The sequence below is a fragment of the Streptomyces hesseae genome (genome assembly GCF_031845785.1).
Classification (GTDB): Bacteria; Actinomycetota; Actinomycetes; order Streptomycetales; family Streptomycetaceae; genus Streptomyces; species Streptomyces hesseae.
In genome coordinates, this window is record NZ_JAVRFI010000037.1 from 1 (window position 1) to 46,156 (window position 46,156).

Consider the following 46,156-nt stretch of genomic DNA (forward strand, 5'->3'; position numbering starts at 1 on the left):
ACACGTCAACCGGATCAAGATGCTCAAGCGTCAGATGTTCGGCCGCGCTGGCTTCCATCTCCTCCGCAAACGAGTTCTATTGGCGTGACGGAGAGTGGTCGCGTCACAGAAGTTGAGCCAGAACCGGTTCTCGTGAACAAAGCCAGCCGCGGGCATCGTCCTGCCTGTAGCCCGGTCAGTCTCCAACGTCTTCAGTAAACGGCTGGTGGAGGCGGGCGCCCGCCTCCTGGTCGGCGGCACGGATGATGTCAGCCCGGAGGAGCTCGCCGAAGCGTGGGAGAGCGTCTGGGCCGGCTCGTCGGAACAGATCGAGTAGATCCGCGCTGCCCACCTCGCCGCCGCCTGCGCGGGAGTCGACCTGCACGCGCGCTCCCCTTTGGCCAGTGGCCTGTACGGCCTGCTCCGCGCGGCCGAGCAGGCTGATGACCGGCTGCTGTGCGCGGCGGTGCGCGCCTGCACCAAAGGCTCCGGAACCTTAATGAAGCTCCTTCTGGAACGCGCCGGTGACGAGCCGGAGATCCTGGTGAAACTGATGGAGGACGCGATGTGGGACCAGTGGGCCCGCACCGGGGGCATCGCGCCGATGGGAAGGCTCGGCGAGGCTGCGGTCGCCCTCAGCACGGTCCAGTACCTCGGCATCCCCGGCTGGGCCGAGGACCTGGAGCGCTACCAGGACCTACTGGAGAACCTGCTGGCCACATCCGCCATGGCCACCTCGCCGCCCCACCCGGCGACCGTGCCGGACAGCCCCCTGGACAGCGGCTGCCCGGCACGGTGACGACCAAGGAGGCGCCCGAGACACCGCCGACCAGATCGTGCTGCACCCCGCTGCACAGATTCCTACACCCACCAAAGACGGCCCGAAGCCACGCCCGGCCCGGCACAGCCGGAGCCAGCGAAACGCACCATCACGGCTCAGGCCGCGCAGCTCGTACTGTTCTACGGCACCGGCCGGGGCGCGACGTGCGGCTGGTCCAGGACCCAGTCGGCAGCGAGGGCGCCCATCGCCTCGTCCCGGGTCGTCGCCAGCTCCCCGCCGACCTGTCCGGCCTGAGTCACCCACCCGTACACGTGTGTGCCGTACGCAAAATCGTTGGGACGCGGTGCCACGTAGAAAACCCAGCCGAGGAAGGGCCGCTGCGGACCCTCCCGGTTCACGGCGGTGAAGTTGAACGAGCGCCGGTGGACCCGTCGTACCCGTTCCCGGGCTGCCTCTGACTGCCACAGGTCCTCCGGGCCAGCGAGGTGCTGGCGCAGGGCGTGTGCCGCCTCCGTGCCGTACTTGTAGGTGCGCCGCCCCACGGTCCCATCGGCGGTCACCCATGCGTGGCGATTCCAGATATGGCCTACGCCGGGGCGGAAGGTCCAGCCGAGCACGCGCTGATCGTCCTCGGCGGGGATGGGGCGGAAGACGTGCGGGGTGGGGTGTACGGCCGCTGCCGCCTGCCGGGCGTGTGCCGTGGCGGCCAGCTCAGCCCTGCGGGCGACGCGAAGGGGCCCGGCAGCGTCCTCCCGGGACGAGTAGCGGGGTTGTTCAGTCTGAGCGTCGGCGGTGACCCAGCCGAATTCCCTGTCGTAGATGCCGTACACCCACCCCACTACTTCCCCTGCTTCCACGACCTCTGTGTAGTCGTAGCACTGCTTTCGGTGAATGCGGGCAGCGGCCAGGTGCGCGGGCTCACGGATACGCAGCGGCAGCAGGGCGAGGTCGTCGGCGGACGGTGGGACCGGGGGAACCGGCGCCGGGATGGCCATAGAAAGAGGCACCCGGAGCCTCGGGTCGAGCTCGGCGACCCATTCCTGGCGGCCGATGATGGTGACGACGGCGAGCTCGTGGCGCTGCAGGTGCTCGAAGGCGCGGCGATCGATGCCGCAAGTGGAGTGGACGACCCCCTTCTCATTGAGGAGGTTCCACGCCTTCACGGCGCGCGGTGGAGGTTTCACCGGCGGCCGACGCCGGATCGGGTTCGTCCCTGCTTCGGCGTTGGCGATGGTGTCGGTCAAGGCGTCCTTCCCTTGGGTGTGCGGACGCGCTCACGGGTTTGCGGCGCGCAGGATCAGCCCGTGTCGGGCGGGCTGTATCCCCGCGCACGCGGGGGGAACCGACAGGAGGTCGACACCCTCCCGGGGATGAGTCTGCCCGCGACCTGCGGCCTTCCTCAACTCCTTCCGGAGATGTGTGGCGACTGCCGAGCAGCCCGGCGCGACGGAGCCGCCCGAGACCGCATGGGCTGACGACTGGATCACCGACGCCCGGACAGCCGCCCGTCGCGGTACGAGACGGTTCCCACCCCGCTGTGCATCGGGTCGGCGAGCTGCGTCAACGCGTGCACGGCGGCATCCATGCGGTCCGGGGAGTCCAGGCCAGCGCTGCACTACGGCAAGGACGGCGCCCTGACCGGCCCCGGCAAGGAGCACGCCGAGACCTCTTTTCCGGACTAAGCCACGCGACGGCGACGGGCAGCCCTGAGCGGGGAGAGCAGAGGCCGCAAGCGTGGTCGTCCCCATGCTCAGCGGACCACTCGCACCAGGAGGGCACCCGAGCGATGGGAGGGGTCGATTGAACCGGCGAGAAGCCGCACCGCCCAAACGCGCCATCCCTGCGCCGTGCCGCGAAGATTGAGACAAGGTATAACACGCGCCATCATCTGGCCGCGCTCGCCCACCGCGACGTCAATCATGCACTTGCGGGGCAGCGGCTTTGACGTGGGGAGCCTCGGGATGCCGAGAGAAGATGAGGAAGACTTCCGGCTCGAAACGCGGACCGAGTGGGTTTTTGCAGCAAAGCCGGATAGGGAAGTAGAGCGAATACCTAGTCCTAATAAGTTGGAAGGGGAGGAGGCCGCGGCCGACTGGGTCAGAGAAAAGAAGCCTCTACTTTGGACGGGATCCATATTCTCAGTGCCGCCTCCATCAGGATTTCCATCTGGTGCCGCTGTCACGGAATCCCTCCTTCAACTCCTTATCCCGCATAACGTTCAAGGTAAGCCCCGGCAAGAGCTCATCTGGGAAATGCAGCCACGTTGGCCTCTCGAAAATATTCTGGATCTATTTAAACTGGTGGGATTCGATCTCTCGAAGTCTCTGCTGTCCTTCTTCGACGAGATGAACAGAGAAGCGTCCCCGAACGACCTGCACCGGGCGATTGCCCAGTACTATCATGACGGACTTGCATCCGCTCCGTTTTTCTTCACGGTCAACTGGGACACACTCCAGGAACGTGCCTTCCGAGAAATGGGATTCGAGGCCCTTGTGGCGGGCCCCAGGCGACGTCCGGATGATGAATTCGATTCACCCGGTGATAATTCCATATCTTGCTTTCATCCGCATGGCTCATTTCAGACTAGGGATGCTGTCTGTTCCTTCAGGCGCGAGGTGCATCAGTTGCCCATAGCGTCAAGCCGCTGGCTTTCTCGTCCGATTGCTTTTCTGGGATACTCCGGATATGAGCCCAGCCTGTATGATCACCTGCACGGAAAGCAGCCGCAGCTTTGGTGCGTCAGAAAACTCGAAGACGACATGAAGATCCCGGCAAAGCGCAGGATCCTCTGTCGCCCCAATGTATCTGTCTATGAGGGTGACCTGCGTAAACTGCTGACGTGTCTCGGCCTCCTCAGTGCAGAAATCAACCTAGATAGCAACTATCTTGCGCTTGAATCGAAGGTTCCGGGCAAAGTAATTGATCTTCTCTCGATCGCACTTATCTCGTCCATTAACCCCAATGCCTGCTTGTTCGCGCTCTCTTCTGAGCTCTCGTCCGCCTATCCAGAGCCGGAAGCCGCCATCCGCTACTGCGTGATCATGAAGTGCCTTACTGACCACATTCGAGATCGAGTCAATAATCCTGAATTTCTCCCCGCCCTCATAGCGGCATCAGCCAAGAGGAATACAGAGCAGCTCTGGATTTCTGCACTTGCATACGTTTTGCGGCATCAGGAGCCGTCCATCGCCACCGTTTTGGAACTCCTAGATCGGGCTCAAAATGCAGCTGCTGCGTCACCGAAGCTTCCGGATCCAATTGATGAAGCAATCCTCACGCCTGGCACTACATATGGAAGAACAAAAGTGTACCGCGATTTCGTCGAAGAATCTGCTCGCTCGTTGCTCCCTGGTGAGTACATCATGCCACCGTTCTTCGGCGGAGATCTGGCCGGCATCGGAGAGTTTGCCGAATTGCTCGCCTTTGAATACTTGCGGAAAGGTGATCTAGGGAGGGCAAGGAACATATTTGATTATGCCGCAAGTCGCCTCTATCTATCAGGGAATTGGAATGCAGGTCGGCTCAATGAATTGGCGTACCTGAATATTGATCGGCTCGCTGGATGCTGGGATCGGAAGAGCTTGCGTATTCCCTTGTAGTAAACGATGTCGAGATCACCTCGGGCCCCCCGGGATGATGGGCATGCCAAGGGTGACCGGGGCACGGTTGCGGGTTCTGACGAGGCGGTCGAGCGAGGCGAGTTTGTTGCGGGCGGCTTCGAGGCTGACCTGGAGCCCTTGGACCTCGCCGAGCCAGCCGTTGACGCGGGCCTCCTCAATGCGGTCTCCGAGACTGCGGATGATCTCTTCCAGACGTCGGCGCTGCTGAGGGTCGACTCGGAGCATCGGACATCGGACGCATGCATGTTCGTGCGCGCAAGGGGTGCCGTAGGGGCGCCCGCAGGTGCCCAGCTCGACTTTTCGCAGTTCGAAGTGCTTTTGAAATTCGTCCCACTCCTGCTCTGTGGGTTCTCGGTATTCCGCAGCTGGGCGGGCAGCACGCCGAGTGTCGAGGAAAGACCGATAGGACCTGATCAGCTCTTCCTGGAAGACGGCGAGGTATGCCTGAGTGGTGTTCAGGCTGTGGTGACCGAGGATCTTCGCCGCGATATGGACGGGCAGGCCACCGGTGACGGCGTCGGTAATGAACATCCTCCGGAAGTCGTGCGGCGTGTAACGCAGCGGCTGACCGGAACGGTCAGTGAGGCCGGATCGTTGCAGCGTCTCGTTGAGGAGTCGGTAGAGGATCTTGGTGCCAATGATCTCCCGACGCCATCCGATCTTGCGCTGGAACAGGTGGGGCAGCATGGGGCCAGTCACGCGTTCATGCGGGTCGTAGCGGGCCGCCAGAGGGACACGCCCGTCGGCACCTCGGATTCGGCAGACCACGGCGGCCAGCACACTGGCCAGTTCCGGGGTGACTAGGAGCAGACGTTCCTCGTTGCTCTTGGACGGGACGATCTGAAGCAGAGGAACAATCTCGCCGCTGTCGGGCAGACGGTAGGAGATCAGAGCGAGGTGGGTCAGCTCCAGTAGTTCCTCAATGCGGACGCCAGTATGGCGGAGCGTCTCAATGATCGCCCAGGCCCAGAAGGCGTCCTCTTCCTTGCGAAGCAATTCGATGCGTTCGTCGCTGCTCTCGTCGGTGACGAGGACAGCGTCCGGGCCGTGCTGGCTCGCGCTGCGTGTGTCCCACCGATATTGGACCCGGCGGTAGGCCCTCCCCGCGTGTGCAAAGGTCTCACTGATAGGCGTCTGACGAGCGGTGGCAAGCAGTGTGGCCTGGTCTTCGCGGTGCTTCTCCGCAGTGTCGACCAGCGCCGGCAGGTGAGGGAGGCGCTCGCGGATACGCTGGTGCACTTCTGCCGTTCGGGCACGGTTGCGCTTGGAGACCCCTTCGAGTTCGCTTCGGCGGATCGGGCAGCGAACTGCCCATGGAGCCCAGGAAGGATCTTCGTGTGCCCATTCCTGGATGTCGAGGTAGAAGGCCCGAACGCGCCCCAGGACTTCCAGGCGGCCCCTGCGGGGCCTCTTCGGGCCTTTCGTTCCTGACGTGAAGGCCAGTCGGGCCTTCCAGGCATCGGCGACCTCCGGCGGAAGGTCGAGAGTGCCGATGCCGGGATGGTGCCGCTCGATGTCGGCCCAGAACGTCGAGGCCAGAGTGCTGGTCAGTTGGCGGAAGGAACTGAAGTCCATGCCCGGGCGCCGCTCGTTGAGATAACGGATCAGCAGGTCGCGTACTCCTGGGCATTGGATTTGCCGCTGGGCGACCAATTCTTCGGTCGTGACCTGGCCCAGCCGCAGCGTGGCGCGCAGGCTCTGGCTGGTATCGAGAACGCCGATGTCTCGCAGCACGTCCCAGGCCCCGTGGATGCCGCTCTTGTGCTGGCCGTAGCGGTTGATGTTCCAGGCCCGGAATTCGAATACATCGTCACTGGTGACCTCGTGGAGGTCTTTGCCGGTGTGCAGCACGATCTTGGACAAGACGGTGAGGGCTTGCGAGACCTGGCGCCCGGCCATGCCGCGCGTTCGGGCTGCCTCCTCTGCACGGGTGAAGGCGTCAATGGAATGTTCCGTGCGCACGTCGGCGAACAGGCGGACCGAGTTGTAGCCGACGAGGAAGTCGTAGCTGGGCAGCACCAGGCGACACAAGAGGAGGCCGGCGAGACCGCTGACGATCTCGCTGCGGAAGTTCCGCAGCGAGCGTTCTTCCGCCGCAGCGACGCCCGCGACCCAGCTCAGCGGCCCCGGGTCGCTCTCGCAGGAGTCCCATCGCTCCTGCCACCCGTTGCCGGGCCTGTCCGCCAGCCAGTTCAACATACGCTCGGCAGCACGCAATCTCGTGCGTGCCTCGGCTCCCGACAGGTCGGACCAGGTGCGAAGACGGACTACCTTCTCCAGCACCTCCTGGCTGGGCAAGGTGTCGATCGGCCCAACACGAGGGCAGGGCGACCTGGTCTGCTGGGCGCCGATGAAGCGGGGCAACGGCGTCAGCTGTGAGCGCTGGGCGGGAGTGCTTGTCGTGGCGGTCATCGTGATTGTTCTCCAAAGAGCACGGCCAGGTCCGCGGCGTTGTAGCCGCGAGCGGGGGCCGGAACGGGGACAGAGGCTTCGGTCTGCTTGCGGTCCAAAAGGTGCTGGTGGACCCGGCGGATGACTTCCTCAGGCTCCTCTTCGAGATAGAGCTGTGTGGTTGACAGGTGCGCGTGGCCGAGGATGGTCTGGATATCGCGAAGCGAGAGGTTGCGGTCCCGCAGCATCCTCAGAGCGCAGGTGTGCCGGAGATCGTGCATGGTCCAGTTGGTGCCGAGCGCGTCGTTGACCCGGCGCAGGACGGCCCGGAGGGCGTCGTAGTTCAGCGGCTGCAGGACCAGTGGTCCTTCGCCGCGGCGCCGGCGCCGAAGGGTCCACCAGACCGGGTCGCTAGGCGACAGGGGGCCGATGCTGTCGAGGTAAAGACGCAGCCAGACGAAGGCGTCGTCGCTGGCTGGCAGCCACTGCTCGGCCCCGGTCCCCTTCCGCCGGACCCGGACGAGCTGATCACCCCAATCGAGATCGCCGCAGCGGATGCCCAGGACCTCGGCGGCGCGGCTGGCGTTGCTGATGACCAGCGAGGCGAGTGCCCGGTCACGGTCCGAACGCAGGGCTGTGAACAGCGCGTCCCACTGTTGGTCCGGCATCGCACGCGGCCGGCGTTTGGGGACCGGTGGGTTGTAGCGCAGGCGTCCCTCTGACCTGAACGGCTCCAGCGGGTTGTGATGCGCGTTCGGCCGCTGTCCCCCGCGGCGTTCCTGGGGCACCGGGTTCACCAGCGGGCCGGCTCCTCGCTCGATCCAGAACTCGTAAAAGCTGCGGATCACCGCGTTGCTGTGACGGATCGTCCGGGCGGCGTACTGATCTCCCACGTGCTGCTTACGGGTGATCGGGTTGATCGTGCCGGCGGTGGCGGCCGACTTCGTTCTGGGAGTCCGTCGCGGCTTTGTACTGCGTTGCAGCCACAGCACCAACTCGCGGACCTCCGCCGAGGTCACCTTGTCCCACTCGACGTCGAGGACCTGGAGCCACCGCCACCACCGCAGCAGGTCGTAGGCGTAGCTCCGTACGCTCCCGGCGCGGCGCCCTTGGGCGACGAAGTCACGCAGGTATCGCCGTACCGGCTCGATCGGCTCGTTGTCAGCGTCGTGGACCTCGTACGGCACAACGCCGCCGGTTTCCACCACCCGGCCCCACTGTGGAAGCTTGATCGCGTCGACATCGCGCTCCACATCGTTCGGCATCGCCACGTAGATCCCTCCGTTCGGGTTACGTGACTTCCTACCGACGCAGCACGACCAACGTTCCACGACACGCACGTGTCGGTGGCCGTAGTCCGGTCAACATGTCGATGCTCGCGCTGCACCTGCTCCAGTCCGCGCTCCGTCGGCTCCGGTGGGCATGCTCACCCTCCACCGGGGCGCGCCGTCGACGCACGCCCGCGTGTCGGCCCCGGGGTGCGGGTAGTCCGCGGGCAGGGCGTGCCCGGCGGGTGGCAGGAGCCGAGCACGGTATCCAGTCTCCTCGGCGGTCTCACACAGCACGGCCTGCTCAGACGTCTCTCCGGGTTCCACATGACCGCCACAGACCATCCAGCCGCCGTGCCGGGGGTGCTCGATGACGCCCAGCCGCCACGTGTCGCCGAAGCGGGCGAAGGGGTACAGGCTGGCGGTGCGGTGCCGGACCAGGTCCATCGCGGCAGCGTCCCACGCTTCGGGGCTCGGGGAACAGAGCGCGGGTGCACCTACGCTGAAGGCAGACGTGGGGCCGACGAGACGGATACTGCTGGCCCTTCGTGGGGATCACGAGCAGGCGGTGGATCGGGGGGTTCTTCAACGCGGCGAGGACCAAACGCAGGCTGTGGCGACCCGCCGGCTGGTGTGTCGTCGTTCGTCGCGCCGTTGCTGGTGATGGTGGTGCAGTTGTGGTTGGCGCCGAAGGGCGCCGCTTCCTGACTCGCGGCCCGCGGTGAGGGGCTTGTCGTGGGGCTGTTTGGTTTTGGGCGCGGGGAGTTTGGGAGTGTCTGGTGGCAACGCCACTGAATCCTGACCGTCTTGTGGCCGCTCTTCGCCGCAGGCCCTGATCCTCGGCCTCGCCGGTGCGATCCTCGGTACGAGTACAACGCATCCCACCGCCCGGTGCGAGCGCGCGCCGAGCGCGTCTTCGCACGCATGAAAAACTGGAAGATCCTCCGCGACTGCAGGCTCAAGGACGACGGCGTCCACTGAGCCACCAGCGGCGTTTGCTCACATGCGCAACCTCGCTCTCGCCAGCTGATCTCAGCCCAGAAATCGCAACACTCCTTCGCCACCGCACAGTTAACCGGATTACGAGAAGACCCCAGGCAGTGGCGTGACCCGGGGAAACGGGCGACGAGTCCCGAAGGTCCAAACGGGCCAGTTTGCCTTGCTCAACGTGCAGCGGGTCAGGGATTGCTACCACAGGTGAATTTGCCGGAAATCGAATCAGCGTGTTGTTATTCTGTGAACCCTTAGCGCCCCACTAGAAAAGGAGAGCCGCCGCTTGAGCAAAAATTGCCCACATGTTCACGTGGCGGATCTCAGCCAGTTAATTCCGTCTATGCGCCTGGATTCGGGGATACTGGGGTTGGATTTTCGGCGCTGAGCGTATTCTCGTATCGTAGCAGAGCGGTGCGGTCGTGATAGCAGCACCAGCCCCATGGAGCCATTATCCCAATTAGTTGCCTGCAGGACGAGGTTTCCATCGGTGGATAGCATGACAAATTCCGGATATCCCTCGTAGCCGAAAATATCCGGATAGGAATCGGAGTGGGATCTGAATATATCCCACTCATCCATGAGGCCCACACGGACCCATACCATGTCAGATAGCTCGTCGTCCCATTCTGCGCGGTTCACTGCCAGAAGGAACTCACCCTTCCTGTCGAACAATCCTTCATCGTTCGCCAAGCGGAACCATGCAGAGTTGGCGGCTTCGAGAAATCCCGGGTCGCTCCGATTGATAACGAAGTCTCGCCTTCCTTCGTTGTGTCGACAGTGGCTTGCAAGCCGTGCGGCCCACACCGGCATTCGGTTGCCCGGCTCTTCTACTGCATGCATCCTCAACCCGGATGCGGCCAGGGCTTGTGCGATGCCTGCGATATCCATAAAGACCCCATATCGGCCGAGGCGGGGCAAGATCGCAAGGGTGGATCCCCGCCTGAATCTGTCACTCGTTCAGGTCGTAATCATATACCTTTTTGTAGTAATGGCCCATGTCTGTCGAGCCCTTCTTTTCTCTCACGTAACCGATCCTACCGTCCTTGACGAGGATGCGAAATCTGTTGCGATCCCGCGCGGGATTCCTTAAGTTTTCATCGGCTATATCGTAGATATCTGCACCGTTCCACTTTCCGGGGCCCCTGTATGTGTCCGGATTTCCGTCGGGATCTAACCTAATCGGACGGTTCCCGCTCACGACATCCTGGACGCCTCGGTGGATTTCCTTCGGCACGACATCGAAGGGGTCTTGTTTGGCACCACCGCTCTTTCCTGCAGCATTGCGGAGTGCTGTTCCGAGACCTTCATCGAAACGTGTGAGGCCGTCTCCGATAAACCCGGCGCCGGTGATAACCGCCGCACCGCCAACAGTGATCGCTGGGGCGCCGGCCACACAGCCAAACCCGAATGAAAGGATACATACGGTACCACCCGCAGTGATGGTGGCATCCCCGGCTCCCATCAGGAAGAGGCCGCCAACAGTTTCGCCGCCACCTATCCAGATGTCCTTGTTGGTGAAGACCTCCTCGGCGTAGTTTCCGATTGCGCTACCGACGGATTTGATCTTGTTCTTGAGTGACTCGGGTATCCAGCTGTCTTCTTTGCTGCTGGCGGCCTTGTTCGCTGCCTCGTAGGTCTTCTGCCAGGCCAGCTGCGCCCTCCGCCATGCGTCCTTTTCCGCCCTCTTCTTGACTACAGCAATGTCGTGGGCTTCGGTTGCTGCCTTCTCGGCTTCTTTCTTGTCCTTTCCAGCAGCTTCAGCTGAGGCGCGAGCCTCGCTGGCAGAAGTCCACGCGTCATCAGCGGAATCCCTTGCTGAATTAACCGAAGACTGTGCACGGGCGGCCGAATCGATGGCATCGCTTGCTGCCTGGATCGCATCGCTTTCCGCCTGCCGGGCGGTTTTCGCTGATTCCCTGGCTTGTGCAGCGGAGGCTTCAGCCTCGTTCGCCGACCTGTTGGCGTCGGCGGCGTACTTCTTCGCCAGCTCGGCGGACTCGTTGGCCTTCTGGGCCCAGGAGTTGGCTTCGTCCGAGGCCTTCTTCGCCACCGCTGCGACACGATAAGCCAGAGCAGCGTTCTTCTGTGCTTCGGCCGCGATACCAGCAGCGCCGGCGATCAGGTGCTGGACATCGGCGATGTGTGTCGCGGCGAGCTGGTCCTTGCGCTTGGCCATGTACTGGCCGACCGCGATGAACTGGTGCAGCTGCTGTGGCGGACTTTCGAGAGCGACCTGAGCTGCTGCCTTCAGTTCCGGGCCTGGGCTGCCGGTCAGCTGGGTCGCCAGGACCTGCTCGTCGGTGGTGCGGGCGGTGTGCTGCCCCTCGGTGAGGAACGCGGCGAGCTTGTCGGCATCGCCGTTGAGGGCGGCCATGCCTGCTTCCTTGATGCCGGAACCGCCGGCGCTGACGATCTGGGTGACGCGGACGCGGTAGTCGTTCGCCGCGGCCTGGTGCGCCCCGGTCTCAAGGAAGGCACGGACATGCTGAGCGTCACCGTCCAGTGCCTTGTTGGCCGCCTCGCGGACGGCGGGAGACCTGGGTTCGTTCGCCAGACGTTCGACGCGAACGCGGTCGTCCTGCTCGGCTGCCTGCTTCCAACCGGTACGGACGTACTCAGTAATGACTTCGTCAGAGCCGGCGAGCGCCACCTCGGCGGCGGCCCCGCTCCAGGCAGAACCGGTTTTCATCGTGAGGACCGCGAGTCGGCGGCCCTCTGCCGCGACTCGCTTGGCGTCCGTACCCGGCTTGGCGGCTTCAACTGCGAGGCGGGCGGCCTCGGCTTCGCGGTCCTTGGCCTCCTTCGTTGCCCGTGCCGCCTCGGCTCGGCGGGCGTCGTCCACGGCCTTGAGGTCCTTGGCCTTCTCGATACCGGCAGCGGTACGGGTCTTGAGCTCTTCGGCCTCGGCCTTGCGAGTTAGGGCAAAGACTGTACGGGCCATCGCCACTGCCTTCGAGGCGGCGTCCGCTGCGCTCTTGGACGCATCGGCGTGGGCCTTCGACTCCTTGGCAGCTGTGGCTGCATCCCCCGCATGCTTGGCGGCTTCATCGGCGAGGGCAGCCGCCTTCTCGGCGTGATCAGCCGCGTCGTTGGCCGCATCCCGCGCCTCGTAGGCGGCAGCCGAGGACTCCTGTGCCAGCGACTCGGCAGCATTCGCTGCCTGGCTCGCCTCACGTGCGTGACGACGAGCCGCGGCTGCAGCAGCGGCCGCCTCATCTGAATGCATGCCTGCCGCGTCAGCGAGATCGCTGGCCTCACCAGCCGCGGACGCGGCTGCATCGGCGTTCACGCTCGCACTCCCCGCGGCACGGGCCGCACCCATGGCAGCCCAGGCCGCCTTCCCCGCCTGGTCGGTGGCCTGGGCTGCCAGGCGGGCACTCTTTGCCGCGTTCCGTGCCTCTTCCGCCGCCTGACGGGCAGCGGAGGCCTGACTTGCGTCAGTCGCCGCAGCCGCCGCCGCGCCGCGTGCCCGTGATGCAGCCTCGGCTGCCCCGGCCGCCGCGGCCGCCGCTTGAGAAGCAGCAGCCGCCGCCACCCGCGCCGACTCGTTCGCCGACTCTGCCGCGCTGATGGCCTCCTGTGCGGCATCCGCCGCGCCGCGTGCTGCCTCAGCTGCCCGGCCGGCCGCGTTGGCAGCCCGTTTGGCGTCTTTACGAGCTTCCTCGGTCTGCTTAGCCGCCTTCAAGGCAGCTTCCTTCGCCAGCTTCGAGGCCTCAACGGCACGCGCGGAAGCCTCCTGCGCCGCTTCTGTCTGACGCTTGGCCTGTGCGCCCGCGGCATTGGCCTGTGCGGCCAACTCGGCTACCGAAGCGCGCTCCTGGTCCCGGGCGCGGGCCACATACTGCCCCACTGCGAGGAATTCGCGGATGTCCTCGGCAGTGCCGCTGAGCGCCAGCTTGGCAGCCGCTTTTATAACGGGGCCGCCAGCACTCATGATCTGTGTCAACGCGACCCGGTCATCGGCCTCGCGGGCGGTGAGCTGGCCGTCGTAGAGGAACTCCCGTACCTTCTCCGGGCCGCCGACAAGCGCGGCCTTGCCTGCGTCCTCGATGCCGGGCCCGCCAGCACTGATGATCTGCGTGACGCGTACCTGCAGGTCATGCTCCAGTGGCGCCTTCCAGCCGTCCTTGAAGAACGCCCGCAGCTCTTGTGGAGTGCCTCTCAGCGCGGTCTTCGCTGCCTCGCGCACTCCAGCGCCGCTGACCGAGAACAGCTGTGTCAGAGCGATTTGCTCGTCGTGCAGTTCGACAACGTCCTTCTCGCTGTCCAGAAACCGGTGCACGTCGTCGTCAGTGCCCATGAGTGCGGCCTCCGCCGCGGCCCTGACACCTGGGCCCCCGGACCTCCATGCTTCAACTACTCGGCCACGGTCGGTGGCCGGAATCGGGCCTGGGGCGGGCCCGTCGGTCGTGTTGGCCGCTGCCGCGGGGCTCGCGCCCAGAACGCTTGCGGGGAGTGAGATCGAAAGGAGGCCGATGCATAAGGCGCGTATGCCACGCCTCCGTCTTCCCCTTGGTCTGTTCAAGTCGATGTCCCCCCTCGAAGCAAACCCGTCCAGTCAGGCCGGGCTTACCGAATATGGGCCCGCCGAGCATAGCCGCGCGCCCGGTGCCGCAAGGGAGGAATCCAGAAACGGAGAATCTAATTCCGCACTTTTGAGCCACCGTGACATATTGAGCCAAAGGTAGGCGGCTGGCTGAAAACAAGCCTGAGGCTGCGCCGCCAAAGATCGGTCAGCTCGTCCGAAAGTCTATCTCCCGGAAAGCGGGACAAGGTGATAGCTTGCCGCTCCGGCCCATCCACATCTGGCCATTACACGCGCTTTTGCTTTTTCAGAGAACCGGAAAGGAATCTCTGGTGATACTTCGCGTGCACAGGACACTGGCTGCTGGTGTCATTGCAGCTGCATACCTCCTATCGGGCGCTCTCACTCCCGGAACCGATGCCGTAGCGTCTTCCATGCCTGCCGAAGAAGCCGATCCTCCTTACACCGTGGAGACATTCGAGTACCCGAACGCTGCGAAGATCCTCAAGGAGCAGGGCATCGCGCTACACAAGGGCGACGGGCACATCCTCCTGGCCGACTGCAAGATCTCCACAGACATCCAGGTCTTCACGCGGCACAACAAGGAAGGGCGCTACTGCTTCAAGGTCACCGGCACCGGCAAGACCGGCTACCTCTCGTTGGAGATCCCCCAGGCGTTCAACGTCACGACCGGGGACTACGCGGTCCGGGCCAGCGTGACTGCCGACGGCAAGACCTCGATCGTCGACATCCCAAAGAACGATGTGCGGGCGATCGGCGAAGGCACCAACCCTCCTGGCAGCCCAGCTTCCCTGGTTGAGCTCCGTGTTACCGGCTGAATGCAGCGGGGCGCCACGCCCCACAGCACGGACTCCACTGCAACAACCACCGGATGCCGACTCAAGAGGATGAACATGCCTGCCATACGTCCACGCTCAGCATGGGCGACAGGGCTCACCGTAACGGTTGTCGCCGCCAGCCTACTAGCCGCTGCCCCCGCGAGCGCCGTTGTGGGCGATGCGGCCAAGGACGGCTCCTACGCATTCACCGCGAAACTCGACATCGGCGGCCAGCGCAGCTGCACCGCTGCTCTAGTGGAGCAGCAGTGGCTTGTCACGGCGGCCAGTTGTTTTGCCGACAACCCGGCGCAGAGCCCGAAGGTGCCGGCGGGTGCACCGAAGTTGAAGACCATAGCCACTATCGGCCGTACGGATCTCACGCGTGGCGGCGGTAGCGTGATGGAAGTGGTGGAGCTCGTCCCGCGAGCAGACCGCGATCTGGTGATGGCTAGGCTGGCCAAACCTGTCACCGGTATCACGCCTGCCGCTGTCACTACGAGCACTCCGCTGCCGGGTGAGGATGTACGGGTTGCCGGTTATGGACGGACAAAGGACGAGTGGGTCCCCGACCGCCTGCATTCGGCCGCTTTCACCATAGGGCCAGTGAAAGCCACCCGTATCGGCCTGGCCGGCAAGTCGACGGACGCGGCAGTCTGCCAGGGCGACGACGGTGGCCCGGCCTTTCGTGACGTCGGCGGCCGCTACGAGCTCGTAGGCGTCAACAGTATGTCCTGGCAGGGTGGTTGCTTCGGCACCGATGAGGCCGAGACCCGCAGGGACGCGGTCGATACGCGGGTTGATGACATTGCCGACTGGATCCAGTCCGTCTCCTCCCGCACTCTCCTGTCCCGGGCTGAGTGGAAGAACGCCGCCTACATGGCGTCCGGCTACTTCACTGGCAACTCGGTTGCAAGCAAGAGGCACATGGATCTGTTTGTCGTCTGGAAGAACGGCTCGGCCAGCCTCTACCAGGGTTCCGATAACAATGATCCCAAGACACCCTTCTCGGCTGAGCATCAGATCGCCAAAGCGGGCAGCATCTGGCAGTACGCCCGGGCTGTCACCGGTGGCAGTTTCACCGGCAGCGGCAGCGACGGACTCATCGTGCGCTGGAAGGACGGCGAGGTGACCGAGTACACCCACCTTGACCAGAACGGTGTCCACGAGGAGAAGAACCTGCACCCCGGCGGCGGCAAGGACAATTACTGGACCTACGCCCGCCTAATCACCGCTGGCCGCTTCACCGCCAACAGCCTGCGCGACGACTTGCTGGTCCTGTGGGAAGACGGCTCGACGTCGATGTACACCGACGTCGACTCGAAGAAGCTATCCGGATTCATCCAGCTGACCAAGGCGGGCTGGGAGAACGCCGCGCAGATCAGCGCGGGAGATTTTACGGGAAAGAAGACATCCGACCTGCTCATCCAGTGGAAGGACGGTGAGACCACCATCTTCCCTGGCGTCGACCCCAAGGGCTACCACGGCCGCATCAACATTAGGCAAGTCGGCTCCCCTTGGAAGAACATGCAGACCGTAACCGTCGGCTCTTTCACCAGCGACAACAGCAAGGTCAACGACATCTTGATCGGCTGGGACAACGGCAACCTGGGTCTCTACCCCAGCGTCGATGCCGACGGCACACACGGTGGGATAGAACTGATCAGCTGACACACAGGCCCTGGTGGGCGTTCTGCTGAGTCGATCCGTGGATGGTGGCGGCTTGATGCAGGCCAATGGTCGGGCACCAAGCCGCGAGGTCTATCGCTGCAAGTAGCCGTCAGCGGCCGGATGCACGGCCCCGCCCGGCTGAACGATCGTGTACGACACCCGGCCGTCACGGTGATAGACCTCCTGCACCCGCAGCTGTCCCAGCAGCAACCTACGTGCCACGTGCCCTCCGCGCCGACCAACAACGACATGGCGAACACCACGACGCCGGTCGGCAAACGAGAGCGGGGTGCCCGCAGTCACCGACACCGCGAACGTCACGAACAGCTCTACCTACGGCCGGAAAGCTGGAACAGCACCAGGTCCAGCTGTTCGTCGATGCTCTCGATCCGATGAACGATCTGAGGCTACCGGGGTCTTCCGGATTTCCCCACCCGTCCCGCAGACCCCCCAGCCCGGTGTTCTGGACAACGATCGAAAGTTCCACCGCAGCGCCCTCCCCTTGGCTCCGTGACGTGGAACCGAACCGTATCGGTCAGGTCAGCTCTGAGCGAGAGAGCCTTCGGAGATGGGGGAGGGGCAGCCCTGGCAGGAGCAGTAGGGCAGAGCGGCAGCGCAGCGCCAGGATGGCGTCAGGCCGCAGTCCAATCATGTGGGGGATCGACGAGCCACTCCACGGTCTCGGGGTCGTCCAGCAGCTGCTCGGCGTCCGGCAGTCCCGCCCTGTGCAGGGGGGCGCCCCGCGCTAGTCCAGTTCATAGAAGGATGGTCACGCAACACCTGAACATGCGACGTCTCCCGTGGGCCGGAGGGCGTGCCCAGATCTTGTGGGTCAATGGATCTGGACAGCGGCGGCGGTGATGAAGGCGTTGAGGGCGTCCTGCAGCTCTTGTTCGCGTTCAGCCAGCTCGGTTCTCGTTGATGCACTACGGATTGGGCCGATCGCGTCGAAGGCCGACGCGGCAAGGGCGACGAGCATGGCGTCTTCGGTGAGGAGCCGGACTCGGAACTGGGCATTCTCTGTGGTGGCGCCAAGTCGGTCGCACTCTGTGAACGCGTGTCGCGTCTCAGGGCTGTCGGCGTCTTCCTGCAGGCAGAACCAGAGGGCGACAGTCCCTTGCTTGAGTGCCGTAACAGCTCCTGCGTAGGCACTGTAAGTCGTCAGACGTTCCTGGCGCAGCTGCAGAGAGCGGGCGAAGACTTCTGCTTGTGCACTGGAACGGCGCTGGAAGGTAAATGTGATGATTGACCCCAACAGGGTTCCAGCGACAGCGATCAAGCTGGCCAGCACAGCCTCCATGTCCACATCTCACCACGCAGACGTGCACCCGCGCAGCCCCAGCCGGGGACCAGGCGAACGGGCCGGACCGCCGCCGCCAGAGGAACCTGGAGCCGATGCGAAGCCCACTCAGCATGACTAGAGCCCGGCTCGCCAGACGAATACGCGACACCGGAACATGCGGGCCTACCAGTCCCAGGGCCGTGACACCCGACCGCCTCAGCCCGCCTGGACCAAGAGTGCACGACCGGCGAGAGACCGCAGGAACTCGACAACATCACGATCTTGATAGGCCGTGCCCAACGGCTGCTCGACGCCCTCTCGGCGGGCGACTACCTTGCGCCCGCCTCTCGCGTCGAGCCGGTTCACAGAGATCGCGGCCACCCCTCCACCGTGCGTTGCACCTGCTCTTCCGGCAGGGCAGCCGCCGTCCGGGCGATCACGGTAGCGGTGCGACGTCGTCCAGAAGCCGGCGCAGGGACAGCCTTAGATCCCTGACCGACTGGTCCTCTCGGGTGCCTTCGAACACGGGGGTCGCCTGACTGATCAGGGCGCCGAGCTGGCCGACCGGGGCTTCACGAAGCCCAGCTCGCAGCTGCGCACCCGACAGATCACCCCGGGCCAAGGCTTCCGCGAAGTCCTGCTCGGCGATCGTGGGTTTCCAGGAGCCAGCCTCGCGATCGGCCAGAAGCGCGTTGCAGGCACGGCGAGCGCCGTCCGCGGCCAGGCCGGACTCGAGCATCACCCGCTTCGCGGTCTCGGCCAGGGTGCTCGCTGCGGAGACCACGGTCTCGACTCCGCCGGACAGCAGGTCCTGCGGCCGGTACCAGTCCCGCATCTCCTGCTCGCCGTACTCGCTGGCCTGGGCATTGGTGGCGTGCCGCCGCAGGGTCTCTTCGAAGGGGGCGTCCAGGTAGTACAGGTGGGTATGGCCGCGGTGACCGCGGATCAGGGCGTTGATCATCGGGCCGTAGTGCGCGGCATAGAGGATGCCCGCGAGAACGACGTGGAAGCCATGGTCGAGGGCGTAGCGGACCGTGAGGTCGATGAGGCCGATGTTCGCGCCGTCGGGGGTGTCGCGTTCCCGCAGGATCACGCGGCGGAGGTTGTCCTGGCCGACCAGAGCGATGCCGCGACCGTACTGGTCGCGCAGCTCGGCGGCGACCGAGGTCTTGCCTACTGCCGAGTTGCCCCGCAGGATGACCAGTCGGCTTTCTTCCGTGCCGAGCGGCCGAAGCACGTTGTAGGGCGCGGGGGTCACTCCACGTCTCCGGCGTAGAACGAGTGCGCCGTCCCGGCCGCGGCCTGAGCAGCGAGCCCCGGGAGTAGGCGCTGAAGGAACGGTGGGATCATCGGCAGGCTGGCGATCTTGTCGAGTGGGACCCATTCGACGCCGGTCTGGGAGTCGTCGTGGTTGGTGCCGCCGAGGGTGTCGGGTTCGTGGAGGATCTCGCACCAGAAGACGATCTCGACACGGTGGTGTCCCGTGTCCCGCGGAATGTTGCTCTCGGGGTGGTTGCCGGCGATGTGTTCGCGCAGCATGAGCATCTGGCCGGCCGTGACGCGGACCCCGGTCTCTTCGAGGACTTCGCGCTCGGCACAAGCCGCCAGCGTCTCGCCGGGATGCTGGCCGCCGCCGGGGAGCCAGTAGGTCTCCGACTCGGGGTCGGGCCAGGTTCCGCGGACCAGGAGTACGTGCCCGTCGCGGACGACGAGGCCGGAGGCAGCGTTGCGGAGATAGAAGCCGTCGACGGGCTGCTGGGTCGTCATCGCCCGTACGGTAGTCGCACCGGACGGGGGCTCGTCCTGCGTTTTCCGAGGCTTTACCGGTCAGGGTGACGAGGCCGTCGGCCCTGCTGTGTGGTCACCACAGGTTCAGGGTCTCGAGCGGTTCGGCGGCGCGCGGCATTGCGGCGGTGGGACGGCCGGTCAGCAGTTTCCCATCCATTGGCGGACGGCCGGCTGGTGAGAAGCCGGCGGCGCCGGGCTTCGGCGTGGCGCAGGGCCCCCTTCAGCCCGTTGTCCCTGAGGGGCTGCGGTGCGGCGACAGCCGGGGTGGCGAGGAGTCCGGCGGAGTCGAGGCTTGCGGCGGCGGTGACACCGGCCGCGGCGGTGAGAGCGTGTCTGCGGGTTATGTCGGTGGGGCTCAACAGGTCAGCTTTTCTTCCGTGCTGTCGTGCGCTGCTTGTAGTGGAGAACGACGGAGGTGAGGGCGCAGGCGTCCATGAGTGAGCTCACACGGGACCGTACCGACACGACGCACGCCCCGGGAATACCAACATCCTTTCCACTTAAGGGAAGATGAGATGAGAGGTTGACGGGATAGCCGAGTTCCGCGCGGGAGGTGACCGGAAGCACCCCGCCGGCTCTCGTTCTCCCGGTCACAAGAGCGAGCGGGATCAGGCCGGAGAGGGTGCCGATGCTGCAGACGGCCATATTGGCAAGGATCCGTTTCAGGTGCGCCCACACGCCCTCGGCCGGGTTGAGGTATGGCGCATGCGGAGGTAGCCGTGGAAGACCGTCAGCCAGCTGCTACGGCTCCCGAGGAGCCGGCGCAACCGTGCGTCGGTGTGCTGTTTCGCGTTGTCCCGCACCAACACGGTGTTTCCGCCCACCTGCTGATGCACGGTGTCCAGCAGGTGGGCGAAGCCGTCCTCGCGGAAGTCCTCCTTCTCGTGGACCCGGCCGTGGTGGACGATCACCGGTAGATGAGCCGGGTGCGTGTCCCGCGTCTGCGGCAGACCATGCCGGCCGGGCAGCCCCGCCCCGAGCCACGGCCGCGAATCCTGACCAGAAGCGTGACGCTGCCGGGGGGCCAGGCGCGGGCTTTCGAGGGCCGTATTCCTTGACCGGACTCGTCCTCGAAGCGCAGCCAGGCGTCCCTGTCCCTCACCGCCGTTCCACACGCGGCGGGTCCACCAGCCCATCTGCCGCAGCACGATGCCGCCTCCGCGCGGTGGAGATGACCGGCACCCCACGCCCGACGGTAGTTGGGCACAGGTCGTTGTCAGTGGCGTGTGGCACGGTGGAGTCCTGGCTGGTGATCGAGTGATATAGGGGGCGTGGACGGTGGGGAATGCTCTGGGGCTTCCGGCGTGGCTGGTGAATGATCGAATGCCGGATGTTTCGGGTGCTGGAGGGAGACGACTGGACGCCCGAAGCATGGGATCGTGCCGCCAGGGCGTGATCGGCCAGTTCGGTCTGGGCGTGAAGACCGCGATGAGTATGTCCACAGGGGCGGGGAAGACCGAGAGCTACCTGGCGGCTGCGATTGAAGCGGTTCGGCAGGGGCGGAGGGTGACGGTCGTGGTCAAGGACCGCCACGAAGTCGCTCGGGCCAAGGCTCGGCTCGAAGCCGCATGGGCAGGGACTGGCGTGGCGACAGGCGGTCAGCCAGTGCCGGGTGACCGTCGGCTGATTCCCGAGCCGTACGCGCCGAGGAGGTTGCGTGCTCGGCTGTCGCCGGTGGCGGAGTACAGGGTGTTGTGCAGGAAAGCGGACGTGTGGGAGGAATCTGGGCGGGATCAGGAGCGGCGCGAGGTATCGGGGAATCGTCGTGTGCGGAATCCGGCTGCACGTCGCGCGGTGATCCTTCGCAGTGGGGGACGGTGCGAGAACCCGAGGTGCCTGTTGCCGGATCTTCCGTACCGCACGCGGGCTGGGGAGCCGCTACTGGAAGTCGACCACATTGATGACCACGCAGCCGGCGGTCGCGACCACCCGGCGGCGATGATCGCCCTGTGCCCGAACTGCCACAGCAACAAAACGCATGGCGCGGACAGGGCCGAGCTGACCGAGTGGCTGAGGGAGGCCGCCTCGAACCTGCATGCCGACTGGGAGCGGACGCAGGACAGCCGGCCTGCGGTCTCCCCGAGGTAGCTACGCTGCCGGTCGTGCTCGCCCGGACTGGGCACGGCATCGATCGCCACATCCACATGGCAAAGAGCCTCCCCGCTTCTGAAGAGGCCGGTGGCCACGTCCCTGGTCAGCGGTCTGTCGATGCCTCTGAAGCCGGTGACACCCCCCGGCCATGCGTTCGGCAGGGGGGTGTCACCGGCTCGAGAGGCCGGGAGCCCCGTTGCGGGGCTACGAGGAAAGTGGTGGGGGCGGGTCAGCGGTCGAAGCTGACCGAGCTGGCCTGGTCGTTCATGGCATCGCCGATGTAGGGGACGTTGCCGCGGTAGGTCTGGCTGAAGCCGAGGAAGTTGGCGTGCTGGTAGAGGGTGACGTCGCACTGGCCGGAGGAGACGGAACTGACCTGGTCGTTCCAGCCGTCGGCCATGGCAGCGAACTCGGGGTAGCGCCAGCCGCAGCCGACACTGCCGCTGTAGGTGTAGGAGCCGCCGCCGAAGTCCTTGTCACGGTAGACCGTGCCGAGGACCCGGTACTCGGCGGCAGCGGCGGACCGGGCGTTCATGACGTTCTTGGAGAGCTTGGCACCGTGCTCGCTGCGCGGACCGCTGAGGCGTTCCTGGAGCTTCGTGTCGTGCGCGGCGGCCCGGGTGTCGTTGGGGGCGTCGGCGACCCGGCCCTTGGTGGCGAAGGAGATGGCCTCTCTGTAGGTGGAGAAGCAGGAGGTGCCGCCGTTCTCGGTGTCGACGACGCAGTGCTGGGCGGCCTTGGCCTGGCCGGACCCGGACCCCTGGGCGACGGCGGGTGAGGCGACGGCGGCCAAGGTGGCCAGGGTGCCCAGACCGAGGGTGACGAGGGTGCGAGCGGTCTTCATGGGAGTTCCTCCTGGGGACGGTCGGGGTGGCGGTTCTTGCTGTGCCTCAGAGACTGCCGCCCCGCGTTCACCGCGCGATAAACGGCGCTGTTGCGTGCTCGTCCAGCAGCCGGCGGAGCTGTGCGGCGTCCTGCTCGGCCCGCAGCCCCTCGAAGAGTTCCAGCGCGGCCCGCAGACAGGCGCCGGCGCGGGCCTGCTGCCCCAGGTGGACGAGGCTACGGCCGAGCGTCCGGAGCAGACCGCCCTCCAGCATCACGCTGACCTTGCGGGCGAGCGGCAGGAACGTCTCGGCGGTCTGCGCCGCGAGCGCGTACCGCTCCTCCTCGGCGTGGAGTTCGGCGATCAGGTTGCCCGACGCGGCCTCGAAGGAGGACACGTTCAGGGTGCGGAAGAGCGGCAGGGCGGCGTCGGCCCGGCGCAGCGCCTCGTCCCGGTCCCCGCACAGGCGCAGCACCCGGGCCAGGTAGTACAGGCCGATGGCCTTGGACACCGACTCCCGCCCGCCGAGCAGCTCCACGCCGCGCCCGGCCGCCGCCCGCGCCTCGGAAAGGCGGCCCTGACGGGCGTAGTTGAAGGCCAGCTCGCCCAGTGCGGTACCCTCGGCGGTCACCGCGCCCAGCATCCGGAAGAACCGCACCGACGCCTCCCCGTGCGCGACCGCGTCGTCGAAGCGGCCGCGGACCCGGGCGTGGGCGCACAGCGTGAGATGGGCCGAGGCGCACAGCCGCAGGTCCGCGTCGTGGTCGCAGAGCTCCAGGCTGCGGTGGAGTTCGGTCTCGGCCTCAGGGAAGGCATTGGCGTGCCACAGCGCGTTCCCGCGCACGTATCGGGCGAGGGCCTCGGACGGCCGGTCGCCGCGCCGGGCGGCGACCTCGGCGACCTGCCGGGCCTGTTCCGACACCGCCGCGAGGTGGGTGATGCCGGAGAGCACGGTGTTGAGCCGGTCGAGGAGATCGGCGGCCTGGGACAGCGGCAGGCCGTCGTCGGCGGCGCAGGCACGGGCGATCAGCGCCCGTTGCAGGGTGGTCTCCTCGCGCATCCAGTCGGTGGCCTCCCGGGCGGTGGTGAAGGTGATCCCGGGGGAGACCGGTACGACGTCGATGAGCGTGCGTTCGTCCGGCTCGGCGGAGTGCGCGACCGTGTCGGCGTTGCGGGCCGTGGCCAGACAGAAGTCCAGCAAGCCGGCGAGGGCACGGGTCGTCGTGCCAGGGGAGTCCTCGCGGGCAACCCGGGCCCGGGCGAAGGCGCGGACGAGGTCGTGGAACTGGTAGCGGTCCAAGCGGTGCGACTCCAGCAAGTTGAGTTCGACAAGGGATTCGAGGAGCTCCTCCGCCTCCTCGGTGCCCAGCCCCAGCAGCGCGGCCGCGCTCGGCAGGGCGAGGTCGGGGACATCCGGGACGGCCAACAGCCGGAAGGCACGGGCCTGTTCGGGGGTGAGGGTGGCATAGGAGAGCTCGAAAGCGGCGTCCACGGCGGCGTCGCCGGTGCGCAGTTCGTCCAGGCGCCGACGTTCGTCCGCCAGCCGCCGGACCATGTCCGCCAAGGGCCGGCCGGGTTCGGCGGCCAGGCGGGAGCCGACGATCCGCAGGGCGAGCGGCAGGTGTCCGCAAGCGGCCACGAGCGCGACGGCGGCCTCCGGTTCCGCGTCCACGGAGCGGTCGCCGATGGTGCGCCGCAGCAGGTGGAGGGCGTCCTCGGGCGGCATGACGTCCAGCCGCAGGTGGCGCGCACCGGCAAGTCCGGTGAGCCAGGCGCGGCTGGTCACCAGGACGGCACAGTCGGCGGCGCCGGGGATCAGTGGTCTGAGCTGTTCGCAGGAGGCTGCGTTGTCCAGCAGCAGGAGCATCCGGCGGTCGGCCAGCAGGGTGCGGTAGAGCGCGACGCGTTCGTCGGCGTCGTCGGGGACGTCCTCGTCGTCGACGCCCAACCCCCGCAGGAATCCTTCCAGCACGTGGTGCGGGTGCAGGGGTTCGGCGTCGGCGCCGCGAAGGTCGACGTACAGGCGTCCGTCCGGGAACGCGTCGTCGCCGAGGCCGTGCGCGGCGTGCACGGCGAGCGTGGTCTTACCGACGCCCGCCATGCCGTTGACCGCCGAGACGACGACGGCTGAGGCGTCCGTCCTGGTCAGCATCCCGGTCAGGTCCCGGAGCTGCTCGTCGCGCCCGGTGAAGCCGGGGACGGGGGAGGGGAAGGCGCCGCCCGAGCCGGGTGTGTGCGGCCGGTGTCCGCTGTCCTCGGGCAGCCGCAGGGTGGGGTCGGAGCGCAGGATCCGCTGGTGCAGCGTGGCCAGTTCGGCGCCGGGCGCGGTGCCGAGGTGGCGCCGGGTGTCCTCGTGGACGCCCAGCGCCTCGGCCTGGCGGCCCGCGCGGTACAGCGCCAGCATCTGCACCGCGCGCAGCCGCTCGCTGGCAGGGAACTCCATGACCAGGGTGCTCGCTTCGGCGGCCAGGCGGGGCCGGTCGCCGAGCTCGGCGTCGAGGCCGAGCCGGGACTCCAGCAGGGACTGCCGCGCCTGCTGGAGGCGGGCGCGCAGGGTCCGGGCGTGCGGTCCGTGGAGCCCGGCCAGTGGCTCGCCCGTCCACAGTTCCAGCGCGCCGGTGAGGGCCTCGCGGGCCTGCCAGGCGGTGCCGCCGGAGGCCCGGATCTCCTCGGCCCGGGCCGAGGCGCGCTCGAAGGCCCAGGTGTCCACGGCATGGGCGGGGACGCGCAGCGCGTACCCCCCGTTCCTTCCGTCGCCGACGGTGACGAGCAACGGCTCGGCGGTGTGCCGGGCCAACGCCCGGCGCAGCCGCCACACATGGGTACGGACCGAGTGTTCCGGACGGGACGGCCGGTCGCCCTCGTCCCACACGGCGTCCACGAGCAGCGGCAGCGACACCGTCCGGCCGGCGGCGGCCAGCAGCACCGCCAACACCTCGTGCGAACGGGGTTGCCCGAGGTCGACCGGCACCCCGTCGCACCAGGCCCGAACCGGGCCGAGCAGGGCGAATCCCAGTCCCGGGGCGGGGGTGTTCACCGGGCGGAGGAACCGCAGGGGAACTGGAGCCCGTAGGAGGCCGACCAGAGCTGGACGAAGTAGGGGGCCTCGCTGTTGGTCGTCGCCAGGATCGACATGTCGCCGCCGGAGCGGATGGTGAGCTTGGTCCACGGCATGTGCCGGCAGTCGTCGCTGCCGGTCCGGCTCTGCCAGAGCGCGCCGCCGTCCGGGGCGGTGACGACGAGGTTGCCGTCGGCGCGCAGCTCTGCCTTGTTGCCCTCGCCGGTGGTCCCGGAGTGCCAGCGCGGCTGCTGGCTCTGGGTGCCGTCGGCATCGGTGGTGTAGAGGGCGAGGTCGCCGTTCCGCTCCATGACGAGGTGGGTGTCACCGGACGTCAGGCCCGCGCCGGGGGCCAGGGTGCCGCCGTTGACGAGGGTGTCGGAGGCGGCGACGGGCACGGCGGCGTGGGCCGCCCCGCCGGTGACCAGGAGCCCGGTGGCGGCGAGGAGGGCGGCGGCAGCAACGGAGGCGGTGCGGGTGAAGATCGGGCGGTTTGTTCTCGGCGACATTGCGAGACCTTTCCGGTGGATTGGTACGCCCTTTGCGTACTGGTCTCGACCATCACGGGTGCCGTTCGCCAAACGGTCAACAACCGGTGAACGGACAATCGGGGATGAGGCGCTGGGGGGAACGTGGGCCTGCGCCAATTCGTCATCGACGCCAGAGGGAGCAGCCGCAGCCTCCTTCAACAGCAAGGGAGCACCGTCGCCATGTCATCCACGTCCTCCACCCCGCCCTGGAATGTCCAACGGCTACCCGGTGCCGATGGCCGCGTCTTCCTGGTCACCGGTGGTAACGCCGGCATCGGGTACTTCGTCGCGGAGCAGTTGTCGGCGACCGGAGCCACCGTCGTACTCGGCAGCCGGAATCCCGCCAGGGCCGAGGCCGCCACGGCCTCGATCCGAGCGCGTGTCCCCGGTTCACGGGTACGGGCGGTACGGCTGGACCTCGCCGACCTCTCGTCGCTGGAAACAGCGGTGGAATCGCTGGAGGCAGAGCGTCTTGACGCGGTGGTCCACAACGCCGGCGTCGCGCTTGACGACCCGCCGCGACAGGAGACCGGGGACGGTCACGAGCTCATGTTCGGGACAAACCACCTCGGGCACTTCGCCTTGACCCACTGGCTGATGCCGCTGCTGTCGGCTGCGCCGGCGGCCCGCGTTGTGACCATGGGCAGCTTCGCGGCAAAGTCCGAGCGGCTCGACCTGGACGACCTGCAGTCCCGGAAGGACTACGAGCCCAAGCGCACCTACGGACGCTCCAAGCTGGCACAGATGTACTTCGGCGTCGAACTCGACCGCCGCCTGCGCGCTGCCGGCAGCCCGGTGGCAAGCGTGGTGGTCCATCCCGGCGGCGCGCTGGACTCCCTCACCCCATCACGGCCACCGGTCCATGTGCGAACTACCGGCGCACGGCTGAGCGCGGCACCTGCGGCTCTCCTCGTCCAGGGCAAGCACGCCGGCGCATGGCCTGCGGTCCGAGCGGTGCTCGACCCTGCCGTACGCGGAGGCCAGCTGTGGGGACCGCGCGTCTTCGGCCTGCGCGGCAAGCCCCGACATGAACCGGTGTGGAACCACCTCGCCGACCCTTACGTCGCGGCACGGTTGTGGGACGCGAGCTGCGATCTGACCGGCGCCGACCTCAGCACCATCTCCGGATAGCCCAGGCACGCGCGCGTTGGCCAACAGGTTGTCGCGCAGTTCCTGGGCATCTAGGGGTGTGGAACACGACGGCTTGGACGCGTGGGTGGAAGCCGTCGAGGCCGAGAGCGTCGCGGGCGGCTGCCGGGTCGCGTCGGCGGTCGCGGACGTCTTCGATCCGGACGGCCGTGGGCGGTGGACCGCCGCTTCCAAAGGGCGGGGGTTGGCCTGGCGGGCGTTGTCCGGGCCGGTGCCCGCAGACCGCAATGGCACTCCACTGCCGATCTGCGGGAATGCGGCGGTGGGCCGGCTGTTTGTCAGGGCCGGTTAGGTCCCCGATGGGGCAGCGTTCGGCTGTAGACGACGCTTGTGGTCGTGCTGCCGAAGCCGGCCAGCTCGTCCACGAGCATTTCCAGGTGCTCCATGGAGGTCGCGGCCACTTTCAGGGTGTAGCAGTCGTCGCCGGTGGTGCGCAGGCACTCCAGGATTTCGCGGCGCTCGGCGAGGAGATGGTGCAGCGGCTGGTGGCGGTTGCCCGGGTACTTCAGGCGGACGACGGCGAGCACCGGGTAGCCGACCTTGGCCAGGTCCACGGAGGCGTGGTAGCCGGTGATGACGCCCAGCGACTCCAGGTTTCGCACCCGCTCGGTCGTGGCCGACGGACTCAGGCTTACGCGGCGCCCCAGCTCGCTGAGGGAGATGCGGGCCTCCTGCTGGAGCTGCTCGATGATCGCCCAGTCGATGTCGTCGAGGTTCACGGCCATGACGCCATATTACCGGGAAGTTCGCTGTGAACAGCAGGGACCACCAGGAGAATTCGGTTCACTGCGGCATGATCGCTGGAATAACCTCGGGGTATGCAACTTGGCGTCAACGTACCGAACTTCGGGCCCGGGACCGACCCCGGCGTACTGCGCGAGTGGGCGCGGGTCGTGGCGGGCCTCGGATACGACCTGCTGATGGTGTCGGACCATGTGGCGGTCACCCCGGATGTGGCGGAGCGATATCCGGAACCGTTCTACGACCCGTTCACCACGCTGTCCTGGCTGGCCGGAATCAGCGACGGCGGGCTGCGGCTGGGCACAACCGTGCTGGTGCTGCCGTACCGGCACCCGCTGCTGGTGGCACGTATGGCAAGCAGCCTGCAACGGCTCAGCGGTGAGCGGTTCGTGCTCGGGGTGGGGATCGGGTGGGCGAGGCAGGAGTTCGACGCGCTCGGGGTACCGTTCGGCGCGCGGGGCCGGCTGACCGACGAGTACCTGGGTGTGGTGCGGGAGGCATGGCAGGCGGAGGGCGGCGTCGCTCCTCCGGTCTGGGTCGGCGGGCACAGCGCAGCCGCGATCCGGCGGGCGGCCAGGTTCGGCGATGCCTGGCATCCGCTAAGGCTTCCGGTATCGCGAATGCGGTCGGTCCTCACGGACAACGCATTGCCGGGGTTCGCGCCACGGATCGCGCTGCGGCTGACCGACGCTCCGGCCGAGGAGCCCGAACGGCCCGCCGGCGTCGGGGACCTGAAGCAGATCGTGGGTGATCTGGGGGAACTTCGCGAGCTCGGCGCCGAGACGGTGGTACTCGACCCGTACCACGGGGACCCGGCCCAGATCCATCGGCCCGAGGCCGCGTGGCGGGCGCTCGCGGCGGTGGCCGACCAATGGAGGATGACGGCGTGATCACCCCTGCTGACGAGGCGCTGCTACGGCGCGCCATCGGTATCGCGGCGCGCGCAGTGGAGCTGGGCGACGCGCCGTACGGCTCGCTGCTGGCCGGGCCGGACGGAGCGATCCTCGCCGAGGCGCACAACACGGTCCGGCGGGACGACGACATCACGGCCCATCCGGAGCTGAAGCTGGCCCGGTGGGCGGCCCGTGAGCTGGATGCGGACACGGCCGCCCGCATCACCATGTACACCAGCTGCCAGCCGTGCAGCATGTGCGGCGGCGGCATCGTCCGCTCCGGTATCGGCCGGGTCGTCTACGCGCTCTCCACCGAGCAACTCGTCGAACTCAACCCACGGTCGGGCGACTGGCCGACGGTGGCGCAGGACGGCCCGGCGCTATTCGACGAGGCACGTGCCCCCATCGATACCTACTACCGGCCGAGCTGACGACATCGGCTCGTCGGACCAGAGGTCCGCCGCAGGATGAGGTCGCCGCGCTCAACGAGTGCAGGCACGTACCAGCAGAGGACATTGCGGGCAGTGTCCTGTCGGTGCTGGGCAGCAGTACCAGCACGGGCCGCGCCAATCAGTGCGGGGAGCCCATCGGTAGCGTGGCAGTGAAGTCACTCTGCCGGGCCAAGTACGACCACGTCGACCGTAACCGGCCGGGCGGCGAGCGGGTGGACGGCGGGCTGTGTGTCCGATGTTGCCGCCTGGAACGCGACCGGGCACAGCAACAACTGCGGCAACCCCAACGTCGCCGTGTTGAGCGACACCACCTGCATCACCGAGGACGTCCACCACGGGCACTGATCCCCGGCCGTAGAAGCCTCAGAACCTTCCGGACCGCCGGGGGAAGTAGTCCTCCAGCGCGCCTTCGCGGTGGACGTCGAGCGTGGCGCAGTGCAGTCCGCCGCCGAAGGGAGCCACGTCCCAGAACGGCACCGGGACGACCTCGAAGCCCAGCCGGTCGAGCTGTTCCATCTGCGCGATCTCGCTCGCTTCCACACAGACCGTCCCGGGGTCCAGCACCAACACGTTCATCGACAGCCAAGGGCTGCACGCGGACAACGGCGGCGGGGCCTGCCGCCCGGGGGTGGCGGCCTGGACGACCTGCCAGTCGTTGATCTCGAGGTGGTGCTGCAGTTCCTCCTCGGCGGGGCGTTCCCCGCAGTGCAGGACGAGGCCGGGGCGCAGCGGTACCCAGGTGGCGTCGATGTGCATGGGGTGCGCGTTCCCGAACGTCACCCCGTGCACGCGGTGCTCCGGCAGATGCTGCCGGAGCCAGCGGATTCCCGCCCCGTTGGTGGCAAGGGACTGCTGGACGAACAGATCCTTGCCGCAGCGGGCGATGTCGGCAGCATCGAAGAGCGGCTCGGTCTCGGTCAGCACCAGCTCCCCGGCCCTGACCCGGGTGATTTGTTCCTCGAATGGCAGGGTGTCGTACTCGTCCCAGAAGCCCGGCCGGTACGAGGCCTCGGTCAGCCGGGGCTTGGGGGCCGCCTCCCACCTCATGTCCGGATCAGCGCGGAAATAGCTCTCGATCAACGGCCGGTGGGCCAGGAACTCGAACCAGCGGCTGCGGAACGACATCGTCGCCTCGAGTAGCTCGTTCCCGATCACTACCAGGACGTCACGCACCGGCATGGCACCGAACATGCTCTGCTGGGACCACTCGGGAGTACCGACCGGTTGGCTGAAGTCCAGTGGCCGGGGCCGGTCGACCCGAATGCCGCGTTCTTCGAGAACACGCGCGAAGTTGTCCAGCTGCTCGTTGGCCGCTGCCGTCATCTCCTCGGGCAATGGCCCATGCGTTCCGCGCGGAAAGCCGTGTTCGGGCCAGTCCCGGACGACCGCCGGCTCGGGTGCCTGCACCACGGTGCCGTCCGCCCGGCCGACGACGACGTGCCTCAGCGGATCCCACTCGTTCCAGGAACCGACCTTCACTGATCCTCCCTCGGGGTATGCCGTGCATGGCCCGCTCTCCGGAAGCGGGAAGCGGGAAGCGGGAAGCGGCAAGGGGCCAGTCTGGCGTCCCCCAGGCCGCAGCACGAGAGGCAAGCCCGGGGCGCGTGAGGTGACGGGGGAGGGCCCGGCGGGCGTGATGGCGGTGGAAGGCGGCGTGCGCCCAGGAGGAGCCGGTGGGGATGGTCCCACTGACCTGAGTCTGCCGGTTCCTTGCCCTTGCGCGTGCGGGGAGGGGGCCGTCTGCTTGGATCGCACGGTCCGGTGCGTGGTCGTGCGGAACCCTGCCAGGATCTCGCGCCGGTGCTCCGGGATGTGCTCGCCGCACAATCCATCTCCCGGGTTCGCGCGGGATGCCCTTCTGGCTGGTCCGCGTGCGGCTTTGCTGCCGCAGCCTTCAGGCCTCCGTATAGGCCTGTGCCTTCATCGTCCGGTGTTGGGAGGCGATGTACGTCTGCAGGCCTCCGCTATCGGGTGTGGCAGTGCGGCCGGCGGCGCCCCGAGCCGCTGCCCGCGCGCCTCCTCGCTGCGCCGCTCCAGCGGTTCGCCACGCGTGTTTCTCGCGGACGTGGGGCTGGTCCCGGAGTGGCCAAGATCGTCCAGAGCGTCCTGCTCTGTTTCCCGCACGTGGGGGTGGTCCCGTGGTCCCCTTCCTCGGGCCCGGGGCCCGCACCTGTTCCCCGCATGCGCGGGGATGGGCCCAACACGGTGAGCCGGGATGGTCTGTCTGTTACCTCTGGGTGTCCGGCGCGTCTGTAGGGCGGCACGCGGCCATCGCCGAACTCGACCCTGAGCGATACGCAACGCTGCGAAGCAGCCGTCCACCAGGCCGACGAAGCCTCAGCACCGGTTCTTTTGATCCAGCGGGCCGTTCCTGCCCCGCTTGCTTCGCCCCGGTGCCCGGTGCCCGGTGCCCGGCGGGCTCGGCGGGCTCGGCTGGTTTGATGGAAGAGCTGGAGCACCTGGCCGGGGAGGCTGGGGTGGAGGGCAACCAGCAGGCTGCCCGGGAGGTGGGGGTGTTTCTGCGCTTCGTTGTCGGCTGACGCACATCCCCGAGTTCAGCTGCGTCCGCCCGTGATGACGGTCTTCTTCTCCCGGCGGCAGTCGTGAGGAGAAGACCGTGGTCTGCCGGGTCGTGCTGCGGGTCGGGCTGGTGTGGGCTGCTGGGCCTGTGCGGCGAGTGGGGAACGCCGGCCTTTTTCCGTCGCGCCGGTGTGGGTCCAGGGTCGGTACGGTCACGAGGGTCCGGCTCCCGGGGAAGTGCTCCAGCGCGCTCGTGGTGGCCGTGGTCGTGGGGAGCGGCCTCGTCCTCGGGTCGCGAGCGGCCTGCTCCTGGAGGAGATGGATTCTCCAACTCCATTTTTATGTAGGGGAGTTGGGGATTTTTTGACCGGACACTGACATGCGCGTGCGGCGCCGGAGCTTTGATGGGCCTTCATACTGGCGACCACCGCCACCGTGTTCACGACACAAGTGGCTTCGGCCGCCAGGCCCGGCCCTGTCCGCTGGAGCTGCTCCTGAAGGCATCTCCAGCGTTGAGTCTCAGCACGACCCGTCACTGGTGAGGAGACAGAGACCATGCTCAAGGTCCCCAGAGTCCGTCGCGTCATCGCTGTACCCGCAGCCATTCTCGCGTTCGCCGGCGGTGCCACCGTCACCGCCGCGGGTACCGCCAGCGCTCAGGCGGACACCCAGTACGGCTGTGCCCTCCAGTACCAGGGGAACACTGACGGCTCGCCCTGGTACGGCTGGGGTCTTAAGCCCTGCATCGTGAAGTCCGGGTACGACGGTAGTTACTACGCCTACGTCATGGGGATGGGCGGAAGCACTGACGTACGTGTCTATGTCGGTGTCTATAACTCGTGCACTGGCGTCACGTCCGGCATGAACGGGGATTCCGACGCCAACCACTTCGTCCCGGCTCCAGGCCTGACCCACTACCTGTACGGCTCGGACAACGTGAATATCTCCTGTTCCTCGGGTGTGTGGGCCATCGCGCGGCTCTTCGAGAGCGGGCACGGTTCCCCGTGGGCCTGGTCGGAGCGCCTGAACTGATGACACCGCGGGGGTATGGGCTGCGGTGTGGGGCTGGTGTGCTGCAGGCCGGGTGAGAGCCGGTCGTGCGTTTCCCGGCGGCGTGGCCTGCATGCTGATCCCGAGCGCTGCACGGCGCCCCCGTGAACGTTTCCGGCAGGAATACCCGCCCTCCGCCCACCACGTCTTTCTCCGGTACCACCACCGGGCGTGCGGCCGCGCCCTGAAGTCGCTCGTCCGGCGTCGGCGGCTGCTCCGAGCGCGGCGCCCGTGCTGGGGTGAAGTGCACTGCATCAGGCGGTGTGTGGCCTTGCCGGGTGCGGGGATGGCCGTCTTTGGCGGGCGGAGTGGTGCGGCGTCGACGGCTTGTGTTCCGCCCGGGCACGGCGCCGCCGCCGGGTCCCCGGGTGGCGGCATCGATGGCGAGTGCGGACCGCCAGGGGGCGGGGGCGCTGGCAGCGGGCCCGTGACCACGGCTCTTGTCGGGTCTTGCCGGTTATGGTGTCGTGCTTGTCGGGATGGTCCGGTTCCGGCCGGCTGTTCTGCGGTCGCGTAGCCAGCGGCTGTGTGAGGCCAGGATGCCCAGGCCGAGGGCTACCAGGTGGCCGGCGTCGGCCAGTTCGTGGTTGATGACCCAGGCGAGGGTGAGGAAGGTGGTGAGTGCCGGGAGGCCGTAGAGGCGGGTGCGGTGGCTGGAGAGTGCCAGCAGGCAGGCGACGGTGGCGACCAGTCCGTAGCTGATGCCCACGTCGCGGGCCCGGGTGAGGGCTCCCGGTACATGGGCGAGCCGCATCAGCCACATCACGCCCTCCGTCAGCAGGGTCGCCATGACGTGGCCGAAGAGGAATGTGCCCATGCCGCGCAGTGTGCCCCAGCGCCACTCGGCTATGCCGAGTGCCGCGGCCACTGCCGCGATGCCCAGGAGTACGGGCACGCCGTCCACGACGAGGCCGCTGGTGAGGAGGGTCCACCACTTGCCGACCTCGAGGTGGTGGACGTTGCTGCTGTTGTGCCGGATGAAGCGGGCCTGCTCCCGCAGCGGCTGGCTCGCCAGCCAGGCCGCCGTGGCCAGGAGCAGTGCCACGTACGTGGTTGTCGCCGGGAGCCGCCGGGCCAGGGCCACGGACCGGTCCGCGGCCCGCTCAGCCGCCATCTTCACCTTTTGCGCCGCCATCCGCTCGTATGCCGTCACCCCGCCCCCCGGGGGGCGGGCGCGCTCCGAGGCGTTCGTCCTGGAGGGTGACGACCCTATCCCGGGCGGTCGTCACGCCGGGATAAACAAGGTCCCGGACGGGCTTCGCCCCTGATGCCGTCGGCCCGTGGCCGGTCTGGCCGGTGGTGTGTTCTGACCCGGTGGTCCGTGGGGGAGTGAGGGGCAGGCCCGTTACGCGTGTGGTGAAGTGCCCCGCTTCCTGACGGCTGTGCCGGTCGTTGGGCGGGTGTGAGCATTGCTGGTGTGGAGGCGCTCCTGGCGGAGTACCGGGCCCGGGTGTGGATTCCCGTTCCGGGCGAGCGTGTTCTTGCCGGGGACCTTGCCCGTGGCCGGATGTCGGGTGCGTGGCTCCGGGCCGGGCTGCGGGAGGCGCCCTGTGGTCGCCTCGCTGCTGTCCTTGTCCCGGCGGCTGCGGCGCTGGAGGTGGCTCCTGCTCAGGAAGATCTGGTGCTCGCTGTCCGCAGGCTCCTTGACGCCCTTGCGCCCCCGCCGGGGCCCGGGCCGCTGTGAGTGGTTTGCGGGCGCAGGGCCGGGCCGGCCGGGGCCGGCGTTCCCCGGCGTCGGGACGGACGTGCGCCGGGCTGGTGGGCGGGCTCACGCTGCCCGCCCGGACCTGGGCACTCCGGTTCCCCGCTGGTGAGGAGGCCGGGCGGCCTCTTGACCCGCCCGGCGGCGCGCGGAAGGAGCTCTCCGGCGCCGTACCCGGCTGCGGCGGACGCGGCACCCGCGGCGGCGCTGCGGGCTGTGGGCGCCGGCGAGGGCCGGGCGCGCGGGGAGCGGTCCTGACAGCGGGGCGATGACGGTTCATCGGGCTCTCCTGCCTGTGCTGGTCGCGTGGACAGGAAGCGCCGTGGGCGCCGGGTGGTGCTGGTGTTGCGGACCCGCGAACATTCGTCCCGGGCCTCAGGCGGTGCCGGGACGGCGGCTGCTTCGGCGATGCGCGAGACCCTGACACAGGGCAGTCGGAATGGCCGGGCGAGTATGTGGTCCCGCCTGCGGCTGGCCCGGCTGGTCCGGCTTGCCCGCGGGTGGCTGCCCGGGCTGCTGGTGGCTGAGCCGTGTGGGGCCCTGTATCCCGCCCGCCTGTCAGAGGGGCCTGGCACACACATGTACGACGCCTACAAAGCATGACCGATGCAAATATTGCATCATTTTCGGCTATGGTAGAGGTCATGGGTTTGGGTTTGGAGGAATCACTGCGGCTGGCGGTGGCTGCGTTGATGCAGGCGACAGGTGACTCGCAGCGGGTGATCGCTGCGGTGCTGGGGTTGACGCAGACGCAGGTCTCGCGCCGGCAGTCGGGGGCGACCTCGTGGACCTTGCGTGACGTCGATGTCCTGGCCGAGCACTACGAGATCGCTGCGCTGGATCTGCTGGCGGGCCCGACCCGGGCGTGCGAGACGCTGCCCGCCGCCCGGCGCCGCACCGCCAACGCCGAGAAGGGAATGACCGGGTGAGTGATTTCGATGCGATCGACTCGCTGCTCGCCGCTGTCGGCCCGGAAGCCGGGCTTCCCTCTCCTCAGGTCCGCCAGGAGCTGCGGGAGCGGGCCCGGTTGTCCAAGGCCCAGGTGGCCCGCGCGCTCGGGGTGAGCCCGAGCACGGTCGCCGGGTGGGAGTCCGGCCGGGACCCGGTCGGCGAGATGCGGACCAAGTACGCGTATCTCCTGGACGGACTGGCCGCCAAATTCGCCACCGACACCGCCCCGGTCACGCCGCCTGCCGCCGAGCCGGCGGTGGCGCAGCCCCCTGCTGCGGCCGAGAGTCCTCCGGCTTCCCCGGCACCCGAAGAAGGCGGTGAGGGCGATGAGGTGGAGGTCCTCGCCGTGCCCGAGCCGTGCGTGCTGTGCGGTGGCATGGCCAGGACGCGGGTGGCGGGGTTCGCCCAGCACCTGGACCCGGCCGGCTGCCAGGCCGCCGCTGCCGCGCCCGACAAGCCCACTGCGCCACCTTCCCCACCTGAGACCGCCCCGGCCAGGAAGCCGTCGTCGCACGCATCGCGTACGACGACGCGTCCTTCCGAGCGTTCCCGGGGACCGGCCCGTCGTGCGTTCCAGGAACCGTCCGGACCGGTCGACCTGATCGCCCAGGCGGTGCAGGCCGCGCTCGCAGAACACCACGGCGACGTCGAGGCGGCAACGGCCGCGTTGCTGAAGCGGGCGATCCCCGATGCGATGCGCCTTTTGGACGAGACCCGTAAGGGCGCCCGCTACGACGTGATCGCCCACCCCTGGATCCCCGACATCCTCAAGAAGCAGACGTCCCGCGGTGCGGACCAGATCTGGGAGGCCCGCCCGAAGTGGACTCGCCGCGAGCTGCCGCCCGGCGCGCATGAGGTGACGGCGCTCGACATCAACGGCGCCTACCTCTCCGCCCTCAAAACCCACCTCCCCCTCGGCCAGCTCGAGCACTCCGCCGGCCTCCCACACGACCGCCGCCGCGCCGGCGTCCACCTCATCACCCCACCCGTATGGGAGCACGAGCAGGTCCTGCCCAACCCCATCGGAAACCGGGACGAACCAGGCCCCCTGTGGGTCACCGAACCGACCCTGCGCCTCCTGCTGCGCCTGTCCGGTCCGAAGTACGCTCTGTGCGCGCCGCCGGAGATCCACGAGTCCTACACCTCCGGTGCCACGGAGAACTTGCTGGAGAAGTTCCGTATCGCCCTGAAGGACGCCCGCGACACCGCGATCGAGCAAGGGGACGAGGTGACCTTGGAGTATGTGAAGGCGATGTACAGCAAGTTCGTCTCGACGATGGGGGAGTCGAATTACAACCGGGAGCTGTACCGCCCGGACTGGATGCACATCATCCGCTCCCAGGCGTTCGCGAACCTGTGGCTCAAAGCGCTCAAGGCCCACGACGAGGGTCTTATGGTCGTTCGTGTGATGGGTACTGACGAGCTCCATGTCACCGGTGACTGGCGCGGTGTCTTCCCTGAGGGCCGGGGTGTTACCGAGGTCAAGGTGAAAGACACCTACACCGCCGGAGCCGGTACCGCCGGGCACACTGGAACGGAAGGGGAGGGAGAGGAGGGGTAATGCCGGAGAAGAACATCGATTTCGGGAAGTTCGGTGCCCGGGGCATCAGGGGCAGTGATGCCGTAGCCCGCAAGCTCGATGAGCTCGCGGGTGGCATCGCGACCCCGGTGACTGTCAGGCGTGGCTGGATAGCGCGTCTGCACTATCTGACGAGGTCGGGCAAGAGCCGGAAGGCCGCCAAGGACGCCGGGCTGACGGTCACCGACCGGACGCTGAAGGCGTGGCTGGAGGGAAAGAGGACGCCGTCGAAGGCTAGCCTGGCCAGGATCGACGCGGCGTACCGGGTGGTGCGCCGTCAGAACGTGGCCCGTCACCTTCTCAAGCGCCTGAACCGTGAGGGGCGCGGGACCCGGGTGGAGATCCACCCCCTGGACCAGTCCCAGGTACCACGGCCGTTGCAGCGGGTGGTGGAATACCGGACGGTGAATGTGCGCCGCTGGGACAGGATCGTCGGCTCCTGGGCGGCCGGTGACCACCAGGGCCTCGACGCCGCTTGGGACGACACGATCGTCGATCTGGGCTCGCAGTGGGGCCAGTACGAGTATGTCACCAACGTCGGCTTCGCCGCGTAGAAGCTCTGCAGATTCTCACATTCCGTGTCATTTTCCCGGGTTCGTTGTCAGGCGGCCGCCATGCTCCGAGAACGTGCTGGTCGCGGCTTTGGGGCCGGGCGCCGGAGTGGGGATCTGACACGGAATATGAGAAGTCCTCGCCGGTGACGTGGTCCGGGAACTCTGGATCGGCCCTGGTCGTGGCGTCGGCGGATGACATGGCCGGTGAGAACCGGCTGACCGGACACGGCTGCGCCGGACGCCCCGCGCATACGGCATGGCATGGCACCCGCTCGTCAGAGCCTCGGGTGCCGGCCCGTTCCGCAGCAGGCCAGGCCCCGGTCGCTCTCCGCGAAGGAGAGCGGCCGGGGCTGCTTCGGGTCCGGGAGCGACCTTGCTGCGCAATTTCCGCTGGCCATGTGGTGATCACATCGCGAGGCTGTGCCGCCCCGGGAGCGCTCGGTCACTCACACGGGCCTGAGCAGCCGCATTCGTGCAGGTGTCATGCCGTGGGCTTCTGCAGCCAGTCTGCTTCGGTGGTCCAGAACATCTGGCGTGCGCCGAGGTAGTCGTGGGCGAAGTCCGTGAAGCGTTCGCGGGTGAACGGCTTACCGGTCTTGGGGTCCTTGGCGTTGATGTCGGGTTCCTGGACGGCCATCGCGACGAGGGGAAGGGCGTCCTTGTATGCGTGGAGGAACTTGTAGGAGTTCTCCATCTGGTACTTCCGGTCCGGCAGGGTGTCCGGTCCTCCGATGCCGATCTTCTTGTCCCTGGCGAGGTCGAACATCTCCTTCATGCGCTTGTGGTCGTCGTCATCCGGCAGGAAGTTGATGTATTGGATGAACTGCGTCTTGGTGAAGACCTTCTTGCCGTAGCGCATGTTGTCGATCTCGGCGTCGATGTAGGACTTCGAGGTGTATTTGGTCTGGTCCGTCTTGGTGTCCACCTCGACCGCGGTCTCCGGAAGGTTCACCCCGGCGAGCTTGCCGTCGAACTTCTGCGCCATCGCCTTCAGCATGGCCTGGAAGTCCGCTCGCACCTGCTTGTTCCACTGCGCGGCCATGGCCCCGTGGGTGGTGGGGTTGTCGGGGTTCTCATCGACCGTCGGCGCGATGCCGCCCTCGTCCTTCACATACTGGGGGACGTTGGCGTCCTTCATGGCTACGTCGAAGAACCGGTCCTGGACCTGGACGAACAGTTTCTTGTGGCGTTCCTGGAGGTGCTTCAGGGCTTTGTCCAGCCGCGACCACGTGTACTCCCCCTTCTTCCCTTCAAGGGCCTTCCAGGGGGCCACCACCTGTACGCCGCCGATGTCCTTACGGTCGATTATGGCCTTGACCTTGGGGTCCTCGCCGGACACGGCGTCCTCGAATGCGCCGAGCGACATGTACAGATTGTCCGTCACCTTGCCGTGGGACACCGGGGCGGTGGCCTTGGCGGGGGTGGGGGCCGCGGCGGCCACCCCGGCGGTGGCTGTCAAGGCCACGGCTGTGAGGACAACAGATCCGGCTGCACCACGTTGCGTCATCATGCACGAGACGCTAGGGGAGCGTTCTCAGTGAAAGATAAGAGCGTCCATCGATGGGTGTGGGCACCTTCGGCTTCAGGCCGGGCAGGTCGGGGAGCGGCTTTGTCTGCAAGGGTGACGCTGAAGTCGAACTGCCGGGCGGCACGTCTGCTGCCCGGGCGGTGGTCGAAGTGCCCGAGGTAGCAGTCCCTGACGGCGGCGACGGTCGGCCCGGTCTCCTCGGCGGCTTCCCTGCGCAGGGCCTCGATCAGATTCTCGCCGTCACCGACGCCACCAGAGGGGGCCGTCAGGGAGATCCGGGAGAATCCGGACGAGCGAGTCGTCCGCCGCGCCCCGCTGTGTGCACATGGTCCGGGGTCAGGGCTGGCTGGTGGATTCTCCGGTGGTCTGTTCGTTCGCCCACTGCTGGGCCGCGGCGAGGTCGGGGGCGGTCCCGGCGGGGACGTAGGTGAAGCTGTCCCACTGCTCCAGGGCTCTTGGCTGGTCGGGGTGGAGATGGCCGGCGCCGCCGTGCAGCGGCCGGCAGGGCGTTCAGGCGGGAGGCGACGAGAGGGCGGAGCCGGCGCGGGCAGCCTCGTCGAGAGCCTGCTGGGCTGCTGCGGCGCCCTCCGGCCGCGGCGAGGACGCGGGCGAAAGACGGCCCGGGCCCCCACGTGCTCGGCTGCGCCGAAGTACGCCACCCATTGCGGCACGTCGCCCAGGCCGCCCGAGACGAGTTCGCCGGCGGCGCCGAGGTGCCACCCGGCACTGCGCCCGCCGCCGGGGGCCGCGTGGAGGCGTCCGGCCTGGGAGGCGACCGGCGCCCTGGTCGCGGGCAGCGTCACCTGCTTCGCGGCGACGCCGAAGAGGCCGAGGGCATCGCGAGGGCGGCCCAGGCAGATCATCTGGTGGGACACGCGCGTGACGATCTCCACCCCGCGGTCGCCCTGCCCCGCCGGCTGCGTGGATACCGTAGGGCCAGTACCTCTGGGCGGTCGTGTACCGGCCGCTGTCGTGGCTGACCCACCCGGCCGGCGCCGCCAGATCGGCGGCCGCGCCGGACAGCCGGGCCTTCAGGGAGGACGGGGCGCCGTCCTCGGTGCGGCGGGCGACTTCGGCGAGCCGGGCGACGGTCGCCGAGCGGTACAGGCCACCGGCCCTGACCGCATGGCCTCCAGGCGCCCGGACAAGGAGCGTGGCGGCCTCCGGCCTGGGCACCGGTCATGGTTCCCGGACCCACCCGTAGCCGTCATCCGCCCCCGTCCGGCGCCGCGGCCATCATCGCCGGGCAAGCCGTTCCCCTCGTACACCGCGGCGAAGAAGGGGCAGTTGCCGGCGAGACCACCGCCTGCAGGCCGGACACGGTGTCAGTTCTGGTGATTTCGTAGGCGCCGTCGCGCCCCGGAGTCTTCGTTTCGAAGGCGCTGAAGTGATCTTGCTTTGGATTCGCTTGGCGTAGGCGGTGGCAAACGCTACCGGTGCGCGGTCGAGAGAGCCGGTGCCGAGTGGAAGCCCGCTGCTCACGGCCTGGACGATGTGCGGACCACCGATGTGCTCCCGGACCCGGGGTCGCAGTGGGGCCAGTACGAGTACGTCACCAACGTCGGCTTCGCTGCAGAGAAGCAGTTGTGGGGTCTCAAATTCTTGTTGTCACCGCGACCGCCGGACAGTGCGCGCCGGGTCGGCCGCCGGGGTTGCGGGGCAGCTCAGGCGGCTGCGTGGCGCCGCAGCAGGTGACAACCACGATGCGCCGCGTACTGCTGGTGACAGATAGCGCGCCTCATTGGTGACAACTACCGTGCTTCGCCCGACTGTGAAGCCGCAGTTCAGCGGATGCCCACGGTGACAACTACCGTGCTTCGGCTCACGGGATCTCAGAGCTGATGTCGGATCAGAGTCGGATGCGATACAGAGTTGAGACGTGCAGGTCGTGACCATCACTCGTCCGGAAAACGCGTGGCCGCCGCCATCCGGAAGTCCGTCGCCGACCGGAGACGCTTTGCCCAGGCTGGGGAGAGGTTGTTACCGTCACGCCAGCGCGAGAGGCGCGTGATCACGGGACAGGGAGGTTGATGAATATGGCCGCCGTCGGCCGTCTTCAGCATGCCCTTGTCCGGCCCGCGCGCTAGCAGAGCGCGGGCCGGGTCGTTCCAACGACCAGGAGTGACACGTGTCTTCCTCCACTGCATCAGACCGCATTCAGCTGACCACCGACCGCCTTGTTCTCCGGTCCTGGACCATGGCCGAGGCCACCGCGGTCCTCGACGACACCAGGTCGGCCGAGTGGGCGGACGATTTCCCCGCCGAAGGCGACCGCGTCATCGCGGGCCTCTTCGACCAGTACCCCGCCTGGCTCGGTGAACACGGCCACCGTCTGGTCATCGAGCGTGACAGCGGCTTGGTGGTGGGATCGATCGGCCTGTTCTGGCCGCCCAGCGAGGGAATCCTCGAAATCGGATACGGCATCGTGGCTTCCCGCCGCGGCCGGGGCTATGCCCCTGAGGCCACCCGGGCCCTGGCGGAGTTCGCCCTCACCGCACCGGACGTCCATACCGTGTCCGCCGGCGTGGAACTGTCGAACCCGTCCTCCATCCGCGTGCTGGAGAAGGCCGGCTTCCACCGCTGGGCCACCGAGGACGGCACAGCCCGGTTCAGGCTCACGAGCCCGGACCACGGCCGGCGCTGAACCCTGGGGCCCTGGAGACACGGCCTCCAGGGCCCCACCGCAGTCACGCAGCATGCGCAGGGGCTGAGGAAATGACACGGCCGTGAGACGGACCGCTCCGGCAGAGCCGTGAGACAGCCAGAGAAACCGCACGACACAGCGTTGCCGCATGGCACGGAAGCGGAGAACCTACAGCAGCCCCTCGGCAGGAGGTGGTCTCCGGAGCCCGTTGTGATGGCGTACTGTGGGGATCACCGACGCGGGGTGGAGCAGCTCGGTAGCTCGCTGGGCTCATAACCCAGAGGTCGCAGGTTCAAATCCTGTCCCCGCTACTGCCGAACAGGGCCCGGATCCATGCGGATCCGGGCCCTGCCGCGTCCGTGCTCCGGTGGGTCCGGCGGCTACGGCCGCAGTCTTTTGCGCCGGGCCGGGCGGGGTATCGCGTTCCAACCCGCGGTTGCTGGTCCCAGGAAGTACACAGAGGCCGAGCCGGCGAAAACCAAGAATGCCGCGGCGCTCGGCCTGGGCAGTCTGCGCCAGAGGCCTGGGCGGAGTGGCGAGGCCGGGTCTTGCTGTTTCGTAGGCATCGCTGCGCCCTGGCGTCTGCGTTTCGAAGGAATATTGACGATCTTGCCATTGGTTTTGCTGGAGAGAGGTGCGGAGGTCGGGGACTGCCGACGCGGTATCGAGCCGGGCCGCGCCACTCAGCCGCAGATCGTACCGATGCTCTGGTAACTGACCGGATGAAGCCGGGTCCATGAGTGCCTGTTTCTGAACCCCGTATCAGCAAGTCAAGAGCCGTCAGGCCGAAATGGGAACTTTGCGCAAGTGTTCGGGGAACGGTCACCGCGACCGTTCCCCGAACGGGAACCGCTGCGGCTGGTGTGGCCCAGGTGAAGAAGCGGCTGCAGTACTCTGCCCGCGTGGATGCTACGGGTGGGGTTCGGAGTCTTCCCGGCTGGCGGGTGCTCGTCGTCGGGGGCGCGTCGGGGATGGGGAAGACCGGTGTCGGGCGGGCATTGGCACGACGGTACGACGTCCCCGTCGTGGAGGTCGATGACATCGTGGAGGCCCTCCTCGCGGTGACACTGCCCGAGCATTTGCCGGAGGTCCACTTCTGGCGCACTCACCCGGAGGCCGCCCGCCGGACACCCGAGTCGGTGGTCGAGCGGCAGATCGCGATCGCCGAGGCGCTGGCGCCGGCGATCGAGGCAGTGGTGGCCAACCATGTGGGCACCGATACCCCGGTGATCCTGGAAGGGGACTACGTCCTGCCCGGACCGGCGACGCCCAAAGGTCCGGTCCGTGCCGTCTTCCTCCACGAGGACGACGAGGGGCAGGTGACGGCCAACTACCTGCGCCGGGAGCCGGAGGCCGGACCGCAGCGCCATCGCGCACGCGTCAGCGTGCTGTACGGCCGGTGGCTCGCCGCGCAGGCGCGGGCGGTCGGCGTGCCGGTCGTCGCTCCGCGTCCGTGGGAGGACCTGGCCAGCCGTGTCGCCGAGACGGTGGAGGATGCCTCTACCAACACCGTGGCGTCGGCCCGAACCGCCGCTACCCAGAGCCTTCCGACGAGCCCAGTGGCTTGATCGACCTGAAGGCGATGGCCAGCACCTTCACCCTTGGTCCGCCTGCTGTCGACTACCGCCCGCGCTCCAGGGGGATCAGAAACAGGCACTGAGGACCGGTCCCGTTCCTGCTGTCTTTGTCCCAGGGCTGCGCTCCCGGCCAGGTTCACCAGCGCATGCCGAGTGTGTCGAGGTCCGCGCGGCGCTGCTCGGTGAGTTTGCCGGCCCGTTTGCGGATGTTGTCGAGGACCATGCCGAGCTTCACCGCCACAAGCTCCTCAGCGCTGCCCTGGCGGCCTTCCGGCTCCAGGTGCTCGATGTGTTTTCTGGGTACGTTGAGGTGGCCTTCGCGGGCGTGGTACCGGCGTGCCGCACGAAGATTGAGCGCCCACTTGTCTTCCTGCGTGCGCTTCACCGGCTGCTCGTGTTCTTCGGCCGGGTTGAGGCCGAGGACGTTGGCGAGCATCCATTGCTGGACCGGCAGCAAGTCGTCCCAGCTGAGACGGCATGCCCGGGCCCAGCGGCCGAGGTCTTCGCCCTGCACGATCACCTCACCCGGCCCCGCTGGTACCGTCCCGCCGCCTCCGACATGGGCCTGTGCGAGGCGGAAGCAGCGCTGCCACCCGGTATCCCATACCGGGCACCAGCCCGGGTCGATGTCGTCCAGCGCGTCCCGCCGCGCTTCGGTGAGTGCCTTGGCGCTGGATACGACGGGGAGGCCGGCCGCGTGCCGCTCGGCGATGGTGTCCGCGATCCGGGCGGCGGTGCGCTGGTTCTTCGCCCAGGTCCCGACGGGGTAGCCGTTCCAGACGGCAGTGGCAGGCGGGAGGAAATGCCCATGTACTGCAGCCCAGGCCCGTGCGGCGGTGAGTCCTTCCTCGAACGCGACGTCCTGATGGGACCAGACCATCCCGAGCCCGTCCAGCTCGGCGACGCGGGCCGGAGCCAGGCGCCCGGCCTTGCTGAAACGCCGCTGGTCCGCCAGCCACGTCCCCAGCGGGAACCCGGCCGGCGACCACTCCGGCGGGGTGACGAAGCCGTACGGTACCCGCAGCTGCGCGGCGCCGGTCTCCTTCACATACCGCACGCACGCCTCGATCCCACGCCGCCAGAAGGCGTTCTCCGGCTCGAGCACCCGCAGCTTCACGAACCGGGCCAGCAGCGCGGGATCCCGAGGGGTGCTGAACCTCAGCAGCTCCCGCGCAGGCGCACTCGGCCCCTGCTCCCCCTCCGGCCGCTCCTGGCCCCCTTCACCAGCCCTCACGGCCTCCTCCGGCTCGTAGCTCCCGCTGCGCACACGGGGATCGGCGAGGACTTCAACGGTGTCGGCGTCGTGGGCGCGGAGCGCCTCGAGGATCTTCGCCAGGCTCTCGTACGCCGGAGAGGTCAGTATGTCGTCCGGACTTTCACCAGGCGCGAGGAATACCGGGACGATCAGCGAAGCCATTTTCCCCTCGCCCGGCTTCATACGCAGCGCACGGCCGACCATCTGCACAATATCGATCATCGACCCCCTGGCATCGCAGAAAGCGACGGAATCACAATTCGCTGTATCGACCCCTTCGCCTAGCACCTTCACGGAACTGAGCACGCGCAGAGCGGCCGGCCGCAGCCCGCCCTCGTCCTCGATGATGTCGGCCGCGAACTCCTCCAGCACGGCGCGCCGGTGGCCGGGGGAGTGCTCGCCGCACAGCCAGCCGGCCCATACCCGTTCCGGCGCCGGGAACCGGCGCGGATCGTCCTGCCAGAGCCGCTGCGCGACGCCGGCGACACCCTCGGCCATGACCTCGGCCTCGATGACCTTGCTGTGGAACGTCAGGACCTTCCGCAGCCGCTCCTGCACTGCCGCGGTCAGGACCCCGGTCTGCAGCGCCGCGAGCCGGGCCCCGCGCGCCGCGTCCGAGCCGGGCCCGGCCGCCTGGCGCGCCTGGTGGAAACCGGGGTCGGTGACGTCGACGCACACGACTTGGTAGGGCGCGACCAGGCCGCGGCTGACGGCCTCGGACAGAGTCAGCTTGAACGCCACGGGCCCGAAGACCGGGGAGTCCGGGTCCATACTCGCGATCACCCGGGGCTGCGCCCACCCGCCACCGTGGGTGTCCTCGGATGCTTCCCAGATCCGGGCCGTGGCGGTCATGTAGAGGCGGCGGGCCGCCGGGATCTTTGCCTGGTCGTGCACGGACGCCCAGGGTTTGCCGGCGTCTCCGCTGGTGCGGTGCGCCTCGTCCACGACCATCAGGTCCCACACGTGCAGGCCCTGAGAGTGTGCGCGCTGGAGGATGCCGAGGCCGACGGCGGCGTAGGTGGCGAACACCGTTACCCGCTCCAGCCCGTTCGCCCATGCCACGAGCTCGGCCGGGTCCGTCGTACAGGGCATGCCGCCAGAGTCTTCTGCCCGCAGTGAGCAGACCCCGAGCATCGCTCCGGTACGGCCGCCCTCCCGCCACGCGGCCGCAGATTGTGTCAGCAGGTCGAGGGTCGGTACCAGGACCAGGACCCGCCGGGCGGTCAGTTTTTGGGCGGTCTCGGTGGCGATCAGTGTCTTGCCCGAGCCGGTCGCAGCGATGACCTGGGTCCGCAGTCCTTCGGCCGGCAAGTGTCCGTCGGCGGGCGTCTGCAGGACGTGGAGGACGGCATCGACGGCTTCCACCTGATGCGGGAACAGTTCTTTCCCTGACATCATCTTTCCCTTCACAGTTCACACCTGACGGCTTTTCAAGTTCATTGGAATCCGGTTATGCCGGAAAACCGGGAGACGGGCAATTGGGCTATTCAGCTTTCGAAAAACGAATTTCCGGGCGAGTTAAGACTCTCTGTCCGGCTGCCTGGAGGCCGTGACGGGGGTTGCCCGCCTTTCCATAACATAGCGGGCCAGACAGAATGACGCACGATACTGTTCCGTCCTATTCGATTCCGCCATCCCAGAGCCGCCACGACGAGCACGGGCTTGCCGCATCCACTCGCCCCGGCCCCAACGAAGGAACCAGGCTAGCCACTCACCCCCATATACCCCTCCAGCCAGCCCAAGGAACGTGCGGAGCGCGTTCCTTCAGGCCGGATCGCGGAGCGATCCGAGCCGGAGGCCAACGGAGTTGGCCTCCGGGGCCACGGAGTGGCCCGGAACCTCGGGACGGAGTCCCGAAACAACGCACGGAGTGCGTTGTCGTCTTCCGCCGCGTAGCGGCGGCGCGTCGTGTCTGCGGAGCAGAC

34 protein-coding genes, 1 tRNA gene and 3 pseudogenes are annotated in these 46,156 nt (G+C 67.6%); 17 read left to right on the forward strand and 21 right to left on the reverse strand.

The annotated features are described in order from the left end of the window. Positions 1–478: 478 nt before the first annotated feature. Positions 479–778 (forward strand): hypothetical protein, encoded by a 300-nt coding sequence (locus tag RM609_RS32640; RefSeq protein WP_311615991.1) that lies wholly within the window; start codon positions 479–481, stop codon positions 776–778. 161 nt (positions 779–939) lie between these two features. Here RM609_RS32640 and RM609_RS32645 read toward each other — a convergent pair whose 3' ends face one another. Beyond that, entirely contained in the window at positions 940–2,004 is a 1,065-nt protein-coding gene (locus tag RM609_RS32645) for a hypothetical protein (RefSeq protein ID WP_311615992.1), read from the reverse strand. Between the two features lie 717 nt (positions 2,005–2,721). Here RM609_RS32645 and RM609_RS32650 point away from each other — a divergent pair. Further along, positions 2,722–4,359 (forward strand): SIR2 family protein, encoded by a 1,638-nt coding sequence (locus tag RM609_RS32650; RefSeq protein WP_311615994.1) that lies wholly within the window; start codon positions 2,722–2,724, stop codon positions 4,357–4,359. A gap of 15 nt (positions 4,360–4,374) precedes the next feature. Here RM609_RS32650 and RM609_RS32655 read toward each other — a convergent pair whose 3' ends face one another. The 3 genes from RM609_RS32655 to RM609_RS32665 all read right to left on the reverse strand — a co-directional run bounded on the left by RM609_RS32655 (position 4,375) and on the right by RM609_RS32665 (position 8,486). Next, on the reverse strand, positions 4,375–6,792 hold the full coding sequence (locus RM609_RS32655) for a tyrosine-type recombinase/integrase (protein WP_311615996.1): 2,418 nt from the start codon (positions 6,790–6,792) through the stop codon (positions 4,375–4,377). Further along, entirely contained in the window at positions 6,789–8,036 is a 1,248-nt protein-coding gene (locus tag RM609_RS32660; protein WP_311616048.1) for a tyrosine-type recombinase/integrase, read from the reverse strand. Before RM609_RS32660 ends, RM609_RS32655 begins: the two co-directional genes overlap by 4 nt. A gap of 96 nt (positions 8,037–8,132) precedes the next feature. Then, positions 8,133–8,486: an NUDIX domain-containing protein gene (locus RM609_RS32665; protein WP_311615998.1), complete on the reverse strand. Its 354-nt coding sequence runs from the start codon at positions 8,484–8,486 to the stop codon at positions 8,133–8,135. Positions 8,487–8,906: 420 nt separating this feature from the next. Here RM609_RS32665 and RM609_RS32670 point away from each other — a divergent pair. After that, a pseudogene (locus tag RM609_RS32670) lies at positions 8,907–9,069 on the forward strand (IS5/IS1182 family transposase); the annotation flags it as partial. A 269-nt stretch (positions 9,070–9,338) separates the two neighbouring features. Here RM609_RS32670 and RM609_RS32675 read toward each other — a convergent pair. After that, on the reverse strand, positions 9,339–9,920 hold the full coding sequence (locus RM609_RS32675; protein ID WP_311616000.1) for a hypothetical protein: 582 nt from the start codon (positions 9,918–9,920) through the stop codon (positions 9,339–9,341). A 61-nt stretch (positions 9,921–9,981) separates the two neighbouring features. Next, entirely contained in the window at positions 9,982–13,557 is a 3,576-nt protein-coding gene (locus RM609_RS32680; protein WP_311616002.1) for an ALF repeat-containing protein, read from the reverse strand. Positions 13,558–13,991: 434 nt separating this feature from the next. Here RM609_RS32680 and RM609_RS32685 point away from each other — a divergent pair, with 434 nt between their 5' ends. After that, a complete protein-coding gene (locus RM609_RS32685; protein WP_311616004.1) occupies positions 13,992–14,396 on the forward strand; it encodes a hypothetical protein in 405 nt (134 codons plus the stop codon). Between the two features lie 75 nt (positions 14,397–14,471). Continuing rightward, positions 14,472–16,064, forward strand: a complete 1,593-nt coding sequence (locus RM609_RS32690) for a S1 family peptidase (RefSeq protein WP_311616006.1) — start codon at positions 14,472–14,474, stop codon at positions 16,062–16,064. 90 nt (positions 16,065–16,154) lie between these two features. Here RM609_RS32690 and RM609_RS32695 read toward each other — a convergent pair whose 3' ends face one another. The 5 genes and pseudogenes from RM609_RS32695 to RM609_RS32715 all read right to left on the reverse strand — a co-directional run bounded on the left by RM609_RS32695 (position 16,155) and on the right by RM609_RS32715 (position 20,045). Continuing rightward, positions 16,155–16,286 (reverse strand): hypothetical protein, encoded by a 132-nt coding sequence (locus tag RM609_RS32695; RefSeq protein ID WP_311616008.1) that lies wholly within the window; start codon positions 16,284–16,286, stop codon positions 16,155–16,157. A 610-nt stretch (positions 16,287–16,896) separates the two neighbouring features. Further along, positions 16,897–17,364 (reverse strand): plasmid transfer protein KilB, encoded by a 468-nt coding sequence (gene kilB / locus RM609_RS32700; protein WP_311616010.1) that lies wholly within the window; start codon positions 17,362–17,364, stop codon positions 16,897–16,899. Positions 17,365–18,064: 700 nt separating this feature from the next. After that, a pseudogene (locus RM609_RS32705) lies at positions 18,065–18,583 on the reverse strand (P-loop NTPase family protein); the annotation flags it as partial. A gap of 17 nt (positions 18,584–18,600) precedes the next feature. Further along, a complete protein-coding gene (locus tag RM609_RS32710; RefSeq protein WP_311616012.1) occupies positions 18,601–19,113 on the reverse strand; it encodes an NUDIX domain-containing protein in 513 nt (170 codons plus the stop codon). 683 nt (positions 19,114–19,796) lie between these two features. Next, entirely contained in the window at positions 19,797–20,045 is a 249-nt protein-coding gene (locus RM609_RS32715; protein WP_311616014.1) for a hypothetical protein, read from the reverse strand. A 523-nt stretch (positions 20,046–20,568) separates the two neighbouring features. On the opposite strand from RM609_RS32715, the gene RM609_RS34575 reads away from it, so the two are divergent. Next, positions 20,569–21,222, forward strand: a complete 654-nt coding sequence (locus tag RM609_RS34575) for an HNH endonuclease (RefSeq protein WP_369016254.1) — start codon at positions 20,569–20,571, stop codon at positions 21,220–21,222. Between the two features lie 232 nt (positions 21,223–21,454). Here the strand turns inward: RM609_RS34575 and RM609_RS32720 are convergent, their stop codons facing one another. The 3 genes from RM609_RS32720 to RM609_RS32730 form a co-directional block, all read right to left on the reverse strand. Beyond that, on the reverse strand, positions 21,455–22,069 hold the full coding sequence (locus RM609_RS32720) for a beta/gamma crystallin family protein (RefSeq protein ID WP_311616016.1): 615 nt from the start codon (positions 22,067–22,069) through the stop codon (positions 21,455–21,457). A gap of 67 nt (positions 22,070–22,136) precedes the next feature. Next, positions 22,137–25,085, reverse strand: a complete 2,949-nt coding sequence (locus RM609_RS32725) for an AfsR/SARP family transcriptional regulator (protein WP_311616018.1) — start codon at positions 25,083–25,085, stop codon at positions 22,137–22,139. Further along, complete coding sequence (locus tag RM609_RS32730) at positions 25,082–25,615, reverse strand: hypothetical protein (protein WP_311616020.1); 534 nt, start codon at positions 25,613–25,615, stop codon at positions 25,082–25,084. Before RM609_RS32730 ends, RM609_RS32725 begins: the two co-directional genes overlap by 4 nt. Before the next feature lie 201 nt (positions 25,616–25,816). Between RM609_RS32730 and RM609_RS32735 the strand changes: the two genes are divergently transcribed. Beyond that, entirely contained in the window at positions 25,817–26,767 is a 951-nt protein-coding gene (locus tag RM609_RS32735; protein WP_311616022.1) for an SDR family NAD(P)-dependent oxidoreductase, read from the forward strand. A gap of 296 nt (positions 26,768–27,063) precedes the next feature. Here the strand turns inward: RM609_RS32735 and RM609_RS32740 are convergent, their stop codons facing one another. Beyond that, positions 27,064–27,510 (reverse strand): Lrp/AsnC family transcriptional regulator, encoded by a 447-nt coding sequence (locus RM609_RS32740; protein WP_311616024.1) that lies wholly within the window; start codon positions 27,508–27,510, stop codon positions 27,064–27,066. Between the two features lie 93 nt (positions 27,511–27,603). On the opposite strand from RM609_RS32740, the gene RM609_RS32745 reads away from it, so the two are divergent. Together RM609_RS32745 and RM609_RS32750 are read left to right on the forward strand one after the other, a co-directional pair. Beyond that, on the forward strand, positions 27,604–28,416 hold the full coding sequence (locus RM609_RS32745) for an LLM class flavin-dependent oxidoreductase (protein ID WP_311616026.1): 813 nt from the start codon (positions 27,604–27,606) through the stop codon (positions 28,414–28,416). Beyond that, positions 28,413–28,850 (forward strand): nucleoside deaminase, encoded by a 438-nt coding sequence (locus RM609_RS32750; RefSeq protein WP_311616028.1) that lies wholly within the window; start codon positions 28,413–28,415, stop codon positions 28,848–28,850. The genes RM609_RS32745 and RM609_RS32750 overlap by 4 nt, the downstream gene beginning before the upstream one ends. A gap of 384 nt (positions 28,851–29,234) precedes the next feature. Here RM609_RS32750 and RM609_RS32755 read toward each other — a convergent pair whose 3' ends face one another. Then, positions 29,235–30,350: a serine/threonine protein kinase gene (locus RM609_RS32755; protein ID WP_311616030.1), complete on the reverse strand. Its 1,116-nt coding sequence runs from the start codon at positions 30,348–30,350 to the stop codon at positions 29,235–29,237. 1,596 nt (positions 30,351–31,946) lie between these two features. Between RM609_RS32755 and RM609_RS32760 the strand changes: the two genes are divergently transcribed. Continuing rightward, positions 31,947–32,423, forward strand: coding sequence for a hypothetical protein (locus RM609_RS32760; RefSeq protein ID WP_311616032.1), 477 nt, complete (start codon positions 31,947–31,949; stop codon positions 32,421–32,423). Positions 32,424–32,898: 475 nt separating this feature from the next. Here the strand turns inward: RM609_RS32760 and RM609_RS32765 are convergent, their stop codons facing one another. Then, positions 32,899–33,555 carry a rhomboid-like protein gene (locus RM609_RS32765; protein WP_311616034.1) on the reverse strand — a complete coding sequence of 219 codons (657 nt, stop codon included), beginning with the start codon at positions 33,553–33,555 and terminating at the stop codon, positions 32,899–32,901. 1,232 nt (positions 33,556–34,787) lie between these two features. On the opposite strand from RM609_RS32765, the gene RM609_RS32770 reads away from it, so the two are divergent. The 3 genes from RM609_RS32770 to RM609_RS32780 are packed head-to-tail and all read left to right on the forward strand — an operon-like array spanning position 34,788 to position 37,227. Further along, on the forward strand, positions 34,788–35,072 hold the full coding sequence (locus RM609_RS32770; RefSeq protein WP_311616036.1) for a helix-turn-helix domain-containing protein: 285 nt from the start codon (positions 34,788–34,790) through the stop codon (positions 35,070–35,072). Then, positions 35,069–36,655, forward strand: coding sequence for a helix-turn-helix domain-containing protein (locus tag RM609_RS32775; protein WP_311616038.1), 1,587 nt, complete (start codon positions 35,069–35,071; stop codon positions 36,653–36,655). Before RM609_RS32770 ends, RM609_RS32775 begins: the two co-directional genes overlap by 4 nt. Then, entirely contained in the window at positions 36,655–37,227 is a 573-nt protein-coding gene (locus RM609_RS32780; protein WP_311616040.1) for a transcriptional regulator, read from the forward strand. Before RM609_RS32775 ends, RM609_RS32780 begins: the two co-directional genes overlap by 1 nt. A gap of 481 nt (positions 37,228–37,708) precedes the next feature. Here the strand turns inward: RM609_RS32780 and RM609_RS32785 are convergent, their stop codons facing one another. From RM609_RS32785 to RM609_RS32795, 3 genes are all read right to left on the reverse strand, one after another. After that, positions 37,709–38,692 (reverse strand): hypothetical protein, encoded by a 984-nt coding sequence (locus RM609_RS32785; protein ID WP_311616042.1) that lies wholly within the window; start codon positions 38,690–38,692, stop codon positions 37,709–37,711. A 41-nt stretch (positions 38,693–38,733) separates the two neighbouring features. Beyond that, a complete protein-coding gene (locus RM609_RS32790) occupies positions 38,734–39,030 on the reverse strand; it encodes an NUDIX domain-containing protein (protein WP_311616050.1) in 297 nt (98 codons plus the stop codon). Between the two features lie 61 nt (positions 39,031–39,091). After that, on the reverse strand, positions 39,092–39,250 hold the full coding sequence (locus RM609_RS32795; RefSeq protein WP_311616052.1) for a DUF6087 family protein: 159 nt from the start codon (positions 39,248–39,250) through the stop codon (positions 39,092–39,094). Positions 39,251–40,234: 984 nt separating this feature from the next. Here RM609_RS32795 and RM609_RS34680 point away from each other — a divergent pair. From RM609_RS34680 to RM609_RS32810, 4 genes and pseudogenes are all read left to right on the forward strand, one after another. Beyond that, a pseudogene (locus tag RM609_RS34680) lies at positions 40,235–40,330 on the forward strand (transcriptional regulator); the annotation flags it as partial. A gap of 553 nt (positions 40,331–40,883) precedes the next feature. Next, positions 40,884–41,399, forward strand: coding sequence for a GNAT family N-acetyltransferase (locus RM609_RS32800; RefSeq protein ID WP_311616044.1), 516 nt, complete (start codon positions 40,884–40,886; stop codon positions 41,397–41,399). 237 nt (positions 41,400–41,636) lie between these two features. Further along, positions 41,637–41,710 (forward strand) — tRNA-Met (locus RM609_RS32805). 714 nt (positions 41,711–42,424) lie between these two features. Next, positions 42,425–42,967, forward strand: coding sequence for a hypothetical protein (locus RM609_RS32810; RefSeq protein ID WP_311616046.1), 543 nt, complete (start codon positions 42,425–42,427; stop codon positions 42,965–42,967). A 145-nt stretch (positions 42,968–43,112) separates the two neighbouring features. Here the strand turns inward: RM609_RS32810 and RM609_RS32815 are convergent, their stop codons facing one another. Continuing rightward, positions 43,113–45,641, reverse strand: a complete 2,529-nt coding sequence (locus RM609_RS32815; protein ID WP_438828592.1) for a helicase associated domain-containing protein — start codon at positions 45,639–45,641, stop codon at positions 43,113–43,115. Positions 45,642–46,156: the final 515 nt, after the last annotated feature.

Excerpts from the sequence above, each read along its gene's own strand:
- RM609_RS32640 (WP_311615991.1), top strand. The coding sequence starts at position 479 with ATGAAGCTCCTTCTGGAACGCGCCGGTGACGAGCCGGAGATCCTGGTG.
- RM609_RS32650 (WP_311615994.1), top strand. The coding sequence starts at position 2,722 with ATGCCGAGAGAAGATGAGGAAGACTTCCGGCTCGAAACGCGGACCGAG.
- RM609_RS32655 (WP_311615996.1), bottom strand. The coding sequence starts at position 6,792 with ATGACCGCCACGACAAGCACTCCCGCCCAGCGCTCACAGCTGACGCCG.
- RM609_RS32660 (WP_311616048.1), bottom strand. The coding sequence starts at position 8,036 with ATGCCGAACGATGTGGAGCGCGATGTCGACGCGATCAAGCTTCCACAG.
- RM609_RS32665 (WP_311615998.1), bottom strand. The coding sequence starts at position 8,486 with ATGGACCTGGTCCGGCACCGCACCGCCAGCCTGTACCCCTTCGCCCGC.
- RM609_RS32675 (WP_311616000.1), bottom strand. The coding sequence starts at position 9,920 with ATGGATATCGCAGGCATCGCACAAGCCCTGGCCGCATCCGGGTTGAGG.
- RM609_RS32685 (WP_311616004.1), top strand. The coding sequence starts at position 13,992 with ATGCCTGCCGAAGAAGCCGATCCTCCTTACACCGTGGAGACATTCGAG.
- RM609_RS32690 (WP_311616006.1), top strand. The coding sequence starts at position 14,472 with ATGCCTGCCATACGTCCACGCTCAGCATGGGCGACAGGGCTCACCGTA.
- kilB (WP_311616010.1), bottom strand. The coding sequence starts at position 17,364 with ATGGAGGCTGTGCTGGCCAGCTTGATCGCTGTCGCTGGAACCCTGTTG.
- RM609_RS32710 (WP_311616012.1), bottom strand. The coding sequence starts at position 19,113 with ATGACGACCCAGCAGCCCGTCGACGGCTTCTATCTCCGCAACGCTGCC.
- RM609_RS34575 (WP_369016254.1), top strand. The coding sequence starts at position 20,569 with ATGTCCACAGGGGCGGGGAAGACCGAGAGCTACCTGGCGGCTGCGATT.
- RM609_RS32720 (WP_311616016.1), bottom strand. The coding sequence starts at position 22,069 with ATGAAGACCGCTCGCACCCTCGTCACCCTCGGTCTGGGCACCCTGGCC.
- RM609_RS32730 (WP_311616020.1), bottom strand. The coding sequence starts at position 25,615 with ATGTCGCCGAGAACAAACCGCCCGATCTTCACCCGCACCGCCTCCGTT.
- RM609_RS32735 (WP_311616022.1), top strand. The coding sequence starts at position 25,817 with ATGTCATCCACGTCCTCCACCCCGCCCTGGAATGTCCAACGGCTACCC.
- RM609_RS32740 (WP_311616024.1), bottom strand. The coding sequence starts at position 27,510 with ATGGCCGTGAACCTCGACGACATCGACTGGGCGATCATCGAGCAGCTC.
- RM609_RS32745 (WP_311616026.1), top strand. The coding sequence starts at position 27,604 with ATGCAACTTGGCGTCAACGTACCGAACTTCGGGCCCGGGACCGACCCC.
- RM609_RS32760 (WP_311616032.1), top strand. The coding sequence starts at position 31,947 with ATGCTCAAGGTCCCCAGAGTCCGTCGCGTCATCGCTGTACCCGCAGCC.
- RM609_RS32765 (WP_311616034.1), bottom strand. The coding sequence starts at position 33,555 with ATGGCGGCTGAGCGGGCCGCGGACCGGTCCGTGGCCCTGGCCCGGCGG.
- RM609_RS32770 (WP_311616036.1), top strand. The coding sequence starts at position 34,788 with ATGGGTTTGGGTTTGGAGGAATCACTGCGGCTGGCGGTGGCTGCGTTG.
- RM609_RS32780 (WP_311616040.1), top strand. The coding sequence starts at position 36,655 with ATGCCGGAGAAGAACATCGATTTCGGGAAGTTCGGTGCCCGGGGCATC.